This is a genomic window from Singulisphaera rosea (assembly GCF_054877945.1).
Map to the genome: position 1 here is coordinate 346030 of NZ_JBTYIP020000004.1, position 57671 is coordinate 403700.

Genomic DNA, 57671 nt, shown 5'->3' on the forward strand with positions numbered 1-57671 from the left:
CGCGGTGGGTCGCCCCTCGACCCTCTGACGAGGAGACGGTTCCCTTCGGCCTTCTCTCCGTCGCTCTCCGCATAGGCCTCGTCGCGCGGTGCCCACCCGCGCCGACGAGGCCCGCAGTCTCTCTCTGATCGATCCGACGAGCCTTCCCCTCCGCTCGACGGCCACGCAAGCATTTCGCCGAATAGAGCAATGGAATCCACATCCGTAGGGTGGGCATCGCCCACCGCGTGCGTTGATGTCCGGGGCCAGGGATTTCGCGTTGGCGGCATGAAGCGTTGCGGTCGAGATGAGTGGCGGATTGGTGGGCAATGCCCACCCTACAAAAACATGCACATGCAGGACGAAACTCACCGACAATCCCACAAAACCGTCGAATCTGCTTCAAGCTGTCGGATCGCGCCAACCGATAGACTCTCCTGGTTGACGCCGGTCGCCGATTACGACCGACGCATCGGTCGCTGCGATTGAGGAGTCCTGAGCCCTCCGTCCCTCACAGCGATGGGGGAGGTCGCGGGGGTTCCGGAATATCGAGGCACGGGAGGCCACGTCCAATGACTCGCCCTCGCCCGAGGATCGGGTCCGAGCTTCTCCCGGTCATCCTGATCCTGGGTTGCTTGGTGAGCTCGTGGCTCTTGATCGTCACGATGCACCGACGGATGCCCCCTCCTCGTAAGGCCCCATCGCCCCCACGTGTCGTGGTCGCGGCAACGCCCCCTCCCCAGGTCACGACCGGCCCCCCGGCTCCCGTACCCCCCGAGCCCGCACCAAAGCCGAAGGCCAAACCCAAGCCGAGACCGCTCCCCCCACCGGCACCTCCTGCGGAAGATCCGACCAAGAAGGAACTCCTGCGGATCGGAGCCGCCGAGGCCGAGCAACTGCTCGAGAGCCGACTGGCGGAGAAGAAGGCCGCGGACATCGAACGTGATCGAGACGCGGCCCGTGCCGAGGCCGAGCGACTGCGGAATCAAGGGAGAGACATCGAAGCCCAGGTCGCGACGCTCTCCGACCGTGCCCGGATGATGGAGAAGGCGATCGATGAGCTGGCGATCGAGCGCGACGTCCTCGCCCAGGAACGGGACGCGACCAAGGCGGCCTTGGCCAAGACGAAGAATCGGTCGAGCTACGCGATCCTCCCGAACCGGAGTCCGAACGGTACCTGGCGTCGGCCGATCATGATCGAGTGCCGCAACGGGATGGTCACACTCCAGCCCCAAGGCCAGAAGTTCTCGCTCCTCGACCTCTCGGGGGCGATGGGGATCCGCTCCAATCCCCTCGTCATCGCCGTGGTCCGAGAGCTGATCCGGACCCAGGGAAAAATCGCCCCCGACGGCTCGCTGACGACCCCCTACATCTTCTTCGTGGTTCGCCCCGACGGGATCCGCCCCTACTACGAGGCCCGCGCCCGGCTCGAGGCGCTCGGGATCGCGTTCGGCTACGAACTCGTCGATCAGAACCTCGATATTGAATTCCCCGACCTCGACAACCCCGAGGAATGGGACGGGACACCGCACATTCCGTCCGTCCCAGCACTCGCCTCCCGGTCGGGATCGTCGGGGAAGGATCCGTTCTCACCCCTGGGCGCTTCTCGAGGTCCCGGCGGCCAGGTCTCAGGGCACAACGCGGACGACTATCGCTGGCCCGCCAGCCCTGCGGGTTCCTATGAAGGGAGCGGCGGCGCCCTCCCCGGGCTGGACTCACGCAGGACTCGCGGAGGCGGCGACGACCCCGGGATCGAGCCGTTCGGCGATGGTGGCCCCGCCGGTTCGCCTCGAGGCCTCTCGAGCGGCTCCGGCGACCCGCTGGCCCCCGGACAATTCCGTCCCGGCGCCGGCTTCGGAGCCGCTGCCTCCCCGACAACGGGGACCGGCCCAGGTTCGACTCCCGGGATGCTCCCGCCGGCCTCAGGCTCTGGAACCCCAGGGATGCTCCCCGCAGGCCGAGCATCGATGCCCCCGGCAGGCGTCCCGCAGGCACGTTCAGGAAGCATCCCTCCAGCCCCGACCACGCTCTCGAATCCATCCGCCCCCTCCCTGCCGAGCGGGCTCGCCCCGGCTTCGCCGGCCGGGAGACTCACTCACGGTATGAATTCCCCGTTCGCCCCCCAGGGGACCGCCGCCGATCGTGCGGAAGCCCTCCAGGGGTCGCCTGGCAACACCACGGAGCCAGGCGGGACCTCGAGCCCAGCTAACAGCGGCGACGAAGCGCTCACCCCATTCCCGAGCGCCCCGAATCTTCCGAACGAAGCCCCTCCGGGCGAGCTCGGGCCGCTGCCGGGTCCGGACCAGCCCTCGGTGCTCGCGGGACAAGGCAGCGGCTCCGTCGGTCCTGGACAAGGATCATCCGGCAGCCAGGCCTCACCGTCCGGCACCGTCGCGACCCCGTCGACGGGATCGGGCGCACAAGCCGGGAAGGCCGGGCAGAGCTCGGCGAGTCCGGGACAGGGAAATACCGCGGCCAATCCCCCGCAAGGGCTTGACCTCCCCCTTTCCCTAATGAATCCGGGAATGGCCCCCCCCAACGCGAACACGAACGGATCGAGCAGCTCGACGACGAACCAAAGACGCCGGATCCCGGTCACGGAGTCGGCTGAGGAAGACATCTTCGGTGACAACAATTCGGATGCCCAGGGTTCCGAGTCGGGCCAGAGTGGGGCGGTAGACGATGGCAAGCCGGTCCCCCGACGTCGCAAGCGGGACTCATGGGAACCGAGGAAGATCGACGTCCCGCTCGAGATCGTGGTCTCCTGCGGCCCCGACGGTGTCGTCATCCATCCCGGCGGATACCGACTCTCGGCCAAGGCGCTCGAAGGGAAAGACGAAATCCTCGCCCGGTCGTTGATGGGGGTCGTCCGGCTCCGGCAGCAAGTCGACCCGATGATCCGACCGAGGCCCTCGATCCGATTCCTGGTCGAGCCGGGGGGAGAGAAGATCTATACCCTGGCCAGGCGCCGGACGATGCTCTCCGGGATCGATTGGCCGACGACCCTCCAGGTGGCCGATATGCGCGTGCTCGACCTCTTCACCAGGGGAGCATACTGATGCCTGGCCGACCCCCTTCGAACCGAGCTCCTCGCAAGTCGGAATCGTACCTCGGCCTCATCGCCAACCTGGCGGGGCTCTTGGCCGCGATCGTGGTGCTCCAGTTCGTGGTCCTGCGCCCTTCGGAGAAGCGGAAGACTCCGTCACCGGCTCCCCCCGCCCTGGCCCTCGCCAAACCCGCACCGGCACCTCCCCCGGTCGTCGCTCCACCCCCCGCGCCGGAACCGGTGCCCGAGCCCGAGCCAGTCGAAGAAGATCCGCCTGCGCCCCCCCCTCCCCCGCCCAAGGAGCTGGATCGCGAGGCGATCGCCCGCGCGGAAGCCGCGCTGGAAAAGGCACGTCAGGAAAAGGCCCAGGCCGATGCACGTCTCGCCCGAGCGACCCAGGAACTCGCCGACGCCTCGACGCACGCCGCCGACGCGGCCGCCGAGAGCCGGACAATCGCGCTCAAGCTCGAGGAGCCGAACGCACGCATCAACCGGGCGTCGGATCGGGGAGGATTCCTCAAGGCCGAGCGCGATCGCCTGAAGGACGAGATCATCACTCTCTCCCAGGCCCCCAGGCCCAAGGCCAAGTCTCTGATCGACAAGACCCCGGTCGCCAAGCCCGCCGGCGGCGACGAATTCCACTTCGAAGTCCGCCGGAACCGCGTAGCGTTCATCGACCTGGAACGCCTGATCGCCCTCGTCAAGGCCGACGCCCAGGTCCGGACCCGCCTCGCCGACTCGAGGATCATCGACTCCGAAGTCGGGCCCGTCGGCGCCTACTCGCTCAAATACATCTTGGCACGTGCGATGCCGAATGGGATCGAAGAGTTGATGGAGCGCCGAGGTGTGTCGTACGACCTCAGGGGCTGGGAGATCCTCCCCGAGTTCGAGGGCCGGGGCGAGACCTATGAGGCCGCCCGCCGCCCCATCTCGGAGTTCTCGAGGGTCCTGAACCGTCTCAGCCCCAACCACTCGACGATCACCATGTGGGTCTACCCCGACGGCTTCGCCCTCTTCCGCAAGCTCCGCGACGACCTCCACGAGCGCGGCTTCACCGTCGCCGCCCGCCCCCTCCCCGAAGGCATGGCCATCCGCGGCAGCCCCTCCGGCTCCCTTTCGGCCGGGCAGTGACCCGAACCCTCACCCGATGCCGTCGCGATATCAGAGCGGGGCTCGCTCATATCCACCGCTCCCGTCTCCGGGCTCCGGAAGGGAGGCAGAGTGTCGCCTCTCGTGACGCGAGCCCCAACACCGCCGATACAATCCCCGTCCCCCCGCTCGAAATCGGTCGGACGGAATCCTCACGTGGGTTGATTGAAATACACCGGCCAAACCATTACACCTGTTAATCAACCACAGCATCCGGTCTTCCCATCAGCCCTGGTGAGCGAAGAACCCATGAGGAAAACCTCTGCGCCCGATCCGCTGAGTCTCGCGAAATTGCAGGACTCGCCGAAACCGCGGTGGGGCTGTAAGCACGGGTCAACGCCTCCCCGATGGGCGCGGCTCGTGAGGACCTTTACCGTCTCAGGAGTTCGGAACGTGGTTTGAAGGTCCGGCCCACCCACCGTCCCGAGGGTTCGGCGATCGCCACATAGATGTTCCAATTGCCAAACAGGCAAATTCAAACCATGGGAGTGCCCCGATTTCGAATTAGCGCGATCATGATCGCCGTCGCCATCCTGGCCATCAACTTCGGGATGATCCGAGCATGCTGGGGCGTGTACCTCCTGAATCTCGGCGTCATCCCCATGGCGAATGTCCTGGGACTCACCTACCTCGCACTCCGCAAACGGCCGGCCGAGCGGCCTTTCCTTGTGGGATTCGAGGTCTTCGGCCTGGTCGCGTTGTCGCTCTTCATCCGGGTCTCATCGCAAAATGAACGTGAACTGATTTTTTATTATCTTCAACCGCTCCTATCACCCATCGAGTCCCTCGCACCTCGCAGCGCATTCATGCTAGTCGGCGTCATCTTCCCGTTGGCCATCGCCCTCCTCGGGCTCCCGCAATTGCTATTCGCGTTCTTCGGAGGCTACCTGTCACGAAGATACCGAATCATCAGGCGAACGGCCGCCGGCTCGACGATCTAATCATCCTCGTGAATCATTGGAGTCATCCGGGCCAGTGACCGATCTCGGCCAAGCCAGGCCTGGGCCGTGGAATTGTCGCGTGGTCGACCTCGCTATACCATGCTAATAACTATACGAAAAACAAATATCAAACACCAAAACGGACTCAAACATTTAAAGAACCGACCGACATGAGTGACGCCCCGAACGCCAGAACCCGGCGATATCGGCCTCGGCTCAGCCTCCGGCGCCTGATGATACTCGTGCTGATCGTCTGCGAGATTCTCGGGTGGCCGGTGCATCGCCCCAAGGTCCAGATCAATGCGGCGGAGGCGATCCGCGCCCGCTTTCCGAATCTGACAGAGGTCGTCCTCCAGGAAGTACCAGCGTCACAGGCCGCCATCGCGGCCTTGAAGCAGGCGTCAACGGGGTTGAGGGTCAACCACTGAGATCGAGCCGCGAGGGGCCGTAGACCAAGCCATCTGAGTACAAACAGGGTCGGAATCGACTCCCCAATCTCACCTCATCGCCCACAGGAAGTTCCGGCGAGCGTGAATCTAGGGACCAATCGCGTAGGCACCGATTCACTCCCCCGATTGTGGGCGGGCGCGAATCTGGCCGCCGCTGTCGTGGGCGATGCGGCGGAGGTTGTCCCCGCCCGTGCCTGAGCTCAGGTCGACGCAGTGGATCGGGATCTTCCGGGGGTTCTTCTTGGCGATCGCCTCGACGGTGCCGTCGGGGAACTCGCCGTCGGAGAGGAGGAAGATGGCGTCGGGGCGGAGAGATAGGGCCAGGGACATCGCGCCTCGGGGTTCGGTCTTGCCGTCGGGCTCGATCAGGCGGAGCCATTCCATCATCTGCTGCTTCGAAGGCCAATCGGCCGGGAGCGGTAGGTCGCCGGGCATGGGGAGCATCTGGTCGCTGTAGAAGATGACCTTGAAGCGCTGGGGGGGTTGGAGGGCGAAGATGCTCCGGCGGAGCTCGCGCTTGGCGCGGACGAGTCGGTCTTCATCGATCATGCTGCCGGAACAGTCGACGACGTAGATGAACGTCTGGCCCTGGGCGCGGATCCCGAAGAACGAGGTTTGCCGCCAGGGGGGGACCTCGCGCCAGTCGACGCCGTTCGGGTCGTAGCGGTTGGGCGTGGGGAGTCGGAGGAAGTCGGCCGTGGTCTTGGACATGACCTGAGAGTCCGCCGACATCACCTTCGGCTCGACGTCACGGGCCTTGGCCTTCTTCTTGGGGGCCGACGGCTCGGCCGCGAAGGGGGACGCGGCGAACGCAAGCGTCAAGGACCACGCCCAAAGGTAAAGGTGCCAAGCCCGCCAACGGACCATCGCACGTCCTCCCCGGAGGCCGAACCTCCGCAACACGCTCACCTCGGACCCAAGCCAAGCCTATCGCGCCCGACACCCCTCGGCCACCGGTCCTCGATCGGTTTCTCGTCCTGGCGTCCCGACTTGCGTTTTGGCGAGGTGCGTGAAACCGGGTCGCCCCGCCCCTGACAATGTGGTAGTTTGATTTTCCCGAGTTTTCAGGACAACGACGTGAAACGTCGAGCGAATCGCTGTCCGTGGATGTGTGATTTGAGTCGTTGCCCCGAGTGATCGTCCTTCCAGGCGCCAGGAGCCCCGCGGAATGTTCGCCATTATGGTTTCGGATATCCCCTTGATCCTGGGCACGGTGCTCGCCCTCGTCTTTCTCGAAGGCCTGCTGAGCGCCGACAACGCCCTGGTCCTGGCGGTGATGGTCCGACACCTGCCGAAGGAGGAGCAGAAGCGGGCTCTCCGCTACGGGATCTGGGGCGCCTTCGTCTTCCGACTGATCGCCGTCATCCTCTCCGCGACATTGTTGAACTACTGGCAGTTCAAGGTCGTCGGCGGCCTGTATCTGCTCTACCTCGCCGTCTCGCACTTCATATCCGGCGAGGAAGAGGGCGGGGCGGCGAAGTCGTCCCGTTTCGGGAGCGGATTCTGGGGGACGGTCGTCGGGGTTGAGCTTGCCGACATCGCCTTCTCGATCGACTCGATCGTCGCCGCCGTCGCGATGGCTCCCCAGCAGCTCAGCCAGTTCTGGAAGCTGGGCACGGTCTACCTCGGGGGTATCCTCGGCATCATCACAATGCGATACATCGCCGGGTACTTCCTCATCCTCCTGCAACGATTCAAGGGCCTGGCGACCGGGGCCTACTACCTCGTCGCCTGGATCGGCCTCAAGCTCGTGATCAGCGGCTTCCATACCGCCAAATTCGTGAATGTCGAGATGCCCGACTGGCTCTTCTGGGTCGGGATGTTCACGATCCTGGCGATCAGCATGCTCTACCAGCCTCGGAACAAGCCGCCCGAAACCGAGGCCCTCGAAGAAGCCAACCCGCTGACGTCTTGAAGCGCAGGCCACCCGGAACACAGTGAACAAGCGGTCCCCTCGAAGGCGACATTACAAGCCCGAAGCGCGAGCGAGTCAATCCTCCTCGATTTCCTGCGGAGAGATTCACTCGCTCGCGCTTCGGGCTTGTACGAATGGGGAGGGGCACCCCTCGACTTGTACGCCACTTCGGGGCGATTCCGCACCCGCGCCCTACTTCCAAATGGTGTTCAGGATCGCGGCGACTCGCACGCCCGACTGTGCGAGTCGTTCTCGAACGGCCGGGAGATTGGCGGCCTGGTAGTCTGCGCCCAGCCTCGTCCCGGGCCGGAGCGGGACCCGGGTCTCGGGCATGGTGTACGCGACCTTGGCGAGGGCAAAGCTTTCGTTGGCCCAGTCCTCGATAGTCCCTTGAGTCCACTGGGCAGCCAGGTCGGGGGACGCGGACTTGGTGAGGTCCAGGAGCCAATCCTTCTCCGAGTCGGTCTGGTGCTCGACGATCCCCGAGTCCCAGATTCGATGGAGGTTCGACCCGTCCTCGAAGAATGGCAATTGCAGGTCGTTCCCGCCCCGATCGCTGCGGTCGCCGACGTGGAGCGGTTGGTGGAGGTCCTGGACGAGGTGGACCAGGAACCGGAGGGCCTTGCGACGTTCGCCCGGGGCGACGGTCGGATCCGCGAGCACGCGACGGAAGTCGTCGATTTTCGAGACGACGCAGCCTCCCGGCTGGCAGAACCGAGGCGCGTAGGCCGCTTCGGTGATCGGCACGTTGACGTAGTGCCAGGGGCCGCTCTCGGGGAGGTCTCGGCGGTGCTCGTCCGCCCAGGTAGAGGCGTCCGCCAGGGACTCGCCTGGCTCGAGGAGATCTCGGACGGCGACCCGGGCGGCGGGAGTCAGGCGAGACTCGGCGAGAGCCCCCGACGCCCGGTGCCCGATCCGGCCCCAGCCGAAAGCCGAAGGCGGAGGGAGGATCCACAGGCCCAAGGCCATCACCAAACCGATCAAGGACGTTCGGCGGGATGCCAGGGAGGCAGGTTGTCGGAGCTTGTTCATGCGGTATCCATCCGTCGTACTTCGGGGATTCTCCCCCGTCGGCGGACCCGGCTCCAAGGCGCCGCTCCGCGCGGCGGGGATGGACCTGTCCAGGATAGACGAGGGGGTATGGGCTTTGCTACTGTGATCGGGTGAGCACGTGGCCTGGACTCTTTCACGAGGGTGAATCCTGATGGCGGCGGTCGATCCATACTCCTCCTGCCCTTGCGGGAGCGGGCAGAAATTCAAGTGGTGCTGCCAAAAGGTCGAGGCCTTGGCCGATCGCGCGCAAAGGCTCTTCGATAACGGTCAGGCCGAGGCCGCAATCGAAACGCTCGACGAAGGGCTGAAGAAGGAGCTGGATAATCCCTGGCTGCTGACGCGCAAGGCACTCTATTTGATCCGGCAACAGGCGCCGGATCCCGCCAAGGACGCCCTCCGCCTCGTGCTCCGGAAAATCCCCGCGCACCTCGGCGCCTCGATCCTCCTGACACGTCTCGTGCTGGAGACCGAAGGTGGCGAGGCCGGCGCCGCCCAGTTCCAGCAGACCATCACCGCGCTCCCTGTCAACGAACGGCCCGTGCTCACGCCCCTGGCGCGACTCGTCGGGGCCATGCTCAGCCAGGCCGGCTATTTCGCCGCGGCCCTCGCCCACCTCAAGCTCGCAGCCTCATTGAGCGACAAGGAGCAGGAGTCGTCCTCGAGCATCAGGATCATCGAATCCAACGGCTCGGTCGCCCCGTGGCTGAAAAATCCTTATACCCTGTCCGAAGCCCCTGAAGGGTTGTCGACCTCGCAACGTGACCAGTTCAATCAAGCCCTGGGCTGGGCGAAGACGGGACTCTGGTCGTCGGCGGCATCGGCCTTCGAGATGCTTTCGACCGAGGCCGCCGCGACCGTGGCCGCCGATCGCAACCTGGGGCTCTGCCGACTCTGGATGGCCGACGATTCCGGCGCCTCGGAGGCCTTCGCTCGATACGTCGCCCGACTGGGCACGACTCTCGAGGCGGTCGACTTCGAAGCCCTCCGTCAGAGCATCACCGAGGTCGGCCCCGACGATCAGGTCGAGCACGTCCAGCTCATCTGGCCGGTCCGAGACCGGGAGACCCTGCTCAAAGCTCTCCGCAACGACCCGACGGTCGAAGACTTCGGCTCGGGGCCGATCGACCCCGAAGATCCCGAGTCCCCCCAGGTCGACCAGTTCGGTTTGCTCGATCGTCCGGTCATTCGCGAGCCGAAGGCCGGCCTCAAGCCCGACGACATCCCGCGCTTCGTGTCACGAATCCATGTCGGGCAGGAGATCGTCGCGCTCGAGGCGTATGACGACGGCCGGCTCGACGGGCTCGTCGATCGCTTCACCTCGATCGTCCAGGGGGGTATCCCCCCGGCGCACCCGAAGACGAAGGTGCTGGAGAAGATCGCCAAGGCTACCCTGGCCCTCTCCTGGGAATGGCGGCTACCCGAAGACCTCGACGACAGTGAGGCGGAGCGTCTCGATCGGGAGCAGGGGTCCTGGATCATCCGCGAAGGATGGTCGCAGACACCCATGCCATTCCTGAACGGGAAAACGCCCCTCGAGGCCGCGAAGGCCGGAAATGCCCAGGTCCCGCTCCGCGCGGCGGTGCTCCGGCTCGAGCAGACCAACGACACGTCGTGGGATAACACGGCCGACTTCGCGAGCCTCCGCGCCAGCCTCGGTCTGGAGCGCGAGCCTGAGATCGCCCCCGAGACCGTCAAGGTCGAGGACGTCCACATCGCCCGACTGTCGTTCATCCCGGCCGAACGCCTGAACGACGAGCAACTCGGAGCTTTGTACCGTCAGGCTCGTCGCTTCGCTCTGGCGGACGTCCTCGAACGAGCCGCCCGCGCCCTCGTCGATCGTCCGCAGGCCTGGGAAAAAGCCGGCGTACAGGCGATCACGCTCTTCACCGAGCTCGCCTTGATCGCGGCCGCACAGAAGAAGACGGACGAGGCGTTCGAGTGGATCAAGCGGGGTCGACAGGCCGAGCCGGCCGCGACCCGCGCCGCGAACGCCGTCTCCTGGGACATGACCGAGATCAAAGTCCGCGCCCGATCGGACCGGCCCGATGTCTGGGTCCCCGAGTTGGCAGTGGTCCTCGATCGCCACTCGGAGAATGTCGCCACGAACCAGGTCCTGATGATGCATCTCATCGAGATGGGTCTGGTGCGGATGGCACCCAACCCGGACCGCGCCGGCGACTACATCGTCGACAGCCGCCCGCTGCAGTATCTCATGACCGAGTACGGCCCGAGGGTGACGACGGCGACCGGCCGCCTCGGCGTCTCCGCGACCAAGGGGGAGATCTGGACGCCGGGAGGTCCGTCGGGGGCGGGCAACGCCTTATGGACCCCCGGGGGCGACGCGGGCGGGTCGCAGGGGAACTCCGGCGACAAACCCAAGCTCATCATCCCCGGACGCTGAGGTCGAACCTCGACCCCGATCGCACGGGATGAGGGCTCCGCTCCGGACGGGTCGCGGAGCCGCCCTCATCCACCTTGCCCGGTCGATCGCACGGAGAAAGCGTGCGAATGTGGGTCGCAACCGCCATTCCCGTATGAGCCGCTTCGCCATCGGAGACGGGGACGCATCAAGGTGTCTCGACCGCAAGTGGATCGTCCGAAGACCTCTGCTCCCGAGCCTGGCGAGGCCCTGGCCCTGGTCCACCAGGGCTGGAACGAACTCCAGCTCCAACGTCCCCTGGCCGCCTGGGCGGCCTGGCAACGCGCGCTGCGAGTGGAGCCCGACTTCGATGCGGCGAATCGTGCCCTCGCAACTTTGGACTCGGCGATCGACCTCCCCGTCTCGGCGCGGGTCGCCTACCGATTCCGCGCCCCCCGGGATACCGACCGTCGGGCCCGTTGGGACGACCGACTCCGCGGGAAGAACCTTGAGCAGCTCAACGACGCGGCCGACGCGTTCGCCGCGATCCTCCACGACGACCCGTCCGACGCCGACGCTTGGTACAATCGCGCCCTCTGCCTCGCCTGGCTCGGGCAGAACGGTGAGGCGATCTCTTGCCTCGAACACGTCGTCCGGCTCCAGGCTCCGGACCGGTTCGAGGACGCCGTCAACGCGTGGACCCTCGCCGAGACCCTCCGCCAAGGCGCCGGGGCCGAGGCCCTGGCCGACGACTACCGATACTCTTGCACCTTCGATTGGGACGACCAGTTAACCGAGGCGCTCGTCGCCCGTGCCAATGACCTCCAGGCCGTGCCCGGGGTACGAAACCCGACCACGGGCGAATCCCAGTTCCCCGGAATCCAGGCCTTCGAGTGGCTCGATCGTCCCGTGCCGAAGTCGGACGACCCGCCCCCCACGACGGTCGACGACCTCCCGCGTCGGCTCGCGACCGTGGTCGCGACGTCGAAGTCCCTGCGGCTTTCCAGCCCCGACGCCGAGACGCTCGAAAGGGCCCAGACCAGGCTGATCGAAGTGATCGGCGAGGATCTCCCGGCGCCTCGACGCGAAGCCACCCCCCTGCCCCTCTCGCTCCTGGATGCGGCCGTCTGGTCATTCCGCCCTCCGCAACGACTCGACCCCTCGGTCGAAGCCCAGCTTTCGAGGGGGATGGTTGAACATTATTATGAGGATGTCTGGATCCACCTGCCCAGGAAGGGCCTCGAGGGTCGCTCGCCGCTGGACGAGAGCCGAGAGGCGGCGGACGGCGGCCTCGCGGCTCGCGCCAGGCTGGCGGCCATCGTTCAGGTTCGCGAACAACTCGGGGCGCGTCCCAGGTCCGCCGCCCAGTACCAGGGATACCCCTTCGACCGTCTCCGTCGTCGGCTCGGACTGGAGTTGACGGATCCCGCCGCGGTCGATTCGGAAGATGCCTCGTGCATGAGCGGCGAGGAGCTCGACCGGCTCGACGTCGAGAGCTTGCCCCTCGAACTGGTGATCGAGGCCTATCGCTCCGCCACCGGGTTGCGAGACGACCGCCGAGCCGCGCGGTTCGCCGTCGCGATTGTGGGACGAGATGCCGGTTTGCACGCAGTTGTCGTCGCGCCACCTCTGTTCGCGATCCTCGTTCGGGACGCGCTTCGAGTGAACGACCCCGGTAAGGCCCTCGACTGGCTCCAGACGGCCCGGGAGACGCGAGGAGGGCGAGACCGCCGGACCTACGACATCTGGTCGGCGGAGATCCACACCCGGACGGGCAATCCCGACGCCGCCCTGGACGACTACCGCGGCCTTTTGGAGGACGCCGACGCGCCCTCGTTGCTTCTCCTCGACGCCGCCGAGGAGCTCCTGAACCATGGCTATGTCGACCACGCGGGTCCCTTCCTCGAGCGGGCGACCGAACGCGCCCGGCTTGAAGAGGATGCCGCGGCATTGGCGAGGGCCGCAGCCTTGACCGGCGAACCGTGAAACGAGCGTGACCCGTGAGCCTCCCCGCACCCGAATTCTTTGCGAAGATCAAATGGACCCCCGACGGCCTTGTCGCGGCCGTCGTCCAGGATTCCGAGACCCTCGAGGTCCTGATGATGGCCTGGATGGACCGGAACGCCCTCCAGAAGACCCTGGCGACCGGCCAGACCCACTTCTATTCGCGATCGCGACGATCCTCGTGGCACAAGGGTGAGACCTCGGGGCACGTCCAGCATGTCGATTCGATCTGGATCGACTGCGATGCCGACGTCGTCCTGATCAAGGCCAGACAAGTCGGCGGCGCCTGCCACGAAGGCTATCGCTCATGCTTCTTCCGCAGGGTCGACGGCCGCGACACCCCTGAAGTCGTCGGCCAGCCGGTCTTCGCCGCGGAGGCCGTCTACGGCTCCAAGGCCCACGGCCACGGCCACGGCCACGGAAGCCCCAGCCCTACAGGCTGAGTGTCGGTCCCGAAACCCGTTTTAGGAATAACGGGTTTCGGGACCGCATCCAATCTCGATCGCTCGCGGTGCGGGACAAACTCGCCCGAATTCCCGTCGCCCTCAAGTCGATGCCCTGACTCCCGAGACGCGAAGGCCATTCCCGAGGGACATCCCGGGAGAGTACACTGGGTTCCTTAAATGTGGCCCGGTCCGGAAGTAAAGGGTCTGTGCTCGATGCGGAAGCCTCGCCTGATGACGCCGGGACCCGCCCAGGTGCCCGAGGATGTGCTCCTCGAGTTGGCAAGGCCGGTGATCCACCACCGCTCGGCCGAGGCCAAAGGCGCGATCGCCGAGGTCGTCGACGGGCTCAAGTCGGTCTTCCGCACTCGACACGACGTCCTCATCCTCACGTCCTCGGGCACCGGCGCGATGGAGGCGGCGGTCGTCAACACCGTCCCCCCCGGCGGCAAGGCCCTGGTGCTGAACGCGGGCCACTTCGCCGCACGCTGGGGTGAGATCGCCAGGACGTTCGGCATCGAGCCGATCATCCTCGACACCGAGTGGGGCCTCGCCGTCGACCCGACCCAGGTCGCCAACGGCTTGAGACAGCATCCCGACGCGGTCGCCGTCTTCGGGACCTTGAGCGAGACCTCGACCGCCACAGGGCACCCCGTCGAGGCGATCGGCAAGGTCGTCGCGGCAACCCCTGCCGTCTTCGTCGTCGACGGGATCTCGGGCGTCGGCGCGATGGAGTGCCAGACCGACGCCTGGGGGATCGACCTGCTCTGCGTGGGTTCGCAGAAGGCCCTGATGCTCCCGCCCGGCCTGGCGTTCGTCGCCGTGAGCCCGAAGGCCTGGGATAAGATCGACGCGTTCGAATCCAAAAGTTTTTATTTGAGCTTGAAACGCGCCCGCGCCGCCATGAAGGCGTCGGACACACCGTTCACCCCGGCCCACACCCTGATCCTCGCCCTTCGGACCGCCCTCCGCCGAATCGAGTCGGAAGGGATCGAAGCCGTCTGGGCACGACACCGACGGATGAGCGAGGCGTGCCGCGCAGGCCTCCGCGCCCTCGGGCTCGAGCTCTTCAGCAGCAGCCCCGCCGAGGGGTTGACGGCGTTCGTCGTCCCCGACGGCTTCGACGACGTCGAGATCCGTGCCAGGCTCGTCGAGTCGTTCGGCGTGACCACGATCGGCGGCCAGGGCAAGCTCAAGGGGCGGATCATCCGCGTCGGCCACATGGGCTACACCGACGAGCTCGACGTCGTGGCGGGGCTCTCGGCGCTCGAAATCGTCCTCGACGAACTCGGTTATCCGGTCGCGCCCGGATGCGCGGTCTCCGCGGCCCAACAGGCGTTGCTCGGCCGCAAGGCCATCGCCGGCAGCAATTGAGTAAACCCTCTCCAAGCCGGGGCGTGCCTCCCACACGCCCCATTTCCAAGGGAGCATTCGAAGGTGTCTCATCGCGTTCTCGTGACCGACAAGTTGGCGGAAGAAGGCCTGGAGATCCTCCGAGGCCAGCCTGGCCTTGAAGTGGTGGTCAATACCAAGCTCGACCCGAAGGCCCTCCGCGAGGCGTTGAAGGACGCGGACGGCATCGTAATCCGCTCGGGGACGCAACTGACGGCCGAGGTCCTCCAGGACCAGCCGCGTCTCAAGGTGATCGTCCGAGCCGGTGTCGGCGTCGATAACATCGACGTCCCGACCGCGACCCGCCAGGGGATCGTGGTCATGAACACCCCGGGCGGGAACACCGTCTCGACCGCCGAGCACACCATGGCGCTGATGCTCGCGCTGTCGAGGAACGTCGCCAAGGCCAACGACAGTTTCAAGAGCGGCAAGTGGGACCGCAACAAGTTCACGGGCTCGCAACTCGGGGGCAAGACCCTCGGGATCGTGGGGCTCGGCCGCGTCGGTTTGGCCGTCGCCAAGCGGGCCCAGGGGTTCGACATGCGGGTCGTCGGATTCGACCCGTTCCTTTCTGCCGACCGCGCCGCCGAGTTCGGGATCGAGAGCGTCTCTCCGCTCGACGAACTCTGGGGCCAGTGCGACTACATCACGCTCCACACCCCGCTCTCGGCCGAGACGCGTGACCTGATCGGCAAGGCCGAGCTCGCCAAGATGAAGCCGGGAGTCCGGATCATCAACTGCGCCCGGGGCGGCCTGATCGACGAGGCCGCGCTCGCCGAAGCCCTGACGGCCGGCAAGATCGCCGGCGCCGCGGTCGACGTCTTCGAGCCCGAGCCGCCGCCCACCGACAACGTACTCGTGAACCACCCGCAGGTCCTCGTCACCCCGCACCTCGCGGCGTCGACCGAGGAAGCCCAGATTTCCGTCGCGGTCGAAGCCGCCCGGCTGCTCTCGGATTTCTTCCTCCGGGGCCAGATCCGGTTCTCGGTCAACATGCCCACCCTCGACCGCACCGAGCTCGAGGAGATGCGCGTCTACCTCGACCTGGGCCGTCGGCTCGGCATGCTCCACGCCCAGATGGACCGCGGGACGGTCAAGTCCGCGACCTTGCGCTACCGCGGCGACGTCGCGAGCAAGAACACCCGGCTCATCACCGCCAGCTTCGCCGCCGGCTGGATGGAAGCCGCCCTCGAAGATCAGGTCAACCTCGTCAACGCCGAGGTCCTGGCCAAGGACCGCGGCATCACGATCATCGAAGAGAAGACGACCGACCCCGGCGACTTCGGCACGATGATCCAGACCGAGGTCGTCACCGAGAAGAAGACCTACCTCGCGGCGGGCACCCTCTTCGGCAAGGACTCGATCCGCCTGGTCCAGCTCGGCCCCTACCGGCTCGATGCCCACCTCGACGGCAACCTCCTCGTCTTCACCCACCGCGACGTCCCCGGCCTGATCGGGTTCATCGGCACGACGTTCGGCCGCCACAACGTCAACATCGCCCAGATGAACGTCGGCCGCGAACAGCCCGGCGGCGAGGCCATCGGCGTCGTGAACCTCGACTCCGTCCCCCCCGAGGCCGCCCTCGAAGAGGTCAAGGCCCACCCCGCCATCCTCAGCGTCAGCCTCATCAAACTCCCCGAGGCCGGCGCCACGGCCCCCTGGCTCTCCGCCTAAGCCCACGATCACCGCGTGGACCGAAGACGATTCGGTCCACGCGGTCGACTCGCCACGAAGCCTTTGGTGCTTCGACCTTTCCTGCCGCTCCCGTACAGCCTCAACTGCACCCCACCCATCCCCAAGCTAGCTTCCTTCTCGCGGGCGAGTGATAAGTCGGCCTACCACCTCACCCCGGGGCTGGCTCGCAGGCAGTTCTTCGACGCGTCACGAATCCTCCGGAATTTCCATGAGGCGCCAGCCGCGTCAGGGCATTACAAGAGAAATCGACTGACTCCCGGAGACACGGAGGGATCGGGCATGGCGGTTCGAGGGGCCGGGGTGCTCGGGCGGATTCATCGGCTGTGGGACCTGGGCACCTTCGCCGGGCTGACCGACGCGCAACTGCTGGCGCGGTTCGCCAACCGACACGAGGACGGCGCCGAGTCGGCCTTCGAGGTGCTGATGGAGCGGCACGGGTCGATGGTTTTCCGTATCTGTCATGGTGTGCTCAACGACGAGCACGCCGCCGAGGACGCCTTCCAAGCCACCTTCCTCGTGCTGGCCAGGAAGGCGAGATCGCTCTGGGTGAAGGATTCGCTCGCAAGTTGGCTGCACGGCGTGGCGCATCGGGTCGCGGCCCGGGCACGAGTGGACGCGGCCCGCCGGTGCCGGCACGAGCAACAGCTCGCGGAGGCTTGCGGCCCGGCTCCCGAGGTCGTGCTCGATCATCCCCGGTCCGAGGCCTGGGCGATCCTCTCCGAAGAGATCGCCTCGCTCCCCGAGACATACCGGGCGCCGGTCGTCCTCTGCTACCTGGAAGCGATGACGTATCAGGCCGCGGCGGCCAGCCTCGGCGTGACCGAGGACACCATACGGGGCCGCCTCGCTCGGGCCCGCGATCGGCTGCGCAAGAGACTCGCCCGCCGAGGGGTCGAGGTCCCCGCGATCGTAGTGGTCACGCGGCCGGCGAGCTCGGCGCTCGTCGTCCGACACGGATTGATGCAGGCGACGGCCCGCGCCGCGGCCGGCCTTTCTGCGGACGGCGTGGCAAGCCTCCACCCCCTCTCTCAATCAGTGATCTCCTTGTATGAAAGGACGTGCAGGATCATGATGCTGACCAAACTGAAGGGGTTCGTGGCCGCCGTCATGCTCGGAGTCGTCGCGGCCGGCGCAATCGTGTCGGCTCAGCAGCCCGAGGGCGGACGTTCAAAGCCGTCCGGTCCCGCGACCACGGAGACACGACCAACGAGAGCCGTCCCCGCCAACGGGGGCAACTTCATCGTCGACTGGACCCCCGCCGACGGCCAGGGTGTCAGGAAGCAGATCATCGTAGACCCGACGCGGAACTCCCTCCACTTGCCGTGGATGAGCCAAAAACGTGATGACCGACCGAACGACGGGGCCGTCCGTGTCGAGTTGGAGCGAGGCAAATACTACAAGGTCACCGCCACTGGCGAAGCCTTCATGAGCGATCAGACGGGCGCCAACGCCGACCCCTACCCCGGCGTCGTCGTGATCTATCCCACCGACATGGAGGATTGTTACGCCATTCGCCAGATCGTCCTGGCGCCGGGGAAATCGATCACGTTCCGGTCTCCATGGCTCATCGCCCCAAACAACGATGTCTTCCTGCTGGCCTTCTTCCTCGACACCTATACCGGCAGCCCCAAGCGAGGAAGCTATACGCTCACCATCGAGGAGACCGGCGATCAGGCGAACGAGGAGACGGCCGGACGGGCCGCCCAAGAACGCACGATCAAGGCTCCTTTCGACGACATCATTACGGAAAAACGACAGAGATTTTTCGAACTTGGGGCCGGGGCCTTTTACTGAATCGACATCACCGGCGTAAGCCAACCGAATTCGTCGGCGAAAGAGGTGGAAAGTCGGGTGGGCAATTTTCAGCATACATCATCACACCACACGACTTCTCTGCCTCGTGACGAGCCTGCACCATAAAGATTGAATGATAAGGAAAACCCCGCTCTGGCGTTATGTTAGGCCTTGGCACTTGGCGAACCCGAAACTGCGGATCCCTTGGAGCCTTGAATTCGGACATCGCTCATCCCAAAATCTTTTCTCCAACCAAGAGCGAATGGAGCCGCGTCTGGATCGCCTTGGGACCGACGACCGAACGATCAAGGAGCCGCCGATGAGTTTCGACCTAAGGTCGCACTCGAGTCGAAGACAAATGCTCCGAGCCTCGGGCCTCGCCTATCTCGGCGGCCTGCTCTCAGGCCGGATGCTCGAGGCAGCGAGCCCGCCCGAGAATCCGGTCCCCATCACAAATCCAAAAGCGATCTCGGGCGATCATGTCGAGCCGACCTGGGACGAGATGTTGACGGTGTCCGTCGGCCCCAAGGACGGCGACCTCTCGGGTACAACGGAGAAGGTCCTCCAGGCGGCCGTCGACTACGTCGCCCAACGCGGGGGCGGCACGGTGCGGATCCTGCCCGGCACGTATAAGCTCCACAACGCCGTGTATCTCCCGTCGCGGATCCGACTGATCGGCAGCGGGGCGGAGTCGGTCCTGATCAAGGAACCCTCGACCACGACGACACTCGCGGCCGACGCCGACTGGTATGACCAGGAGATCACACTAACAGATCCGCGCGGATTCCAACTCGGCGACGGCATCTGTCTCCGGGCCAGGAACGCGGACAACGGCGGGCAAGTGGTCATCAAGCGGACGCTCGTGGCGCGTTCGGGCAATAAATTCAAGCTCGACCGCGCCTTGCGAGAAAACCTCTGGCTCAAAGGGGAACCGACCGCGTCCACGCTCTTCCCCCTCGTCTCGGGCGAGAATATCAGCAACATCGTCATCGAAAACTTGGCCCTCGACGGCAACAAGGCCAACAACGCCGAGCTCGACGGCAACTACGCCGGCTGCGTCTTCCTCCAGGACTGCAAGGATGTGGCAATCCGGAAGGTGATCGCCAGGAACAACCACGGCGATGGGTTCAGTTGGCAGGTCTGCCACGACGTCCTCGTCGAGGGTTGCCACAGCCACGACAACTACGGCCTCGGCTACCATCCCGGCTCGGGATCTCAGCGGCCCATCATCCGGTCGAACCGCTCGGAGCGGAACCGGATCGGCATCTTCTTCTGCTGGGGCGTCCGCTTCGGCCTCGCCGAGGACAACACGATCGTCGAGGCCCGAGAGTCGGGCATCTCGATCGGCCATCGCGACACCGATAATCTGGTCCGCCGCAACTCGATTGCCCGGAGCGGCCAGGTCGGCATCCTCTTCCGCGACGAGATCACGGCGTTCGCCCCCCACCGCAACCGGTTCGAACAAAACCAGGTGATCGACAGCGGCCCCGACGATGGCGTCGGCATCGACGTGCGCGGGACGACGGAAGGGGTAACCCTGGCACAGAACGAGGTGAGCGAGTCCCGCTCGCCCATGTCTCGGATCGGCATCCGTCTCGGTGCCAAGACGCGAGACATCACGCTCAACGAGAATAAGATCACCGGATATTCTGTTGATTTCACTCAAATGAAATCATAATCAAATGCGACAGGAATCCCCCGATCGGAATTCCGACCATTCCGTGGCTTCGAACGCAAACCGCCCGGCCGAAGTGGGCCGGGCGGCGGTTCCCTCCCGGAGAGGAACTCGAGCCGGTCAGTCGAGGGCGACCGTCACGGTCTTGAGCTCGGTGTAGTTGTCGAGGGCCTTTTCGCCGAGTTCGCGGCCGATGCCGCTCCGCTTGAAGCCGCCGAAGGGGGCGGCGGCGTCGAAGACGTCGTAGCAGTTGACCCAGACGGTGCCGGCCCGGACGCGGTCGGCGACGGCGTGGGCCTTGCCGATGTCGCGGGTCCAGACGGCGGCGGCGAGGCCGTAGTCGGTGGTGTTGGCCCGCTCGATCACCTCGTCGATCTCGCGGAACTTGATCACCGAGAGGACCGGGCCGAAGATCTCGTCGGTCGCGATCGCCATGTCGTCCTTGACGTCGGCGAAGATGGTCGGGGAGATGAAGAAGCCCTTGTCACCATGCCGGTCGCCGCCGGCGACGCAACGGGCACCCTGGGCCTTGCCCTTCGCGATGTACGACAGGATCTTGTCGAACTGGGCCTTGTCCACCTGCGGCCCTTGCTGCGTGGCCGGGTCGAAGGGGTCGCCGAGCTTCCGCGACTTGACCTTCGACGCGAGCCGTTCGACGAACGTGTCGTAGACCGACTCTTGCACGAACAGCCGGCTACCTGCGCAGCAGCACTGGCCCTGGTTGAGGTAGAGGCCGAGGACGGCCCCTTCAATGGCCGCGTCGAGGTCGGCGTCGGCGAAGACGATGTTCGGGCTCTTGCCGCCGAGCTCGAAGGTGATCCGTTTGATGGTGTCGGCCGCCGATTTCATGATGATCTGGGCGGTCCGACCTTCGCCCGTGAAGGCGATCTTGTCGACGCCGGGATGGGCGACCAGCGAGGCGCCGGCGGTCTCTCCGAAGCCGTTGACGATGTTGATCACGCCCGCGGGATAGCCGGCCTCGAGCGCCAGCTCGCCGAGTCGGAGGGCCGAGAGGGGGGTCTGCTCGGCGGGTTTGAGAACCACAGTGCAGCCGGCCGCAAGGGCGGGGCCCCACTTCCAGGCGACCATCAGCATCGGGAAATTCCAGGGGATGATCTGCCCCGCGACGCCGATCGGCTCGCGTTTGGTGTAGCAGAAGTATTTGCCCCGGATCGGGATGGTCTGGCCGTGGATCTTGTCGGCCCAGCCGGCGTAGTAGCGGAGGCAGTCGATGACGAGCGGAAGGTCGGCGTTTCGGCTCTCGCCGATCGGCTTGCCGTTGTCGAGGGTCTCGAGCTCGGCCAGCTCGTCGATGTTCGTCTCGATCAGGTCGGCGAGCTTGTTCATCAATCGGCCACGGTCACGCGCATCCATCTTGCGCCAGGGGCCGGAGTCGAACGCCTTTCGGGCCGCCTTGACGGCAAGGTCGATGTCGGCGGCGTCCCCTTCGGCGACATCGGCGATGTGTTCTTCGGTCGCCGGGTTGATCGTCTCGAACGTCCGGCCGCTGAGGCTGTCACGCCACTGCCCGTCGATCAAAAGCTTCGTCTGCAACGCCCGACGCGTCTTGCGCCGGGGCTCGGTGGCGGTCGCCATGGGTCGCACTCCCTCTTATGGGAAACGGAGAGATGGGCGCGCCCCGCCCCTGGGGACCTTCGGGCGCGTCGTCTCTCTGCATCATAGGGGGCGTCACCGCCTCGAACAAGCGACCGCACCCCCGGGGACGTTCCCTTGTCGAATCATATACGCCTCGCCAAAATGAGGGTGTCGGACAGGGTGTCCCCACATCCCATCACTATTTGTGCTCAGCAACGATGAGCCCGAAAACCGAAGCGACCGTCAAGGACCTGCGGAACGTCCCCGAGAACGGAAAGGCCGAGCTTGTCCGCGGGGAACTGGTCCTGATACCTCCCTCGGGAGGACTCCCTGGACTCGCAAGGATGGAAATCACTATTAGCCTTGATGAGTATTCCCGTCGAACGAGAATGGGACACGCTATCCCCGACAATGTCGGTTTCCTGGTGGACCTGCCGCACCGGAAGTCATTCAGCCCGGATGCCGCGTATTTCACCGGTGCGTTGTCGATGGGATTCCTCGAAGGAGCCCCGCGGTTTGCGGTCGAAGTTCGACGTGAAGGCGACTACGGACCGGCCGCCGAGCGGGAGATGGCGGAGAAGCGAGACGACTATTTCGCCGCGGGCACTCTCGTCGTTTGGGACGTCGACCTTCTGAGCGACAACATCGTCCGATCCTATCGCACCGACCGTCCTGAGAACCCCGAAGTCTTTCGACGTGGGCGGATTGCGAACGCCGAACCCGCCGTGCCTGGCTGGACATTCGCCGTCGATGCCCTCTTTCCCGCGGACCACTGAAGCAGGTCATTGCCGCTCAGTTTAAGTAAGGCGGGCACCACACCCCGAGCCTTCCAGAATGCTGGTGGGCGAGGCCCACCCGACAACGGCTCACCATTTATCAATAGGCCCGGTGGGGACGGGGACCTTGGGCTCGAAGTGGCCGGGGATCGGCGAGGCCGGGCCCGCCTCGAGGATCGCGGCGACCGTCTGGTCGAACAGGTCGGCGCTTCCGAGATTGATCAAGCGGTGATAGAGGGCTTTCGGCGGGCGGATCGAGTGGCTGTACCACTTGATGATCTTGCGGAATTGGAGGCACGCCAGGCGCTCGCCTCGGCGATCCACGAGGCCGTGGAAATGACGGGACATGAGTCCCACGCGATCTTCGAACGTGGGCTCCGGCCCGGGGGTCCCGTGCTCGGCCCAGTGGACGAGTTGGCGGAACAGGAAGGGATTCGAGAGAGCCCCTCGGCCGATCGAGATCGCCGCACAACCCGTCTCGTGGAAGGTCGTCGCAGCGTCGGCGAGGGTCCGGATGTCGCCGTTGCCGACGATCGGGATCGACTCGACGGCCTCGACCACCGCGCGGATCCCATCGCGGTTCACGTCCCCGCGAAAGCCCTGCTCGCGGGTCCGACCGTGGACGATCACCCCGGCAACACCGACCTTCTCGAATGCCCGGGCTAGTGCCGGTGCCGTCAACGACTCGGAGTCCCACCCGAGCCGCATCTTCACCGTCACGGGGACGTCGACCGCGGTCACGACCCCTTCTACCAGGGCGACGGCCGCGTCGGCCTGGCACATCAGGGCCGACCCGCCGCCGGTCTTGACGACCTTGTTCACGGGACAGCCCATGTTGATATCCACGGCCGATGCGCCCTGGTCGACCGCCCAGCGGGCGGCGTCGCGCATCTCGTGGATCACATGGCCATAGATTTGGATCGACATCGGTCGATCTTCCGGGCAGGTCTCCGCCAGCTCGAAGGCCCGCGCCCGCCGCTCGAGGATCGAACGCGCGTTGACGAGGTCGGTCGTCGCCAACCCGAGCCCGCCGCACTCGCGGACGGCGAGGCGAAACGCGAGGCTCGTATAGCCGGCCAGGGGGGCGAGGAAGAACCGGGAGGGGATCGCCAGTCGGCCGAGCGACAGGGGCTCTCGGAGGATCGCAGGGGGTGCAGGGAAACCGGTCTCTTCGTGCGTCGCGATCACAATCGGCCTCGCTGTCCCGGATCGTTCGGCGGGAAGGCCTCGGGCCGACGCCCAGGCGGGTCCGACCCACCGACTCTCCTCGCCTCGTGTATTCTAATGGAGGGCAGGTCGACTCCACGAGAGGAATCGGGATGCGTGCGACGGGTGATGCGGTTGCCGAGGCTTGGGTCCTCAACACCGACGAAGGCCGGGCCTTGCTGGTCGATGTCGCTGGGAAATCGTCCCCGGGGCCGGCGGATCTGGCTCGATGGAGGAAGCAGGCCTCGCCCGAGTGCGTCTCCGCGGCGCTCTCGCTGGCGAATACCCGGCGTCGGGGACGGGCCAAGTTCTCCAGGGCGGATCGGATGTGGTTCGACACGGTCGGGCTCGAGCAGGCGACCGCCGAACCGGTCGCCCGCCACAAGGCGAAGCGGTTCGCGGGGAGCCTCGTCGTCGACCTCTGTTCGGGGATCGGCGGCGATACCCTGGCCCTGGCCTCGGACGCTCGAGTCCTCGCCGTCGACGCCGATCGGGGCATGGGCCTCCGGGCCAGGTGGAACGCCGAGGTCTACGAGGTCGGCGACCGGGTCACGCCGATCCAATGCCTCGCCGAGAACTTCGGGCTGCCGAGCGGGAGCCTGGTCCACGTCGATCCCGATCGCCGTGCCCAGACCGCGACACGCGCCCGAGACCTCCGCGACTACGTGCCGGGGCTCGCGTTCCTCCGCGACCTGTCATCAAGGGTCGATGGGGGCTCAATCAAGCTCGGGCCCGCGAGCGACTTCGCCGACCATTTTTCCGACCCGGCCTATGAGGTCGAGTTGATCAGTTTGGGAGGAGAATGTAAGGAGGCCACGGTGTGGTTCGGCAGACTCGCCACCTGTCGACGACGTGCGACGATCCTCCCGCTCGGGGTGAGTTGGACCGACCGCGACGGTCCTTCACACCTCGTTGCGAGTGCAGGCGACGTTTCGACCTGGATCTACGACCCCGACCCTGCCCTGCTCCGTGCGGGCCTACTCGACGGCTTCGCGGCCTCCCACGCCTTGAGCCGATGCGCCTGGGGGGTCGACTTCCTGACCAGCGCGCAACGGGTCGAGTCCCCCTTCCTCGCGGCGTTCGAAGTCCTCGACGTCGTCTCGCCCGACATCAAGATCCTCAAGCGGCTCGTGGCGAAGCACGGCGTCGGGATCCTCGAGATCAAGACCCGAGGCGTCGACCTGACGCCCGAGACCTTGCGAGCTCGCATCCGTCCCGAAGGTCCCCACTCGGCGACGCTCCTCCTCTACGGAGGCCAGGGGCCTGCGCGGGCCGTCTTTGCCAGACGACCCGCAACGGCCCCAACGTCGAGTTGAAGCCCGATCAAGACTCCTCGGGCTTGTGCGTCTCCGGAGCGTAGTCGCCCTCGCGATCCTCCGCGTGGGAACCATTCACGGCTGAGGTCGGCGATTCCGAGCCCACTCGGTTCTCTCCGTGATCGGGGTGAGATCCATTCGTGGGCGAATTCGCCGACTCTTTGGCGTTGAGCCTGGCCTCGTACTCCTCGAAGGATTCGGACGACGAGTCGTCCTCCTCCGTCGTGATCGCCCCGAAGTCACCGCTGAACGACGGCAACGAGGTGTACTCCGAGGGCGGAGGCGGCGGCGGTGCATCGTCGAAGAACGACGAGGGGGGCGGAGGGGGCGGGGCATCGTCGAAGAATGACGAGGGCGGAGGAGGCGGCGGAGCCCCATCGAAGTCCGAAGCCGACGATCGCGAGGACGAAGGCGCGGGGTTGGAAGTCAGTTCCGGCAAAGGCGCAGGCGGGAAGCGTAGGTTGCGGCCCTTCAGGTGCTGGCTGAGCTCCGCCAGCCACTCGTCGGGCGGATAGGCGTAGGGGCGGAACTTCTCGATCTTGCCCTCTTCCTCGCTGAAGAAGATCGCCCGGTGTTCGCCGAGCTTGCCGCCGGCGGGCGAGTCGATGAGCGCACTCGAGTCGTTCATGCTCATCTGGAAGAGGATGCGGATCTCGAACTCCTTGAGCCCCTGGCGGTCGAAGGTGCGGTTCAGGTTGTTAAGGCTATCGCACCAGATGATCGTGTGGACGCCGACGGGCGGGCCGTCGCGGAGGATATTGCCGAAGAGCTTCGAGGCGGATGGAGCTTTGTCCTCGCCGTAGCGGCCGTAGCCGAAGTCGTCCTCGCCCTTGCGGAGGTCGCGGAAGCGCTGGAGGTCGAAGATGAAGAGATAAATGGGTGAGGTGTCGCCGGGCTCGGCCTGACGTCGGTCGACCTCGGCGGCGAGCCGGGAGATGACGGGGGTGAGCTCTCGCCAGGTGGCGTCCTGGATCCCGTGGGGGATCGACTCGCCGATCTTCGCGAGCATCCCCGAGAACCTCGAGTCGGCCGGCGTGCCGTCGAAGAGGACGAAGCGGACGCCGACCCCTGGATTCGCGGGATTGGCCGGCACATGTTGCGCCGCGAGGCCGGCGATCATGGTGGCCATGATCCCCAAGGACTCTTCGGCGTTCTGCCCCACGATCAGGACGTTGCTGCCGCTCTGAGGGCGGAAGATCGCCGCGGTCGGATCCTTGATCGCGATCGCCTCGCCGAGCCAGGCGAAGTCGGCCTTGGGCGGCTCGGGCCAGTCCGGGGCCTGGAGAAGGTCCGCCAGCAGGAGGTTCTTGGCCACGATCGAGGGGAGGTTCCCCTCGAAGACGATCTGCTCCACCGGCGGGCGGTCCCAGGCCTTGTACATCTCCTGGATCTTGGTGAGGTAGTCTTCCCGCTTGTCGTCCGACAGCCAGACGACCTGGAAGAAGTTATTCCCCTCGACCGTGCCGTTCGAGTCGTTGTAGATCGCCTCGCCCGGGCGGGTGAGCAGCCTGGCGGCCGAGTTATCTTCGCTGAGGATCAGCGTCGAGTCGGCCTCGCTGCACTGGAGCGCGATACGCACGGCCATCTGGCCGAGCGTCGCCCTGGGCAGCGAGTAGGCACCGCCGAGCGACTGCGAGCCGAGGTTGACGTGGACGCCGAACGCACGACCCTGGCGGACGAGTCGGTCGAGCAATAGCGTCACGTCCTGCGCGATCTTGTCGTCCTCGACGAAGAACTCCTGGAACTCGTCGACGACGAAGAGGATCCGCGGGAGCGGCGGCTGGCCTTCGATCTGGCGATAGCCGTTGAGGTCCTGGACGCCCAGGTCGCGGAACTTATCGCCGCGGGCCTTGAGCTCGAGGTCGAGGCGCTGGAGCACGCTGAGGCCGAACTCGCGTTCGCTCTCGACCGCGATCACCTTGGCGTGCGGGAGCTGGTAGGCGGCGTAGACCTTGAACTCGACGCCTTTCTTGAAGTCGATCAGGTAGAGCTGGAGCTCGTCGGGGCTGTAACGCAGGATCGAGTTCACGATCAAGGCGTGCAGCAATGTCGATTTGCCCGAGCCCGTCTTGCCGGCGATGAGGACGTGCTGCGAGGTCCCCTTGCCGAGCTTCATGTGCTGGAGCTTCGTGGCCCCGGCCCGCCCGAGAGGCACGTCGACCCCCTTCGAGGTGCTGTAGGTCCAGTATTCCTCGGGCTTCGGCGCGATGAACTCGAACGGGACCTCGACGCGGTTGGCGTTCCGGGCCCGGTCGCCCGCGATGTGCATCAGCTTGGTCACCGCGTCGGGCGTCGGCGGCTTGTCGAGCTGGAGCGGGAACTTGGAGAAGTTCTCCTCACGCCAGACGAACTTGCCTTCCTTCCAGGTCAGGTTCACCGCGTACTGCTCGAGGTCCTTCACCTGGAACCCCGAGGGGACCTGGAGCTTCGTGTCGACGGAGATCAGCGTGAAGACGCCGCAACGGGCCCCGCTGCTCGCGATGCTCATCAGGCGACGAGTCGCCGACTCGTTGAAGTTCGCGGGGAAGTTGGAGACCACGAGGATCCGGAACGGCTCGGCAACCTCGCCGGCGTGGATGTTGTAATCCTCGATCGTCTCGAACTCGTTGCGCAAATACTTCTGGATCACGTTCTCCATGTGCGCCTGGAGATCGGTCAGCTTCTGCTCGATGTGCGAGGCCTCGGTCCAGATCCGGCTGTTGACCAGGAGCTCGCTGTAGTCGGCCAGGTGCATGAACGCGGCGAAGTGCTCGCCGAGGCTGACCGGGTCGATGATGGTGAACCGGACCTTGCCCGCGGGGATCGAGGTCAGGTAGCGGAGCATCATCGCCTGGAGCAGCAGCGCGGCGTCGTTCTTGCCGTTGTCCGACATCCGGATGAGCATCGACGCGAGCGTCGGGAACGGGACCAGGGCGGGGAGCGTGTAGCTGGTCGCGGCCAGCCCCTTGAGCCGAGGATCGGTGGGGATCCCGTTCGGGATCTGCTCCATGTCGATCGTGAACTCGCCGAACCGGAGCGCGGGGGGGACCGCCTTGGGGCTCTCCCACTGCTCGGGCTCTTCCCTGTGCCAGGGGAAGAAGAGGTGGTTGCAGACCTCGTTGACCTCGTCGACCGTCGCCTGGACGGCCGCCGTCCCCTGCTTCCAGCGGTCGATCAGGTTCGTCCAGGCGTCGAGGTAGGCCTTCTGCGTGGTCTCCTTCTGGACCCGATAGTTCTCCTGGAGGAGGTTCGACTCGCGTTCGAGCTTCTCCTTGAGCTCTGCGATCTTCTTCGGATAGCGCTCGTCGGCCTGCTGGACCGCCTCGACTCGGCGCTGCTCGATCTCCTTGAACTGGGCGGGATACTTCTCGTCGGCCTGCTTATTGTCCTCGTCGGCCTTCTTCTCGGCGTCGGCGATCGAGCGGATCGACTTCTCCTCGGCGGCCTTCGTGTCGCCCTCCCGACGCTGCTCGATCTCGACCTTGCCCTGCTCGAAGTTCGCCTTGATGAACTCGCCGCAACGCTTGGCGATGACGTCGGCTTCCAGGAGGCTCGTGTTGAACGGCGGGAAAAGCTTCTCGATCTTCCCCCGAACGATCGAGTTCAGCCAAATGCGGACGCCGACCCCGGCCACGATCCCGAGGACACAGGCGACCGACACTCCCACCGGCCACCCCACGGTCGTGCCGAGGGGATACGCGAGTGCCCCGGCGAGCAGGATGAAGGGCCAGACGAACTGCTGGGGCTGGAGGAAGTTCAGCAGCGAGATCTTGCTCAACGGCACGAGTTGTTCCTCGGCCTGCTTGATCTTCGCATGCAAATCAACCAGGGGATCCTCGCCCGTGGTGACCTCGGGCGGCGTAACGTTCTCCTCGGCGGGAGAGCGGAGGAACTTGCGGCAGACCTGGACGAGGCCTTCGGAGTCTTCGCGGATGATTTGGAGCTGCTCGAGGGCCGCGGCGAGCTCGCCGTCGGCCTGCTTGTAGCGTCTGAGCACGTTGTCCTTGGCCGCCTCGAAGACGGCGAGGATCTGCCACTTCGATTCCTCATACACCTTCTTGGCCGACTTCCGGGCGGAGGCGGATTTCGCGGCGATCTTGCGCCGGACCTCGGCATACTCGGCGTCGCCCGCCGCGCGCTCGGCGGCGAACTTCGACTTGAGCTCGGCCTTGACCGACTGGTAGCGTGCCTCGGTGGCGCGGATCTCCGCCTTCCCCGTGGACGTCAGCTTCTCGAACGCCTCCTGGAAGCCACGTTCCTCGGTCTCCTTCCGGATCCGAAACCCGCGTTCCGTCTCGTACTCCGCCTTGGCGCGCTCGGCGGAGAGCCGCTCGAGCGTCTGCAAGGACTCGGCTTCCTTCTGCTGCAAGATCATGTCAGACATGTTGGCCAAACCCGTGGTTCGAGCGCCCGCAAGGCGGGGCAGATGGGGGATAGAGGCGGGCCTCGACGTGCGAACTGTCGGTCAACTCATGGGGCGAAAACCGTGTTAGGAACCCGTGAGCCTTTCGTAGGGTGGGCATCGCCCACCGGCATCGCGAAAGACTGGTGGGCGGTGCCCACCCTACACGGTTCGCTGGAGACGGACGCGGAGGGGGAACCTGTGACGCCCTCGCCGTCCGCCTCTGCACCGATCTCACTCCCCGAGCCATAGCGGTCACCGGCACTCTTGCCGGACGCGACCGAGGACCTCGGCGATCTTCTCCATCCCTCGGATCGCGGTGACCGCCTGCTGCTCCAGGGGATCGATGTGGTTCTTCTCGAAGTCGCGTGAGACCTGGTCGCTCCACTTTTCCTTCGCGATGTCCCAGCGCTCGCGCAAGGTCTTGAGCGTGTGATTCAGACGGGCGGAGCCTGCGCTCATGGTCGTCCTCCCCGAGGTGGTCGAAGGAATCCGAGATCGGCGACTCGTCCGGGTCGAGTGGACGGCGCGATCGCGCCGGTTGGTTCATCAATTCATTTGCATAAAAAGAATAGAAAGCCCGTCGCGAAACCCGATTTTTTTCTTAAAGATCGGGTTTCTGTGCCGGTCGAGGATGACATCCCGCGAGGGGTCGACCTTGACGGTGGCAGAAACCCGGTTTTTAAGAAAAAACCGGGTTTCGGGACACACACCTATTCCGGTCGACGCACCGATCAGGAGGCACCCACGGCTGTCTTCTGCGTAGCCGGCTCCCCAGCGACATTCCCCTCGCCCTCCGGGACCGAGGCTGCCGAAGAGGCGGCGGCCGGAGCCCCTTGAGCCGGGGCAGCGCCGGGGGCAGCGGCCTGGGCCTGGGCCGGGGCCGTCGCGGGCGCGGCCTCCCCGTTCGTCGCCGCCGAGGCCACCTTGTTCGCCGCGGGGGCGGGGCCACCCGTGGTCACGGCCGCGGACCCAGGCACGAGCATGCCCGTGGGGGCGTTCATCGCCAGGTACTGCTCGACCGCGATGATCATCCGCTCGAGCAGAGCCACCGAGGCCTCGAACCGCCCCGCCAGGCGGTCGCCCAGGGGCTGCGACTGGCTGTGGTACTCGGCGGTCGCGTGCTCCAGGATCGGGATCCAACGCTTGATGAGAGCGACCTTCTCCTCGGCCTCGTGGAGCCGCTTCTGGGCCAGCCGGAGGGCATCCTTCTGATCGGCGTCGGAGACCGCGTCGCTGTTCCCCTGGCTCAGCTTGCGACGATGGAGCTCGCTCCTCGCCTCCGCGACCATCTCATTGCAGCGCTTGATCTGCGCCTTCCAGTAAGCGAGCTGATCGCGTTCGAGCCAGTTCCGGACGTGCCGGATCTCCATCTCGACCCCGCCGAGGGCGTTGCGCGCGTCCTCGGCGAAGGCGATCATCGCGAGCTTGAAATCCTTGATCGCGTCCACGGAGCGGACATTGGCCTGGCTCATGATCGCCCCCCAACCTTAACGCTGATTCAGGTAATCCTCGATGCGTTCGGCCTTGCGCCGGAGGAAGGGGATGTGCTCGTTCGTCGCGTCGACGAAGTGCGTGACCGCCTTCATCGTGACCTCGAACTCCTCGACGAACTTGTCGTGCTCGCGGTCGCGCCACGTGGCGCCCAAGCCGGTGAGCTGCCCGTGGAGGGCGGACATCGAGCCCATCAGGTCGTTGTTGAACTGCTGGAGCTGCGTGGCGAACCGCCGGAGGTCGTCCGGGTTGACGATCGCTTGTCCCATGTGAGGCCCTCTTCTTATCGGAACGAGACCGGAAGAAAAGCGTCGGGTTACGGCGTCTCGCCGTGTCCGCGAAAGAATTGGATCGCAACATCAATCGTAGCCGGGGACGTCCGGCCTGTAAACCACCCAGGATCCCATCCCAAAGGCCGTCCAAACGGACCCCTCCGCCGACCGATCCACCCTCGTCAAATCGCCAGCTCCCGCCGGAGCTGGTCGAGGTTCGGGCTCCTCCCGAGCACGTTGATGCTATCCCCGATCCCGAACGGCTCATCCCCGCTCGGCGGAAACTCGACCCGCCCATCCGCCCGCTTGACGGCGATGACGATCACCCCCGTGCGTCGCCCGATGTCCGCGTCGCGCAAGCTCTTTCCGACCAGGGGGCTCCCCTTCCGGATCGGCAGCTCGTCCATCTGGATCGCCAGGTGGGAACGCTGCGTCACCAGCTCGACGAACTCGACGGCCGTCGGGTTCGTCAGCAGCGAGACGATCCGATGGGCCCCGATCGACGCGGGCAAGACGACGTGATCCGCCCCCGCCTGCCTGAGCTTCTTCGGCGTCGTCGGCTGCTCCGCCCGGGCCACGATCATGACGTCCGGGGCCATCTGCCGCGCCGTCAGCGTGATAAAGACGGTTACCGCATCCGAGGCCATCGCCCCTACCAGGACCTTGGCCCGCTCGAGCCCCGCCTCCTCCAACACCGACTCCTCGGTCGCGTCCCCTTGGATATACAGATACCCCAGACGCTCGAGTTCGGTGATCGACTCGGGCGAGCGTTCGATCACCAGAAAGGGCATCTCCGCCGCCGCCAGTTCCTCCGCCACCAGCGCCCCGACCCGCCCGAACCCTGCGATGATCGTGTGACCCGACAGCATCTGAATCTGCCGACGCATGCGCTGATGCCCCAAAAGCTTCTGGATCTCCCCTTCGGCCAGGAACTGCACGAACCCCGCCAGGGTGAATGTGACCGCGATCGAGCCCAGCACGATGACGGCCATCGTGTGCAGCCGAGCCGCCGTCGTCACGACCGGCTGAACCTCGCCGAACCCGACCGTCGACATCGAGATCACGACCATGTACAGCGCATCGAGCACGCGCCACCCGAGCGCGACATACCCGACGACCCCCATCGTCATCACGGCCAAGACCGCCCCGATCCCCAAAATGATCCTGCGGACCGAGCTCCGCCCCCAAAGCACGGGGCGTACGTCAAAGGAGGGTTCCGGCATCGGCCTTCTTCATGAAATAATGCGCCTTCGTTAACGAAAATCCGGGGCCTGAACGGCCCGAGGGCCCAGTCCGCGTGCCACGATCGCGCCACCAAGGTAACACCGAGACAGGCTGTTTCACAGAGAGGGTCCCGGGTCATGAGGCACCAGCAACCCCCGGCCTTACGGCCCCAGGTCGTGATCGTCGGGCATCCGATCCCGTGAACCACAAACCCGGTGGTCTTGTCCCATTCATAATCGCCCCAGAATTTGTCCTATGCCTCTCGTGAGCGACCAATGAGCTGGCAAGAACAACTCGTCGCCTTCTCCCGCCAGCGGAATCGGCCTACGATTTCCACCGAGGGGGGCGTCGGTATCGAGTTCGGGGACGGTTGTGATGTCTTCTGGATCCTCCCCGGCGAAGTGACATCGTCCGTGCCGATCCGTGGGCCTCAGCCGGACGTGGCGATGCTGATCGAGGAATTCGAGCGCATCGACCGCCTGCGGACGTCCGTGCTCCACGCGATCCGGCACGACCTCGCCGGACGTGCGATCTATGTCGATCGGCGACGCAGCGGAGAATGGGGCGTACTGACCACGGGCGGTGTTTCCTCCAGCATCAGCGTCGGCCCCTACCTCACAGCCCGCGCCATAAGCGGACAGGACATGGACCGACTTGTTGCCGCATGCTACGAGAACACCATCCTCGGCGAACCGCCGGACCGTCTCCAGATCGACCGCTATCTGGCGATGGACGGCCCTCCCCCCACCGAGCGCGATTGGCCCGACGCCCCCCACGAGATCGGCCTATCCAACACGTTGCGCTCGATCCTTCTCGCTGCCGGGTTGTGCAAGGCGATGGAGGATGAGGCCAATCTGGCGTCGCCCGAAACGCTGGCCGAAGCGGCGATCCCGACCGGCCGTCTTGGCCGTGCCCTGCTTCATCTGGCCGACAGGCTCCCACAAGTCACGGCCAACTGCGACATCTCCGACCGCTCGATCACCCTGGCCTTCGACGACGAGGAAGACAACCTCCGCATCCCGCGCCGTTCGCGAGACCTGGCCCGCCGAGTCCGGACCCTGGGAATCCAGGCCGCCGCCGACCAGCTCGCCGACGAGTACCTGCGGCTCAACAGTGCCCGTCGATCGGTCCTCGACGCCGTCAAATCCGCCGCGTCACGCCTCGGTTGGGGCGTGCAGCGGATGCGTCCTTACTCGATCGCCCCCGGCATCTCAGCAACCTGGTACCTCGGGCGGACACATCGCGAAGTCAAGTTGCCCGTCGGTGACGTGCTCACCGACCTCCTGCGAACCGCGTCCTCCGAGCAGGCGATCCGGCATCTCCTCGCGTCGCATCCATCGTTCGCCGACGCATGTGTCTCGGCGTTGGGAGACGGGAGCACGTCGGCGAGCTTGCCCGAGCGAGACCTTGCGCCTGCCCTTCCGATACGCAATCCACTTCTCCGGCCCCTCGATCCAGCGACCATCGCCGACTTGGACGCATTCGCCGATCAAACACTCGCCGAGTATCTTCGCAACGACCGGACCATCTGGGATTATCGCGGTTCCCGTCGCTTCGACCCCACCTACGACACGTGGGCGACCACCGCGGATTGGGTCCGCCTCGCCGAACGACTCATCGACGGCGATTGGCCGAACCCCGCGGCCGTCCTCGTCCTCCTGGACGCGGGAGACCCGAGGGGAGCCGATCGAGCGCGATCATTGCTCGGGCGGATGGAACCTCATCATGAAGTGACCGGCGAGGAAGTCGAACTGGCCTGGCGATTCCGCCACGAGTTACCCGACCTCGCCCGCCAGTGGTTCGCGCCCCAGCCGTTCGACCAGATCCCCTTCGCCGAACACCGAGCGAGACTCGACGACCCGGTCGCGCGCCGCTACGTATTGGCCAACGAGGGTTTCGACATCGACGACGAGACGACCTGGAGTGAGCGTGCCCATCCGGACTTCTCCGGACAACAACCAGACCCCAGCTACAAGAGCCGCCTCCGCCTTCAGCTCATGGAATGGGCGAGGACCACATGGAAGTGGTCTCCCGCCGAGCCACTCGAGTTGCAGAAGGCCCTTTGGCTCGGCCTGGGCGAAGTCGCAGACGCGCTGGACGAGAACGAGTACCTCGCCAACGGACTGTTGTTCGGCGACCGTAGGCACTTCCTGTTCGATGAACCGGGGATCTTGCTCAGCGCCGATTTCCTTCTTGCGTGGTCGCGCCTCAAGCCCACCCGGCTTCTCGCCCGGATCGTGGCCACGGCTCGTACTGGCGAGGTGCTCACCGAGGCCGAACGTATCGCACGGGAGAGCGTCGATCGTAATCCCGCCCATCGTGCCAAGCTCCACTCAACCCGGGGAATCTATCGGCGATGGTGGTCGGACTTGCAGACTCCCCTGGCGATCTGCTGGAAGCGTTTCCAGCAAACGCACCCACAACACAGAGCGACCTGAAGAGGGAGCGAACCCGACGGCATCATTAAGACTGGAGAATGTATAAATACCAGTATTACCACAAATTCGATATCGTCTATGTTTTCTTTTTGGCCCACGATCGCTTCACGTCGGGCAACTTGGTGAAGTCGATCACGATATTGGCCCCATAGTATTTCCCACCCTTACCGCCGGTGACCTCGGATATCGTTACGTCGACTCGTCCACCCCTGTCGATCGTCGCGCCGAGGAATGGCGAGATGTGGGAACCGATGAATCCAATCGAAGCCTTCGGCCTCGCGAGGTAGATCGCCACGGCGTGGGTATCATAGGGATTGTCGGGCTCGCGTACGACGACGAGACGCTGTCCCGCCCGGCAGTATCGGCGAATTAAATGCTGCCGCGAGGAGCCGTCATCGTTCGTCATGGTCACCCCCGCGACTTTCGAGTGCATCCGGCCGAGCTTTTCGACGGTATCTGCGCCCGCCGTTACAAGGGGCGTTTCATCCGAACCCACGTTCAATGACCGACGCACCAACTCGGCTTGGCTGGCCTCGATCCGCTGCCTTTCTTCGGAAGCGACCTGCGCCGTCTGGAGTGTCCATTTCTTCGTCGCTTCATCGAGGAGACGGGATCGATCGACAGAATCCAGGTCGAGCGCCTGGCCGAGCTGAGTTAAGAGCCTTTCCTCGGCCGGGGATATTACCCCGTCTTCCATAGCGCGAGCACAAATCGAGCGATAGACCTCGACAGCCCCCTCCGCAGCTTCATCACCGGGCATGCCCTGAGAATCCGCGAAAGCGAAAAGGTCAAATGCCAAAGTACCCTTACGTTTCAATTCTCCGGCGATCGCCGAAGCAATCACCATGACTCGACGGCGTCGGTCCTGCCGTTCTCGTTCTGCACGAAACTTTTCATATCGAATGAGGAAGGAAACTGAGGCGGCAACGGCGGCGAGGAACGCCACGAGGAGGAAGGCGGGAAGCATGGAGAGACCCAATAGACACGCCCGGCAAGGTCATGACGCACCGGCCAGGCGATTTGAAGCGGAAGTTTATCTTCGGATTCGATCGTAGCGTGGTCATGTACAGGACTTAAATTACACGATACAGCCTGCACATGGTTCGCTCAACCTCCCTCTCCTCGATCAAGAGCATGCGTCTTGCTTGACTCCTGGACGGCTCGAAGGCAGAGACCATAGCTAAACTTCGCGAAGAGAGCTCAGTCGCAAAAAAATGGCGAGCTCGAGGGGGGCAGGGCCTGAAAAATACGAACAACCAATATTTCACAAAACATGATAATAATTACAAATACAAACATAAATATAAAAAACTTTCAACCTCCAGGCGGCTCAGCCCCCGAATCCTCGGCCCATACCATGACCGCCTGCTGGTCGTTGGTGAGATAGTCTCGTATCCACCCGATCGCGTTCTCATTCACGCCCACGGCGCCGTCCAGTTCTGCCCCGGCGAAGTCGCAGTCCTCGTATGACGATCGGCGAAGATCCGCGTCTCGGAGTACCGCCCCGACGAACTTGCATCCTTTGAAGTTGGACGCCCGAAGGTCGCATCTGGACAAGTCACTCCCTGAGAAGTCGCACTCCACGAAATCGTTCCAGCACATCCGGGACTCGGACAGGTCGGTGGCCGCGAAGTTCACTCGACAGAACAGAGACCGTCCGAAAAGCGTCCGGGGCAGGGTTAGATTGCTGTTGTTGGCGTCCTCCAGCCGGTAACGGAAGTAGGAGAACCCGAGCGGCTCGTCATCATCATGGCTGGGCATCCGGACGGGCACGAACGGACGGCCGGTAGCATCCCGGGGGACGCTCTCGCCCTCCCGCTCCAGGTAGCGCCATGTCTCCTCCAAGGACTTACGAGTTGGTGATCCTGCCATCCGCGTCTCACCTCCGGCCTAACCCTTGTTCCTGACGCCCCGCTGAGAGCCGATACCTGGGATCAAGACCTCGCCAGCTTACGCCTCCCCTCCGGGATCTCAAGTGGTCATCCGCACCAATCCTCGCTTCACCCCTCCCGACCCGAACTCGGGGATGTTTACGGCTTCGCGTTGCCCCGCTCCTCGCCCTTCATCAGCGACAGCAGCTCATCGGCCACTTTGTCAGCTTCCGGCCATCTCATGTCCTTGATATTCGCCTGGAGTTTCTCGGTCAGTGGCATCGCCTGCGCCTGCTTCCTCGATTTTTGGACCCAATCCGGGAGCTCCTGCTGAATGCGGCGCATCTTCGCCCGGAACGCCTCGCTGGAGAAACCGGTCGGGGCCGACTCGATGAGTGGCGCGTGCCGCAGGAACTTGGCGTAGGCGGCCAGGGCCTCGGAGTTTTCGGCGGCACGGCGGAAGAAGTTGTCGCGCATCGCCTCGCCGCCGATGCCCCAGGCGAAGATGTTCGTCAGGACGGCTCCGTGGTTGAACATCCTCCCCAGGTAGGTCTCCATCGTGGGCTCGCCGGGCATGCTCGTGGGGGACACGTTGGCCCCCTCGGCCGAGATCCATCCTGGGGAGTCGTGCGACTTCAGGACGCTGTAGATGGCCTTGAAGGTCGTCCCCTCGGGGTACGTGGAGAAGCCAGGACGGAACGCAGGGCTGAAGGCGACGTCTGAGGGTGCGAAGTTGACCGACACCGCGTCCGACTCCTTGGCGGCCGGCTCGCGCAGGCCCTGGTCGGTGAACGCGATGTGGCAGAAGATCCGCGGACGAGGGACACCGCCCGCCTGGAGCGAGTTGGCCCAGAGCTCCATGAACTCTTTGACGACCCGAGTCCGTTCGAGGTCCGCATTTGCGGGCGGGTGGCGTTCGCTGAATCCGCGATGGAGGAGGGCCCGGTAGCCCAGGGGGCGGCCCGTCTCGAAATCGCGACCGATCTGCGTCTCCCAGCCGGCGATCACGCCCGCGAACAGGTGCGCCTTGCCTTGGGATTTCAACGCCGCCAACTCCCGCGAGATCTCGGCGCCAATCAACCCCGCGCGGACCTTCACGGCGGCCACGATGGCGGGGCTGTTGAAACACATCTGCGGCGGGAATTTGGTGGGATCGGGGCCCCAGTCCGCCCGTCGACCGCGATTCGGTTGTTGCGTCCAGTCCGCGGTCTCGATGTTGTCGGGGTTGGATAACAGATCCTGTCGACGCCCCCATATCATCGAATCGTCGATGTGGAAGGCGACGGCGACGTCGTTCTCCCGAGCGACCGCGAAGGAATCGCGGAGGAACTGGCGAGTCTCGTCATCGGGCATGTCGAAACAGAGGGGCCCCACGGCGAAACCCAACTTGTGTCGCGCGTCTCCCGTGGTCCCGATCGCCTTGACTACCTCGCGGACAAACGCTTGCAGTTGAGCCTTGTTGAGCGACGATCGGCCGGGCATCGGCGGAGGGCCCGCATAGCCGGGGAGGCCGGTCATGACCTGGAAGGTCAGGTATTTGGTCTCCGCGGCGTCCCCGAGTTCGGCCCCTGCAAGCGAGGCCTTGCCGCAGACGGATGCGATCATGCCGAGGAGCAGGACGGAGGTCGTAAGACGTCTCATGGCAAGCCTCGACTGGGAGTGGTGCAAGAGGCCTGAAGTCATCGCCGTGTCATGTTCGTGACCCAACAGACACGGCGAGATGGATCCATACCCGAAGTGATACCCGGCTCAGACCGGTCGGTTTCAGCGGCAGACATCCGTTCGAGCGGCGAGCGTAACGCTCAAGGGGCGGGTGGCTCGAACTTGACCTCGAACGGCCTGCCGATCAGCCCCTTGTAGATCGCTTTCTGCGAGTCGGTCAGTTGAGCGTAGGTCTGCTCGAAGGCTCGTCCTTTCAGGTCGCTCACCTTCTTCAACACTTCCTGTTTGCCTGACCGATCGCGGCCGACGGAATCGAGAACGCTCCGGTTGCTCGCCTGCCGCGCTTCCGCGTGGATTGCCTCGAGGTTGGCCTTCTGTTCGTCGCTCAACTTCAGCGCTTCCTGGACGCGGGTTATCGAAAAGGCCATGGCTCCGAACTGCTGGATCTGGATCTGCGTGAACCGCTCGATCTGTTCGGCATTGAGGATGCCGACCAACTTCGCGTGCAGGTCATCTTGCCTGCGCCCCCTCAATTCCTGGGCCCGTTTCACACGCTGGCCCTCGGGAAGGTCCTGGAGTTGGGGACGTTGGGCACGCCCGGTTTTGATCATCTCAGCAACGAGTGCATCCAGTTTCGACGCCTGCTCGTCCGTCACCTTCAACCCACGTTCCGCACATCTCCGCAACTCATTGCAGGCCAATGCGTTGTGGAGAGCGGATTTCTGGTCCGCGACACATAAATTGGCACCGATATCTCAGCAATCACAAGGACTTACGTCGAGATAATCGCGCGAGATGTGCGGAAAGTCAGCTTCAACTCTCGCTGAACGCCCTTATTGGAGAGCATGCTCTCCGCGCCCCGGAGCATCCTCCCGCCAGGTCCCCCGCTCTGCGACCTCGCCATGGCGGGGAACAGGTTGGCCAGTGCGAATACCAAGACCAGCTGACCGAAGGTTCTCCCCTCGTTGATGACGCCCATTGCCTTTCGCTGAGGTGAATTGTCGACGCAACCTCGCTTGGACGATCTATGGGTCGATCAGGCCCGGCACCCTCGCTGGGAGCCGCCCCCCTGCCCTTCGACCCTGGACAGGGCGCGTTTGACCGCCCGGATGCAGGCTCTTTGCGTATGCGAGTCTATGGGCTCGGCGTCGAGGATACGTTCCAGACGAATCTGCCGGCGGCCCTGGCACACTCGACCAGCACCGCCAAATCCGACAAGGCGGCCGGAGCCGGAACGCCGGCGGACAACGCTCTGACCAGTTCGTGACTCACGGCCCCTCTCCCGCCCCGACGAATCGGTTGGTCGTTCGAGGATTCGTCTTCTGAGCGTTGATGATCTTCCGCTCCTCGGCGACCTGCCGGGCGATGGACTTGGCCATGTCGGCTCGCAGCCGAGCCTCGACGAGGGCCGCCCGCCACGGCTTTACTATCAGGGTGGTGCTCAACGCCGCGATCACGATCAGCAGCATCAACGTGCTCAGCCGCATTCGCATCATGGCATCACCTCAAACTTATCATAGCTGGATGCAAATCCAACGTCCGGAGCCTGCCACGGGAGTCGCGGGCATGAGAAAGGATACGCTTTTATTGAGGGATCATTGGAAACCGCATTTGTCTCTGGCGGAATCACTTGCTCACGGAGCCGGCCAAGCGATCACAGGAACTCCGGTCGGTTCCGTGGATGGGCCGGCCGGTTCCACTGTCAGTTTCACGGCCGTCGGCGGGGTCGCCAGGAGTGGGCCCTCGCTGACGAGCAGGGCACTGCCACGGGCGTCGGGATAAACATCGCCTAGGAGGTACCAACGGCCTGCGAAGAGTCCCCAGGCTCGATAGACACGGCCCGCCGGTGCCAGTGGCAACGAGGAGAATGTCGTCACGGCCATCGGGATGCCGGGTCGGCCTCGGTAGTTGCCGTGGGTTTCGGCGGGGGTGCCGGGCGCGGCGACGAGGCGTCGGGGGACGACGTCGCTGGAGGTCACCAGGCGGAGAGCGGCTTCGTCGCGGCGGAGGTCTGCCGTCAGATTCCAATCGCGGATGAGGGCGGTCGCGACGACGCCGGCGAGAAGGAAGCCCGCCGTCAGGAGTGGGGCGAGGTGGATGCGGAGGCGCTGGAGGCCGGCGCGGATGCGGGTCTTCGTCGTCCCGAGGGGGACGTCGAGGAAGTCGGCGATTTGTTGGTGCGTGAGGTCTTCGAGGTAGGCCAGGCTCAACGCCTGGCGCTGGGGAGGCGGAAGGGTCTCGACGGCGGCCCGGAGGATCTCGCGGCGGTGGTCGAGCCAGGCGGCCTCGGAGGGATCCGGGCCCGGTTCGGGGACGTTGCCGACGTGGAGGCCTTCGGGGTCGGGTTCCATCGAGGGGCCCCTGCCCCGACGCCTCAGTTCGTTGATGATGCGATGGTGGGTGATTCGAAGGACCCACGCGCGGAACCGGCCCCGCGCGGGGTCGAACTGCTCGGCCTTGCGCCAGACCGTGACGAAGACGTCCTGGACGATCTCCTCGGCCGAGGCCCGGCCGAGCGAGCGAGAAGCGATGTCGAAGAGCAAGGACGCATAACGGCCGTGGAGCGGCCCGAGGGCCTCGCGACTCCCCTCGGCGAGCCTGGCCATGAGTTCCTCGTCGCTGGGAGTGAGCTCGGTCATGGTCCGGCCGATTACGTTCCGCGTCATGCTCGATCCCCGACACGCATGAATGAGTCTAACCCGAATCGGACGGATTGGCGAATTAACCCGATAACGGTTCGAGAAAGGGAGGCTGAAGACGATCCGCAGATCGACGCAGATGGAATGGAAAGATTTCAGGATGTTCATCTGCGTCGATCTGCGTCATCTGCGGATCGATTCGTCTTCTTTTAAGCCAACAGGTTTCGGGACATGGTCTTACCCGAGCGCCGAGTCGGTGACGGCCAGATGGCCCTGGCCCTCGCGGTAGGTCACGCTCGTCACCCCGAGCATGGTGCGGAGTTTGCTTGCGGGGATCCCCTTCATCGGTCCGGGGGACGGAGCCTGTCCGGGCCTGGGTTGGGGGAAGGCGGTCGAGCGAGCCGTGTGGAAAGTCACGTGCCCTTCCACCTTCTGCAGCGTCTGATGGATGTGGCCGTTGAGCACGGTGACCGAGCCGAATCGCTTGAGAAGTCCGAGCGTCTGCAGGCCATCCGCAGTGCCCCAACCCCATTGGGGGTAGACCGACCAAAGCGGAACGTGGGCGAAGACGACGATCGGGGTGCTGGCACTCAGGGAGGCCAGGTCGGCCTTGAGCCAGTCGAGTTGCTCGTCGCCCAGGACACCGAGGCCTTTATCCGTCCCCTCGCTGGCGACGTTGACGAGCCCGACGAAGTGGACACCGTGGTGGTCGAAGCTGTACCAGCCCTCGCCTTGGGTGCCCTTGCCGAACCGCTTGAGGTATTCCGAGCCGATGACGTCGTGCTCGCCGGGCACGTAGAAGATCTTGCCGACCTTCACCCCTTTGAGGATCTCCGAGACGGTGTCGAACTCCTTGGGGATCGAGAGGTGGGTGATGTCGCCGGTGTGGATCAGGAAGTCGGGCTTCTCGGGCATCGCATTGATCCGAGCGACGGCCTCTTCGAGGGTGGCGATCACGCTGTTCTTGTAAGGATCTTTGCCGAAACCGATGTGGCTGTCGCTGATCTGCGCGAACGTGAACCCCCCGGCAGATGCGGCTCGACCGAGGCCCTGGCCGAAGGCTTGCGACGAAGCGATTCCGCCACCGACCGTCCAGAGGAGCCCGGTCCCTGCCCAGGCCATGCATTTGAGGAAACCCCGGCGGTCGTTGCTGGCGTTTCCTCGATCCGCGTCGCTGAAGTCGTTCATGGAATTTCCCCCTGACCATCTGCCCCAAGGCGCGAGGCAAATCAGGCCACTCCAACAGGGCCCCTCCGAGCGTGCCTCGGAGCGACGGCGACCCCGTTGCCCGAGAACGAATACACCGGGCCGTTCGCGCCGGATTGGACGATCCGCACGACAGGGTTGGATTCCTCGCGATGGTCGAGGGGATGTCCCTACTGGCCAATTCTTGTTAAATAAGCCCAGGACAAGCCAACGAGTGCGACAGGTGGGATGCGGATGTGCTAACTGCGGGGGATGGAGTCGGAGGCCCGGCGAAAAGAAAGAGGCTGGATAGAGCCATTCCATAATTATTGAGTGCCAAGGGCCGCGATGCGGAGGAGAACGGACTTTATGAACCCCGGCGAGTGCGGTACGGTGGTACTTTCGACGCCTCGCGAAGTAAGGCCTTCGCCCTCCTCTACGAGACGAGCGCCCCCCGAGCCCACAACGTGATCCGTTCGACCCCAAGGGGCCTCGGGAAACGGGGCGGCCGGAACGGTCGTCGATCGCCGCCTGACCCTCGAATTGAATCAATCTCAGGGATAACGCCCCGATGACCGCACGGACCTTGCCCGACCTGATCTCCGAGGCCAGCACGACCGAGGAGTCTTTCCTCCGACACATCTTCGTCCGCGATCAGATGGCCGAGTGGTCGAAGTCTCCCCTGATCATGGCCCGCGCGGATGGGCTGTATTACTGGGACGTCAACGGCAAGAAGTACCTCGATGCGCTTTCGGGGATCTACGTCGCGTCGCTCGGGCACAACAATCGGCGGATCATCGACGCGGTCCGCGAGCAGCTCGACAACCTGGCGTTCTCGCCGCCGATGCACGGGACGAACCCGGTGGCCGTGCAGCTCGCCAACCTCCTGGCCGAGCTCACCCCCGGCGACCTCTCGACGGTGAAGTTCCAGTGCGGCGGCTCGGAGGTCGTGGAAGCGGCGATCAAGCTCGCGCGGCAGTATCACCGACTGACGGGCTCGCCCGGCAAATACAAGGTCATCAGCCGCTACCAGTCGTGGCACGGCTCGACCCTCGGGGCCCTCTCGGCCTCGGGCCTGAAGTCGCGGAAGACCGTCAACGAGCCGATGGCGCCGGGCTTCCTCCACGTGTTCCCGCCGACGTGCTACCGATGCCCGTTCGGCAAGGAATACCCCTCCTGCAACATCACGTGTGCGACGATCATCGAAGACATGGTCAACATGGAAGACCCGGCGACGGTCGCCGCGATCCTCGTCGAACCGATCGGTCACACCGGCGGCGTGATCGACCCGCCGGACGAGTATCTGCCGATCCTCCGGGAGATCTGCGATCGGCATAACATCCTCTTGATCTTCGACGAGATCATCACCGGCGCCGGCCGGACCGGCCAGATGTTCGCCGCCGAGACGTTCGGCGTGACCCCCGACATCCTCTGCACCGCCAAGGGTCTCAGCGGCGGATACGCCCCGATCTCGGCCATGATCTGCCGGCAACCCATCGCCGACGTCTTCTGGGGGCCGATCTCCGAAAACCCCGGCTTCGTCGAGGGGCACACGTTCGAGGGGAACCCCATCTCCTGCGCCGTGGGAATCGCCGTCCTCCGCGAGATCGTCGAGAAAGACCTCTGCGGCAACGCCCGGACCCAGGGCGAACACCTCCGGCGCCGATTCGAGGAGCTGGCCGAGAAGCATGGGATCATCGGCGACATCCGCGGCAAGGGGCTCCTCCAGGCCATCGAATTCGTCCGCAATCCCGCCACCAAGGAACAGTTCCCGGCCGACATCGCGTTCGGTGTCCGCGTGGGTCGTCGGGCCCTCGAACAGGGCCTCCTCTGCCGATTCGACCCCCACTGGATCGCGTTCGGCCCCGCGTTGGTCGTCACCGAAGAACAGATCGACGAGATGATCGCGATCCTCGACCGTTGCATCGGCGAAGTGCTTGGGGAGTTGGCGGACTGAGTGGCGGGTAGGGATCCAGATTCACCACAAAGGCACAAAGACACACAAGGAATGTGAGAGAGAGTCTCGTACTCCCGGATGATTTACTTTGTGCTTTTGTGATGAATAGCCCACCCGAGATCCGCAGTCACTGGAGGCGACCCATGCTCGGGTTTCGGACGTGGCCATCATCAATCGTCTTGATGCTCGTCGGGATGGCACCCGGCGTGGCCGAAACGCCTCCCGAATTGAAGCCGATCTCCGTGCGAGGGTTCGGCAGCAGCGCCCATCACTGGCGGGACATCCGCGACTCGGGTCGCGTGATCCAGGCCCTCCCCGGTCAGCCGTCGCACGCACCCAAGCAGGTGCGTGCGATCGTGGCGAACATCCTGTTGTTCCAGAGGGACAACGGGGGTTGGCCGAAGGACTACGACATGACGGCGGTCCTCACCCCCGAGCAGGAGGCCGCAGTCGTCGCGACTCGATCGCACTCAGATACGTCGTACGATAACGCGAACCTCCACTCCCAGGTCGACTACCTGGCTCGCGCCGTGGCCCAGGCCCCGGAACCGTCCTGGCGACGAGCTTGCGAGCGGGGTTTCGACTTCCTCCTGGCGTCGCAATACTCCAACGGTGGATTCCCCCAACGATTCCCGAATCCCAAGGACTTTCACGCGCATATCACGTTTAATGATGGCGTGATGATCGGGATCCTGGACGTCCTCGAGGACGCGGCAATCGGCGCCCCGCACTTCGCCTGGCTCGATCAAGACCGGCGTGACAAGGCGAGAGACGCCGTCCGTCGGGGCGTGGCCTGCATCCTCGAGTGCCAGATCCGCACGGAAGACACCCTCACGGGCTGGTGCCAGCAGCACGACGAGGCGACCTACGCGGCTCGACCGGCCCGGACGTTCGAGTTGGCCTCGACGTGCCCCCAGGAAACGACCGAGATCGTCCGGTTCCTGATGCGCCTGGACAACCCGAGCCCCGAAATCCTCGCGGCGACGGACGCCGCGACCGCGTGGCTGGCGAGGGTCAAGCTCTCCGGGATCCGCGTGGCGAAGATCAAGGCCCCGAAGGAGGATTTCCTCCGCCACAGCGCCGACTTCGACACGGTCGTAGTCGAAGACCCGACGAGCCGTCCCCTCTGGGCCCGCCACTACGAAATCGGCACCGACCGCCCCATCTTCGCCGGCCGCGACGGCGTGAAGAAATACGCCCTGGCCGAAATCGAACGCGAGCGCCGAACGGGGACCCCCTGGTATGGAGGTTGGCCGTCGACGCTCATCGAGGGTGAGTATTCCCGATGGCGGGGGAAGTATTCACCACGAAGGCACAAAGACACGAAAGACAAACACAAAGAATTTTAAAATTCTTTGATTCGATTTCTTCTTTGTGTCTTTGTGCCTTCGTGGCGAATACTCCCCCGTCCGCTCGATCAGTTCCCGGCCGAACCCGCAGCCGGGACCTGGGTCTTGCTGCCGAGGTACGAGATCAGGTCCCGGACCTCTTCGGGGGAGAGCTTCTCGAGGGCCCCTTCGGGCATCATCGAGGCTTCGGAGGGCTTGAGTTCCTCGACCTCGTCGCGGGGCAGGACGATCCGCTCGTTCACGGTCTGGATGACCAACGTCTTATCGGTCTGCTCGCGGAGGATCCCCGAGATCAGGCGGCCGTCTGTGGTCGCCACGGTGTTGAGGCGATAGTCGCGCCCGACCGTGGCGCTCGGGTCGAGGACGTTCTCGAGGATGTAATCCGGGTTGGCTCGATCGGAGCCGGTCAGCTCGGGGCCGACGTCTCCCCCGGAGTCAAAAAGCTTGTGGCATTGGAGGCAGGTCTTGTTGAAGAGGGCGCGCCCCCGCGACGGGTCGGCCGACTTCAACCGATCGGGCGTGATCATCGACTTATACTTGGCGATGAGGTTGGCCTTTTCGGAGGACGTGGGGCGTACGGAGCCCCAGACATCTTCGAGCCTCGCGGTCAGCTTCTTGTCGCCGAAGGCCTGGAGCTGTCGGGCGACCGAGGCGTTGAGGTCTCGCTTGGAGATCGTCCCCTTCGCGACGGCGTCGAGAAGGAGCGTCGCCGTCGAGGCCCTCGTGGCGAGGGTATTGATCGCATCGGCCCGTTCCTCGTCGCTGAATGAGCCATAGGAACCGAGGAGGAGCCCCGGGGTGGCCTTATCTTCGAAGGCGGCCAAGCCTCGGATCGCCGCTCCCTTGAGGACCTTATCGGAGAGGAGAGCCTGGAGGGTCCCCGCCATCGCCGGGGCTCGATTCTCGACGAGCGACTGCAACGCCCGGTGCCGCTCGTCGGCCGGAGTCGACGCATCCGCGACCGTCTTCTTGAGGATCGTCACCGCTTTCGGGTCGTTGAACAGGAGCGCGAGGAGGAGGCCCTGTTCTCGGACCCCGGCGTCGCCGGAGCTCGCGAGACTTGCGAAGGTTTTCGGCCAACCTTCGGGGGCGACGAGCCCCTTGCGACCACGAAGCGCCTCGAGGATCCCCGCCAGCACGTCCGCTTGAAGCGCGGGGTCCTTGTTCTCATCGAGTAGCGTGATAAGGCGAGCGAGTCCCGACGGGGCCGCCTTGACCTCGGGCGTGTCGTCCGAGAGGACGAGCCGTCGGGCAACGTAACGGCGGACCAGCGGGATCCGGGCCTTCTGGGCGAGCGAAACGGCACCGGCCTTGTCGGCGGGCACCATCGGCTCGACACCGTACCAGACCATCAGCGGGAGGTAGGGGTCTCGGACGTCTTCGGCATGGGCGATCAACCCCTCGGCGATCCCCCGACGTTGGTCCACCGGGATCCGTTGCAAGGCCGAAGCCAGGGAGAGTCGGACCAGGGGCGAGCGGTCTTCGCGGGCCAACCGCTCGAACTCGGAGAGGGTTCGGCGGTCGGGCGTCTTGGAGTCGACGAGCAGCCTCACGGCCCAGTTGCGGACGTACTCATCCTGGTGGGCGAGTTGGTCGCGGAGTTGGCCCGAAGACAATCCCTCGGTCGCGTACAGGGTCCAGAGAGCCCGGAGCTTGCGGGTGGTTTCCGGGTTCGTCTCGAAGATCGCGCGGAGGGCCGCATGCGCCTTCGAGAGATCCTTACCCTTGGCGGCCCGCTCCTGGAGCAGGCGTCGGGCGTTGCGGACGTACCAGTCGTTCTTGTGGAGTTGGAGCTGGACGAGCTCGTCGTCGGACAGGGCGGCGAGGTCGACCTTCACGGGGCGAGGCGTCCCGTAGGAGACTTTGAAGATCCGCCCGTTCTCGCGGTGGGCGAGGTCGCCGTCGGTCTCGTGGCACTCGCCCATGTCCGACCAGTCGGTCAAGTAGACGGCGCCGTCGGGCCCATATTTCAGCTCGAGGCCGCGGAACCAGGTGTCGTTGGCGAAGAGGAAATCCTTGCCGTGCTTCGCGACGAAACTCGAGCCGGACCGCTCGAGCGTATCTCGGTTGATGCGGTGGCCGTGGACGTTGCAGGTGAAGACGGAGTTGCGATAGTCGTCGGGCCAGTTGTCGCCGAGGTAGAGCATCGCGCCGACGTGGGCGTGACCGCCGCCGGCCTCGCCGTGCTTGCCGGTCCCTCCTCGCGAGTCGGTCCAGTGGCCCCCCGCCCAGTGGATGTGATCGGCGCAGCTCTCGAGGAGCCCGAAGCTGTGGGGGTTGATGTCGGGGCCGAACATTCGTTGGAAGTGCGAGCCGGGGACGACGCGGAAGAGGTGCGGGATGACGCAGTTCGTGATGTAGGCCTCGCCGTAGTCGTCGAAGTCGAGGCCCCAGGGGTTCGTCGTCCCGTGCGCGACGGCTTCGAACGTCTTTCGCGTCGGGTGGAAGCGCCAGACGCCGCAGTTCAAGGCCACGCGAGCGGCCTCGGGCGTGCCGGGGACGCCGACCTTCGAGTTGGAGAGGATGCCGTTGCAGCCGTAAAGCCAGCCGTCCGGGCCCCAGTTCAGGCCGTTGAAGATGTTGTGGCGGGCGTTGACGTCCCAGCCGTCGAGCGCGACTTCCGGGTCGCCGTCGGCGACGTCGTTCCCGTCGTGGTCGGGGATGAACAGCAGGTTCGGCGTCGCGCAGACCCAGACTCCGCCGAACCCGAGGGCCAAGCCTGAGACATTCGTGACCTTCCCCCCTTTATCCCAGAACACGGAACGATGATCGAACGTACCATCACCGTCGCGATCCTCGAAGATCAGGATCCGGTCGTTCTCCTTGGGGGGCTGCAACCAGTTGGGATACGAGAAGCTCTCGGCGACCCAGAGCCGCCCCTTCGGGTCGATCGTAAAGGCGATCGGCTGGCGGACGTCGGGCTCGGCGACGCAGAGCGTCACCCGGAAGCCTTCGGGGACCGTCATTCGCTTCGCCGCATCGGCCGAAGGGATCGGCGCGGTTTGGACGCTTTCCGGCGAGGCCTCCTCGGCCCTGGTGTCTTCCGCCGCGTTACCCAGCACGACCACCACGACGGCGAGCGACGCCGACACCCGAGCAAGGCATCTCGACAGCAACATTCGTCTCGGCTCCCCGGACCACTCGCGACCATCTCGGTCGATAAGACCGACCCACAGTTATCGAGCACGACAGGATCGGTCGGCAAGGCTCCACCCCCGCAACTTCGGGCTCCTCAGTTTCCCTGAAGGGATCCACCAATGAACTTGAGAGAGATTCTGCACAAACCCAACCGAAGTCGGTGACCCCCTACCAAACCCGCGGTTTTGAACGATCCCGAGGCCCGAAACGACAGGGTCCGAGTCCAGCCAAGACCTAGGCAAGACGGGAAGCGGTCGCTAAAATAAGGGGCGACAGACCCTGCCGCCAGGCCTCCCACCCACCGAGCGTGAACGCCCCTTTCGGAGATCGAAGATGCTCGATCGGCCCTTCCGGATCCGACTCGGACGACTGATCCTCGGCCTCCCCTTGGCGCTGACCGCCGCGGTCGCCCTGGGCGAGGACGGCGACGAGTTGCCCCCGGCCGCGACTCGCACGGTCGACTTCGCGAAGGACATTCGCCCGATCTTCGCGAAGAATTGCGTCCGATGCCACGGGGCCGAGAAGCAGAAGGGGGGCCTGAGCCTGCACTCGAAGGCGAAGGCATTTGCCGGCGGGGACGACGGACCCGCCTTCGAGGCGGGGAAGAGCGCGGAGAGCCGGTTGATCCGGTTCGTGGCGGGAGTGGACGACGACGGGATGATGCCCCCCGAAGGGTCGGGCGACGCCCTGTCGCCCGAGCAGGTCGGGCTCCTGCGGGCCTGGATCGACCAAGGGGCTGCGTGGTCCGACGACTCGAACGCCCCCACGACGGTGAAGAGCAACCACTGGTCGTTCCTCGCCCCGGAGCGTCCGAACTTCCCCCAGGTCAAACATGCCGATTGGTCGAAGAACGCGATCGACCGATTTATCGTCGCGAGGCTGGAGAAGGAAGGCCTCAGCCCCTCGCCCGAAGCCGACCGGACGACCCTGATCCGACGACTCAGCCTCGACCTGGTCGGGCTTCCCCCGACCCCTGCCGAAGTCGACGCGTTCCTCGCCGACTCTCGACCCGACGCGTATGAGCGATTGGTGGATCGGCTGCTCGCCTCGCCCCACTTCGGGGAGCGCTGGGGACGACGATGGCTCGACCGGGCCCGGTATGCCGACACCAACGGGTACGAAAAGGACCGCGAACGCTCGATCTGGCCCTATCGCGACTGGGTCATCAACGCGATCAACGCCGACAAGCCCTTCGACCAATTCACGATCGAGCAGATCGCGGGCGACCTCCTGCCCGGCGCCTCGCTCTCGACGAACATCGCCACCGGCTTCCACCGGAACACGATGACGAACGAAGAAGGTGGCATCGACATCGAGGAATTCCGGTTCGCCTCCCTCGTCGACCGGGTCGCGACCACCGGGACCGTCTGGCTCGGCCTGACTGTCCAGTGTGCCCAGTGCCATACCCACAAGTTCGACCCGATCACTCAGCGCGAGTATTACCAGTTCCTCGCCTTCTTCAATAACGCCGACGAGCCCGAGATCGACGTCCCCTCCCCCGAGATCGCCGCCCAACGTGCGGAGGCCGACGCGAAGCTCGCGGCGAAGGTGGCCGACCTCAAAAATCAGTTCCCGGCCGAGGACGAGTCGGCCGGTTGGGAGACGCTCAAACCGTTGTCGGTCGAGTCGGCCAGCGGTGCGGCGTTGCAGGTCCGCGACGATGGCTCGGTCCTCGCCTCGGGCATGCTCCCCGAGTCCGACGTCTACCGGGTCGTCATCGAGACCGACCTGCCCGACATCCGTGCCCTCCGCATCGAGGCCCTGACCGACCCGTCCCTGCCCTCGACAGGCCCCGGTCGGACCCCGCACGGCAACTTCGTCCTCACCGAGTTCAACGCGACCGCCTCCCCTGCCGACAATGCCTCGGAGACAAAGCCTCTGACGCTCGGGACGCCCACGGCGGACTTCTCCCAACAGGGCTTCGAAGTCGGTGCGGCGAAAGACGGCCGGCGCCGGACGGGCTGGGCGATCGACGACCTCTCGGGACACATGAACAAGGCACGGACCGCCACCTTCCCCGTCCTGGATTGGACCCGAGTCGGCGGGAAGACGCGGCTGACCCTGACTCTCGAACAGACGTACGGCGGACAGCACGTCCTCGGTCGGTTCCGGATCTCCGCGAAGCGTCCCGTCCCCTGGGAGGCCGGCCCGAACGCGACGGTCGAGGAACGACGCCAGAAACACTTCGATGCCAAGTTCGCCGCGTGGAAACACGCACAAGCCCCGGTCGCCTGGACGACGCTCCGGCCCGAGAAGGTGACCTCCAAGAAGTTCGCGACGCTGACCGTGCAGGACGACCTGTCGGTGCTCGCCACCGGGGACAAGCCGAACAACGACGTCTATGAACTCGACCTCGAGACCGACCTCAAGGGGATCAGTGCCCTTCGGCTCGAAGTCCTCCCCGACCCGAGCATGCCGGACGGAGGGCCTGGCCGGGCCCCGTTGTTCTCGGTGGGCGACTTCATCCTCACCGAGGTCGACCTCTCGGCCCAGCCGATCGGCGAGAAGGGTGAGGCTCGTCGGGTTGCCCTCAAGGACGCGTCGGAAGACTACGCGGAGCCGAATCACCCCGCCGCACTCTCGATCGACGGGCAGCACGACACCGGCTGGTCGATCCGCGGTCGAACCGGGCAGCCGCACGCCGCCGTATTCAACCTCGCGGAGCCGGTCGGCGACGGCCGAAAGACCCGGCTCCATCTCACCCTCTTCCAGGAGGGGATCCACCAGATGACGATCGGCCGGTTCCGGATCTCGGCGACGACCGAGCCGAGACCCGTCCGAGCCTCGGGGCTCCCCGCCGACGTCGAAGCCCTCTTCCTCAAGCCCGACGGCCAAAAGACAGCCGCGGAGGAGGCGAGGATCCAGCAGCATTACCTGGCCGTCGCGCCCGAGCTCAGCAAGCCCAACTCCGAGATCGAGACGCTCCGGAAGGCGTTGCCCAAGCACCCGACGACCCTGGCGATCCGCGAACGGACCCCCGATCTGGCACGCACGACGCAGATCCGCAAGCGGGGCGAATTCTTGAGTCCGACCATCGCGGTTCGGGCCGACGTCCCGGCCGTCTTGCCCCCCCTCCCTTCGACGGGCCCGAAGAACCGGCTCGCCCTGGCGAATTGGCTGGTCTCCGAACAGAACCCGTTGGTGGGCCGGGTCGCCATGAACCAGGTCTGGCAAGCCTACTTCGGCCGGGGGCTGGTCGCGACCGTCGAGGACTTCGGCACCAGGGGCGAGCGCCCAACACACCCCGAGCTGCTCGACTGGCTCGCGACCGAGCTCCCTCGGCAAGGGTGGAGCATGAAGGCGTTGCATCGCCTGATCGTCACCAGCGCGACCTACCGCCAGAGCTCGACGGTCTCTCCCGACCTGCTCGCCCGAGACCCGAAGAACGAGCTCCTCGCTCGCGGCCCTCGGTTTCGGGTCGAGGCCGAAGTCGTGCGCGACATCGCCCTCGCGGCGAGCGGGCTCTTGAGCTCGAAGATCGGCGGCCCGAGTGTTTTCCCGCCGCAGCCTGACGGGATCACTTCGCTGGCTTACGGCCAGACGCCCTGGACCGCCAGCACCGGCGCGGACCGCTATCGCAGGGGAGTCTACACCTACCTCAAGCGCACGGCCCCATTCGCCGCCTTCGCGACGCTCGACGCGCCGATGTCCGAGACGACCTGCGTGCGTCGCGAGCGGTCGAACACGCCGCTCCAGGCGTTGACGCTCCTGAATGACCCGGTCTTCGTCGAGGCGTCTCGGGCCCTGGCCCGTCGGGCCCTGGACGAAGCCCCGGCCAACGCCGAAGGGCGGGCCCGGCTCGCGTTCCGACTCGCCCTGACCCGTGAGCCCGGCCCCGAGGAGCTGGCCGGCCTGACCCGCTTCCAGCAACGACAGTTGGACCGGTTCCGTTCGGGAGGGGCCAGCGCCGGGCAGGTCGCCGGGATGACCGAGGCCGAAGGGAAGAAGGCGGGCGTCGACCTCCCCGAGCTGGCCGCCTGGACGTCGGTGGCGCGGGCCCTGTTGAACCTCGACGAGACGATTACCAAGGAGTGACCGATGAGCGACCGCGATCGTGCCCGGCTCCTCGAACGAGGACTCGCCGAGCTCCAGGCCACCACGCGTCGTCACTTCTTTCGCGAATGCGGCGTCGGAGTCGGCAAGATTGCCCTGGCGTCGTTGCTGCTCGAGTCGGGACTGAGGGCGGCCCCTGCCCCGCTCATTCCTGCCGACCCGATGACCCCGAGGTCACCCCACTTCGCCCCCAAGGCGAAGCACGTGATCTACCTCTTCATGGCCGGAGCCCCGAGCCAGCTCGACCTGTTCGACAACAAGGCGAGCCTGCGGAAGTTCGACGGCCAACCCGTCCCGGCCGAGGTCGTCAAGGATCAGCGATATGCGTTCATCCGACCCGACGCCAGCCTGATGGCCTCGCGGTTCGCGTTCGCCCGGCACGGCCAGTCGGGCGCCGAGGTCTCGGAGATGCTCCCGCACCTGGCGGGCGTGGTCGACGACATCGCGATCATCAAGTCGATGCACACCGACCAGTTCAACCATGCCCCTGCTCAAATCTTCATGAACACCGGCTCGTCCCTCCCCGGACGGCCGTGCATGGGCTCGTGGGTGACCTACGGCCTCGGGAGCGAGGCGACGGACCTCCCGGGCTTCGTCGTGCTTTCCTCGGCCGGAGGGACGAGCGGCGGGGTCGCCAACTGGAGCAGCGGCTTCCTGCCGACGGCCTATCAGGGGGTCCCGTTCCGGTCCAAGGGGGACCCGATCCTGAACGTGACCAACCCCGAAGGCATCGACGCCCGCCTCCAGCGCGACTCGCTCGACCTGATCCGCGACATGAACGAGCGGAGGTTGCACGACGTCGGCGACCCCGAGATCGCCACCCGGATCGCCTCGTACGAGCTGGCCTACCGGATGCAGTCGAGTGCGCCGGAACTGATGGACCTATCCGACGAGAGCGACGAGACGCTCGAGCTCTACGGGGCCAAGCGAGGCAAGCCGTCGTTCGCCAACAACTGCTTGCTCGCCCGACGCCTGGTCGAGCGTGGCGTGCGGTTCATCAACCTCTACCACGAAGGCTGGGACCACCACTCCGACGTCGCCGGCGGCCTGAAGACGCAGTGCGGCCTCACCGACCGGGCCGCCTCGGGGCTCGTCAAGGATCTCAAACGCCGAGGGTTGCTCGACGACACCCTCGTCGTCTGGGGAGGCGAGTTCGGTCGGACACCGATGGTCGAATCGAACGCCGCGCTCGGGCGGAGCCTCGGCCGCGACCATCATCCCCAGGCCTTCTCCATGTGGCTCGCCGGAGGTGGGATCAAACCCGGGATCACCCTGGGTGCGACCGACGACCTCGGCTTCCACGTCACGGAAGGGGCCGTGCACGTCCACGACCTCCAGGCGACGATCCTCCACCTATTGGGGATCGACCACACCCGGCTGACCTTCAAGTCCCAAGGGCGCGACTTCCGCCTCACCGACGTCTCCGGCGAGGTCGTCCAGTCGATCCTAGCGTGATCGGATGCGGGGCAGGAGTGCCCCGCCTACCGGCCGAAGGTAGGCGGGGCACACCTGCCCCCCGAATTTGGAAACCGAAACGGTCACCGGTCGACCGCAAGCCCTTCGTGTGGTCGGTCCCTGGGCTCACGACCCCTGGGGCAGGGAAGCGTTGGAAGCCCCCTGTCTCGAGGCCCGATTCCTCCAGGACACTGGACCCCTCAGGACACTGCTTTGCGCCGAGAGCGGCGTGGGGAGATCGTGAGGCCCCATCGGTCCGGGGATTTGCCCTTCCCACTGGTGGGCCCGGATCTGGACGAGAATCGCGTCGGCCAGCGCCATCGCCCGGAGGGCGTCGTCGCCGGTGACCTTGGGCCGATTGCCGGTGCGCACCGCGCGGACGAAATCCTCGAGCTCGAGGGCCAAGGGTTCGCGCCCCTCGGCCTGGACCTGGTCCACCCGAAGGATCTTGCCGAACAGGTGGGCTTTGACCTCGGCCGGCTGCGAGAGGTCGACCTCACCGAGCCCGAGGTCTCCCCGACGAAGTTGGTCGGACGGGCGGATGATCGTGCCTTGCTTCGAGGCGAAGTCGAGCGTCACGTAGCCTTCGGGCCCCCAGAGCCGCATCTTCCGAGTGGGCTGGTAGCTCGCCCGGCTGGCGGTCAGGTTCACGACGCAGCCGGTCTCGAACTCGACTCGGGCGTTCGCCACGTCTTCGTGGCCGCCGAAGACGCTCACCCCGACGGCGGAGACCGAGCGGACCGGCGCAGGGTTCCACGAGAGGACGAGGTCGATGTCGTGGATCATCAGGTCGAGCACGACCCCGATGTCCGTCGATCGGAACGTGTAGGTCGAAAGCCGTTCGCCGGCGATGTACTTCGGCTGGAGCGGCAACCCCTCGATCGCGTTGAGCGCGGGGTTGAACCGCTCGATGTGGCCGACCTGAAGGAGCGTCCCCTTGGCGTGGGCAAGGGCGACGAGTTCCTCCGCCTCGGCGAGCGACGTGGCCAGGGGCTTCTCGATCAGCGTCGGGATCCCACGCTCGAGGAACGCGCCGGCGACCTCGCGATGGAGCATCGTCGGGACGGCGACGGAGACGAGGTCGACGCGATCGAGCAGCTCTCGGTAGTCGAGGACCGCCGTCGTGCCGTTCTTCTCCGCCACGGCCCGGGCCTGCTCGGGCCTCGCGTCGGAGACGGCCACCAGCTCCACCTCGGGGATCGACGCCAGGACTCGGGCATGGTGCTGACCCAGGTGCCCGACGCCGACGACAGCCGCCCTCAAGCGTGTGCTCATGATTTCCTCCAGCGCTCTCGGGCGCGTCCGTGCTTGCCTTCCGCCTGTCCTTGGATGAAGTCGAGCAGGCCCTGGACCTCGGGGACGAGGTGGCCGTGCGACTTGAGGATCTCGGCCGCCTGGCGGGCGCTCATCTTCGCGCGATAGATCAAGCGGTGGGCCTCGTGCAGGGCGTCGATACCGACGGGGCCGATCCCGTTCCGCTTGAGGCCGACGACGTTGATGCAGCGGATCTTCGACGGGTTGCCGTCGACGAGCATGTACCGCGGTACGTCGTGGACGATCCGCGACTGGCCGCCGACGAAGCTATAGCCGCCGATCGTCGTGTAGTGGTGGACCGCCACGCCGCCGGAGAGGCTGGCGTGCGACTCGACGTGGACGTGGCCGCCGAGCATCGTGCCGTTGGCGATCGTGATCCGGTCGCCGAGCTTGCAGTCGTGGGCGACGTGCGCCCCGGCCATCAGGTAGTTGTGGCTGCCGACCCGAGTGACGCCGTCTTCCTTCTCGGTCGCGCGGTTGATCGTCACATTCTCGCGAATGATGTTATGATCACCGATCTCGACCCGGGTGGGCGTCCTCTGATACGAGACGTCCTGCGGGTCGCCGCCGATGACGGCGAACGGGCTGATGACGTTGTTCTCGCCGAGGGTCGTCACGCCGAGCAGGCAGACATGCCCGACGAGGCGAGTGCCCTGGCCGATCTTCACGTCGGGCCCGACGACGCAGTATGGTCCGATCTCGACGTCGTCCGCGAGCTCCGCTCGAGGGTCGACGCAAGCCGTGTCGGCGATGAGCGTGGCCATGGGTTAGGAATCCTCGAATCCGTGAGAGTCAGGAGCACCGTCCTTGGCGCTCGCGCCGGGCGTCGGTCGACGTCCGGGAAAACCATGTGCGAATCACGCGTGGTGCTCGGCGTCGACGATCATGAATCGGATCTTCGCCTCGGCCGCGACCTGGTCGCCGACTGTGGCGACTCCTTGGAAGTAGGCCGAGGTATTCTTGAGTCGCAGGCAGTTCACGTCAAGACGCAGTTGGTCGCCCGGGACGACCGCCCGTCGGATTTTCACGTCATCGATGCCGACGATGAGGGCTGACTTGTCCTGGGCGTCGACCACGTTGGCCATGAGCACGCCCGACGCCTGGGCGATCGCCTCGAGGATCAGGACGCCCGGCATGATCGGCCGACCCGGCCAGTGCCCCTGGAAGAACGGCTCGTTGCAACTGACGTTCTTGAGGGCCACCACCCGCTGGAACGGCTCGTGCTCGAGGACGCGGTCGATGAGCAGGAACGGGTAGCGATGGGGCAAGATCTTCATGATCGCGACGATGTCGAGCGGGCCGGGGGCGGCCGACTTCTCCGACGCGACCCTCTCGATGAGCTTGCGGACGAGCTCGGCGTTGAGTTGGTGCCCCGATCGATGCGCGACGACATGCCCGACCAGGTCCCTGGCCAGCAGCGAGAGGTCGCCGACCATGTCGAGGATCTTGTGGCGGACGCACTCGTCGGGATAGCGGAGCTCGTTCCCGATCACCCCCTCGGGCCCGAAGATCAGGAGGTCCGACTCCGTCGTCCGCGACCCAATGCCGGCCGCACGCAGGGCCTTGGCCTCGGTCTCGAGCAGGAAGGTCCGGCTCGAGGCGAGCTCGGAGCGAAACGACTCCGGGCTCACGTCGACAAACAGGCTCTGGGCCCCGATGGGCGTCTGCCGCCCGTAGTCGAGGTGATAGGAGAGGACGAGCCCATCGCCCGGGTGGGCGGTGAGGACCGCTTGCCCTTCACGCACGGTGACGGGCCGGTCGATGACGAAGATCTCCCTCTCGCGGTCCTGCTCGACGACCCCCGCTCCGTTGAGGGCCTCGACGAAGGCCTGGCTCGAGCCGTCGCAACCGGGCGTCTCGACGGAGTCGATCTCGACCACGCAGTTGTCGATCCTCAAGCCGGCGAGCGCGGCGAGGACGTGCTCGACCATCTCGACGGTGGCCTCGCCCTGCTGGAGCGTCGTGCGCCGCTGTCGAGGGATGACGTGGCGAATGTGGGCGGGGACCGAAGGCTGACCGGGCAGGTCAGCTCGGACGAAGACCACTCCCGTGTCGGCGTCCGCCGGCCGGAACCGCACGGAGACGTCGGTGCCCTGAATGAACCCAACGCCGCGAACCCCCGACTCCCGTGCGATCGTGCGCTGTCGGCGCCTTGCCGTGACCATTGCCGTGACGGCCTCCCTCTTCCCTGAGGTTCATTTCGATGACGCGGTGCCCAACGAGGCCGGGGGACGTCTCACCCGGATACCTCCGAGGAACCTCGCTCGAATCGCTTCGCGATCCAAAGAATCAGGCCAAGCGGGGCTTCATCGCCCGGCCAAAGCCCAAGGACTCGACCCACTCGAGAACCGCGCCCCGGGCAACCACTCTTCAGGTCACCCGGGATCGTGATCCGAGTTCCTCAGTTCCCTCTGGGGCTCGTGGGGGCCGCCGCCGCCGAGCCGGGCTTGG

42 protein-coding genes (2 of these 42 only partly in view) are annotated in these 57671 nt (G+C 65.5%); 21 read left to right on the forward strand and 21 right to left on the reverse strand.

All coding sequences use genetic code 11. The features are described 5' to 3' along the window. The 5 genes from rfaE2 to ACYOEI_RS10450 all read left to right on the forward strand — a co-directional run. Positions 1-28, forward strand: partial view of a D-glycero-beta-D-manno-heptose 1-phosphate adenylyltransferase gene (gene rfaE2 / locus ACYOEI_RS10430; protein WP_462849396.1) — the final stretch only. 1529 nt of this gene lie to the left of the window's left edge; only the last 28 of its 1557 coding nucleotides appear in the window; its start codon lies beyond the left edge, outside the window; it ends in the stop codon at positions 26-28. Between the two features lie 523 nt (positions 29-551). Further along, positions 552-3038 (forward strand): hypothetical protein, encoded by a 2487-nt coding sequence (locus ACYOEI_RS10435; RefSeq protein ID WP_462849397.1) that lies wholly within the window; start codon positions 552-554, stop codon positions 3036-3038. Then, on the forward strand, positions 3038-4156 hold the full coding sequence (locus ACYOEI_RS10440) for a hypothetical protein (RefSeq protein ID WP_462849398.1): 1119 nt from the start codon (positions 3038-3040) through the stop codon (positions 4154-4156). The genes ACYOEI_RS10435 and ACYOEI_RS10440 overlap by 1 nt, the downstream gene beginning before the upstream one ends. A 533-nt stretch (positions 4157-4689) precedes the next feature. Continuing rightward, a complete protein-coding gene (locus ACYOEI_RS10445) occupies positions 4690-5115 on the forward strand; it encodes a hypothetical protein (RefSeq protein ID WP_462849399.1) in 426 nt (141 codons plus the stop codon). A 170-nt stretch (positions 5116-5285) separates the two neighbouring features. Continuing rightward, positions 5286-5543, forward strand: coding sequence for a hypothetical protein (locus ACYOEI_RS10450; protein WP_462849400.1), 258 nt, complete (start codon positions 5286-5288; stop codon positions 5541-5543). A gap of 135 nt (positions 5544-5678) precedes the next feature. On the opposite strand, the gene ACYOEI_RS10455 is transcribed toward ACYOEI_RS10450, so the two are convergent. Continuing rightward, entirely contained in the window at positions 5679-6431 is a 753-nt protein-coding gene (locus ACYOEI_RS10455; RefSeq protein WP_462849401.1) for a vWA domain-containing protein, read from the reverse strand. Between the two features lie 301 nt (positions 6432-6732). Here ACYOEI_RS10455 and ACYOEI_RS10460 point away from each other — a divergent pair, with 301 nt between their 5' ends. After that, entirely contained in the window at positions 6733-7479 is a 747-nt protein-coding gene (locus ACYOEI_RS10460) for a TerC family protein (protein WP_462849402.1), read from the forward strand. Between the two features lie 192 nt (positions 7480-7671). On the opposite strand, the gene ACYOEI_RS10465 is transcribed toward ACYOEI_RS10460, so the two are convergent. Further along, positions 7672-8511: a S1/P1 nuclease gene (locus ACYOEI_RS10465; RefSeq protein ID WP_462849403.1), complete on the reverse strand. Its 840-nt coding sequence runs from the start codon at positions 8509-8511 to the stop codon at positions 7672-7674. 172 nt (positions 8512-8683) lie between these two features. On the opposite strand from ACYOEI_RS10465, the gene ACYOEI_RS10470 reads away from it, so the two are divergent. The 7 genes from ACYOEI_RS10470 to ACYOEI_RS10500 all read left to right on the forward strand — a co-directional run bounded on the left by ACYOEI_RS10470 (position 8684) and on the right by ACYOEI_RS10500 (position 19897). Continuing rightward, complete coding sequence (locus ACYOEI_RS10470; protein WP_462849404.1) at positions 8684-10933, forward strand: SEC-C domain-containing protein; 2250 nt, start codon at positions 8684-8686, stop codon at positions 10931-10933. 171 nt (positions 10934-11104) lie between these two features. Further along, positions 11105-12877 (forward strand): tetratricopeptide repeat protein, encoded by a 1773-nt coding sequence (locus ACYOEI_RS10475; protein ID WP_462849405.1) that lies wholly within the window; start codon positions 11105-11107, stop codon positions 12875-12877. A 14-nt stretch (positions 12878-12891) separates the two neighbouring features. Next, positions 12892-13338, forward strand: a complete 447-nt coding sequence (gene hisI / locus ACYOEI_RS10480; RefSeq protein ID WP_462849406.1) for a phosphoribosyl-AMP cyclohydrolase — start codon at positions 12892-12894, stop codon at positions 13336-13338. A 216-nt stretch (positions 13339-13554) separates the two neighbouring features. Next, a complete protein-coding gene (locus ACYOEI_RS10485; RefSeq protein WP_462849407.1) occupies positions 13555-14712 on the forward strand; it encodes a pyridoxal-phosphate-dependent aminotransferase family protein in 1158 nt (385 codons plus the stop codon). A 63-nt stretch (positions 14713-14775) separates the two neighbouring features. Then, positions 14776-16404 (forward strand): phosphoglycerate dehydrogenase, encoded by a 1629-nt coding sequence (serA, locus tag ACYOEI_RS10490; RefSeq protein ID WP_462849408.1) that lies wholly within the window; start codon positions 14776-14778, stop codon positions 16402-16404. A gap of 300 nt (positions 16405-16704) precedes the next feature. After that, positions 16705-18219, forward strand: a complete 1515-nt coding sequence (locus ACYOEI_RS10495) for an RNA polymerase sigma factor (protein ID WP_462849409.1) — start codon at positions 16705-16707, stop codon at positions 18217-18219. A 319-nt stretch (positions 18220-18538) separates the two neighbouring features. Beyond that, a complete protein-coding gene (locus tag ACYOEI_RS10500) occupies positions 18539-19897 on the forward strand; it encodes a right-handed parallel beta-helix repeat-containing protein (RefSeq protein WP_462849410.1) in 1359 nt (452 codons plus the stop codon). A 117-nt stretch (positions 19898-20014) separates the two neighbouring features. Here ACYOEI_RS10500 and ACYOEI_RS10505 read toward each other — a convergent pair whose 3' ends face one another. After that, positions 20015-21490 (reverse strand): aldehyde dehydrogenase family protein, encoded by a 1476-nt coding sequence (locus tag ACYOEI_RS10505; protein ID WP_462849411.1) that lies wholly within the window; start codon positions 21488-21490, stop codon positions 20015-20017. 218 nt (positions 21491-21708) lie between these two features. On the opposite strand from ACYOEI_RS10505, the gene ACYOEI_RS10510 reads away from it, so the two are divergent. Continuing rightward, positions 21709-22266 (forward strand): Uma2 family endonuclease, encoded by a 558-nt coding sequence (locus tag ACYOEI_RS10510; protein WP_462849412.1) that lies wholly within the window; start codon positions 21709-21711, stop codon positions 22264-22266. Positions 22267-22356: 90 nt separating this feature from the next. On the opposite strand, the gene dusB is transcribed toward ACYOEI_RS10510, so the two are convergent. Next, positions 22357-23454 carry a tRNA dihydrouridine synthase DusB gene (gene dusB / locus ACYOEI_RS10515; protein WP_462849413.1) on the reverse strand — a complete coding sequence of 366 codons (1098 nt, stop codon included), beginning with the start codon at positions 23452-23454 and terminating at the stop codon, positions 22357-22359. A gap of 131 nt (positions 23455-23585) precedes the next feature. On the opposite strand from dusB, the gene ACYOEI_RS10520 reads away from it, so the two are divergent. Next, positions 23586-24788, forward strand: a complete 1203-nt coding sequence (locus tag ACYOEI_RS10520; RefSeq protein WP_462849415.1) for a class I SAM-dependent methyltransferase — start codon at positions 23586-23588, stop codon at positions 24786-24788. A 7-nt stretch (positions 24789-24795) separates the two neighbouring features. Here ACYOEI_RS10520 and ACYOEI_RS10525 read toward each other — a convergent pair whose 3' ends face one another. From ACYOEI_RS10525 to ACYOEI_RS10545, 5 genes are all read right to left on the reverse strand, one after another. Continuing rightward, positions 24796-29151, reverse strand: coding sequence for an FtsK/SpoIIIE domain-containing protein (locus ACYOEI_RS10525; protein WP_462849416.1), 4356 nt, complete (start codon positions 29149-29151; stop codon positions 24796-24798). A gap of 273 nt (positions 29152-29424) precedes the next feature. Further along, positions 29425-29631 (reverse strand): hypothetical protein, encoded by a 207-nt coding sequence (locus ACYOEI_RS10530; RefSeq protein WP_462849417.1) that lies wholly within the window; start codon positions 29629-29631, stop codon positions 29425-29427. Between the two features lie 272 nt (positions 29632-29903). Then, a complete protein-coding gene (locus tag ACYOEI_RS10535) occupies positions 29904-30644 on the reverse strand; it encodes a hypothetical protein (RefSeq protein ID WP_462849418.1) in 741 nt (246 codons plus the stop codon). A gap of 15 nt (positions 30645-30659) precedes the next feature. After that, complete coding sequence (locus ACYOEI_RS10540; RefSeq protein WP_462849419.1) at positions 30660-30932, reverse strand: WXG100 family type VII secretion target; 273 nt, start codon at positions 30930-30932, stop codon at positions 30660-30662. 185 nt (positions 30933-31117) lie between these two features. Continuing rightward, positions 31118-32158 (reverse strand): potassium channel family protein, encoded by a 1041-nt coding sequence (locus tag ACYOEI_RS10545; protein ID WP_462849420.1) that lies wholly within the window; start codon positions 32156-32158, stop codon positions 31118-31120. 276 nt (positions 32159-32434) lie between these two features. Between ACYOEI_RS10545 and ACYOEI_RS10550 the strand changes: the two genes are divergently transcribed. After that, positions 32435-34597, forward strand: coding sequence for a hypothetical protein (locus ACYOEI_RS10550; protein ID WP_462849421.1), 2163 nt, complete (start codon positions 32435-32437; stop codon positions 34595-34597). A gap of 76 nt (positions 34598-34673) precedes the next feature. Here ACYOEI_RS10550 and ACYOEI_RS10555 read toward each other — a convergent pair whose 3' ends face one another. The 4 genes from ACYOEI_RS10555 to ACYOEI_RS10570 all read right to left on the reverse strand — a co-directional run bounded on the left by ACYOEI_RS10555 (position 34674) and on the right by ACYOEI_RS10570 (position 38792). Beyond that, positions 34674-35564: an HIRAN domain-containing protein gene (locus ACYOEI_RS10555; RefSeq protein WP_462849422.1), complete on the reverse strand. Its 891-nt coding sequence runs from the start codon at positions 35562-35564 to the stop codon at positions 34674-34676. 347 nt (positions 35565-35911) lie between these two features. Further along, entirely contained in the window at positions 35912-36469 is a 558-nt protein-coding gene (locus tag ACYOEI_RS10560) for a pentapeptide repeat-containing protein (protein ID WP_462849423.1), read from the reverse strand. Between the two features lie 158 nt (positions 36470-36627). Next, a complete protein-coding gene (locus ACYOEI_RS10565; protein WP_462849426.1) occupies positions 36628-38109 on the reverse strand; it encodes a hypothetical protein in 1482 nt (493 codons plus the stop codon). A gap of 161 nt (positions 38110-38270) precedes the next feature. Then, positions 38271-38792 carry a hypothetical protein gene (locus ACYOEI_RS10570; RefSeq protein WP_462849427.1) on the reverse strand — a complete coding sequence of 174 codons (522 nt, stop codon included), beginning with the start codon at positions 38790-38792 and terminating at the stop codon, positions 38271-38273. A gap of 458 nt (positions 38793-39250) precedes the next feature. Between ACYOEI_RS10570 and ACYOEI_RS10575 the strand changes: the two genes are divergently transcribed. Next, on the forward strand, positions 39251-39397 hold the full coding sequence (locus ACYOEI_RS10575) for a hypothetical protein (RefSeq protein WP_462849428.1): 147 nt from the start codon (positions 39251-39253) through the stop codon (positions 39395-39397). A gap of 1 nt (position 39398) precedes the next feature. Here ACYOEI_RS10575 and ACYOEI_RS10580 read toward each other — a convergent pair whose 3' ends face one another. The 3 genes from ACYOEI_RS10580 to ACYOEI_RS10590 form a co-directional block, all read right to left on the reverse strand. Further along, the gene (locus ACYOEI_RS10580; protein ID WP_462849429.1) at positions 39399-39626 is read right to left on the reverse strand and encodes a hypothetical protein; all 228 of its coding nucleotides are present in this window, start codon (positions 39624-39626) and stop codon (positions 39399-39401) included. Between the two features lie 138 nt (positions 39627-39764). After that, positions 39765-40796 carry a sigma-70 family RNA polymerase sigma factor gene (locus ACYOEI_RS10585; RefSeq protein WP_462849430.1) on the reverse strand — a complete coding sequence of 344 codons (1032 nt, stop codon included), beginning with the start codon at positions 40794-40796 and terminating at the stop codon, positions 39765-39767. A gap of 210 nt (positions 40797-41006) precedes the next feature. Next, on the reverse strand, positions 41007-41957 hold the full coding sequence (locus ACYOEI_RS10590) for a metallophosphoesterase family protein (protein WP_462849431.1): 951 nt from the start codon (positions 41955-41957) through the stop codon (positions 41007-41009). Between the two features lie 568 nt (positions 41958-42525). Here ACYOEI_RS10590 and ACYOEI_RS10595 point away from each other — a divergent pair. Together ACYOEI_RS10595 and pelA are read left to right on the forward strand one after the other, a co-directional pair. Then, entirely contained in the window at positions 42526-43911 is a 1386-nt protein-coding gene (locus tag ACYOEI_RS10595) for an aminotransferase family protein (protein WP_462849432.1), read from the forward strand. 143 nt (positions 43912-44054) lie between these two features. Continuing rightward, entirely contained in the window at positions 44055-45260 is a 1206-nt protein-coding gene (gene pelA / locus ACYOEI_RS10600; protein WP_462849433.1) for a pectate lyase, read from the forward strand. A 68-nt stretch (positions 45261-45328) separates the two neighbouring features. Here the strand turns inward: pelA and ACYOEI_RS10605 are convergent, their stop codons facing one another. Then, positions 45329-48379 (reverse strand): PVC-type heme-binding CxxCH protein, encoded by a 3051-nt coding sequence (locus tag ACYOEI_RS10605; protein ID WP_462849434.1) that lies wholly within the window; start codon positions 48377-48379, stop codon positions 45329-45331. 352 nt (positions 48380-48731) lie between these two features. Here ACYOEI_RS10605 and ACYOEI_RS10610 point away from each other — a divergent pair, with 352 nt between their 5' ends. Together ACYOEI_RS10610 and ACYOEI_RS10615 are read left to right on the forward strand one after the other, a co-directional pair. Beyond that, complete coding sequence (locus tag ACYOEI_RS10610; protein WP_462849435.1) at positions 48732-52433, forward strand: DUF1553 domain-containing protein; 3702 nt, start codon at positions 48732-48734, stop codon at positions 52431-52433. Positions 52434-52436: 3 nt separating this feature from the next. Further along, the gene (locus tag ACYOEI_RS10615) at positions 52437-53906 is read left to right on the forward strand and encodes a DUF1501 domain-containing protein (protein ID WP_462849436.1); all 1470 of its coding nucleotides are present in this window, start codon (positions 52437-52439) and stop codon (positions 53904-53906) included. 126 nt (positions 53907-54032) lie between these two features. Here the strand turns inward: ACYOEI_RS10615 and ACYOEI_RS10620 are convergent, their stop codons facing one another. The 4 genes from ACYOEI_RS10620 to ACYOEI_RS10635 form a co-directional block, all read right to left on the reverse strand. Beyond that, positions 54033-55181 (reverse strand): Gfo/Idh/MocA family protein, encoded by a 1149-nt coding sequence (locus ACYOEI_RS10620; protein WP_462849437.1) that lies wholly within the window; start codon positions 55179-55181, stop codon positions 54033-54035. Then, positions 55178-55984, reverse strand: a complete 807-nt coding sequence (gene lpxA, locus ACYOEI_RS10625) for an acyl-ACP--UDP-N-acetylglucosamine O-acyltransferase (protein WP_462849438.1) — start codon at positions 55982-55984, stop codon at positions 55178-55180. The genes ACYOEI_RS10620 and lpxA overlap by 4 nt, the downstream gene beginning before the upstream one ends. A 93-nt stretch (positions 55985-56077) precedes the next feature. Then, positions 56078-57385 (reverse strand): UDP-3-O-acyl-N-acetylglucosamine deacetylase, encoded by a 1308-nt coding sequence (lpxC, locus tag ACYOEI_RS10630; protein WP_462849439.1) that lies wholly within the window; start codon positions 57383-57385, stop codon positions 56078-56080. Positions 57386-57621: 236 nt separating this feature from the next. Further along, positions 57622-57671, reverse strand: partial view of an OmpH/Skp family outer membrane protein gene (locus tag ACYOEI_RS10635; RefSeq protein WP_462849440.1) — the 3' end only. It continues 664 nt past the right edge of the window; only the last 50 of its 714 coding nucleotides appear in the window; its start codon lies off the right edge, out of view; the stop codon is at positions 57622-57624.

Bases quoted from the DNA above. Each gene is read 5' to 3' on its own strand.
- ACYOEI_RS10435 (WP_462849397.1), top strand. From the start codon at position 552: ATGACTCGCCCTCGCCCGAGGATCGGGTCCGAGCTTCTCCCGGTCATC.
- ACYOEI_RS10440 (WP_462849398.1), top strand. From the start codon at position 3,038: ATGCCTGGCCGACCCCCTTCGAACCGAGCTCCTCGCAAGTCGGAATCG.
- ACYOEI_RS10445 (WP_462849399.1), top strand. From the start codon at position 4,690: ATGATCGCCGTCGCCATCCTGGCCATCAACTTCGGGATGATCCGAGCA.
- ACYOEI_RS10450 (WP_462849400.1), top strand. From the start codon at position 5,286: ATGAGTGACGCCCCGAACGCCAGAACCCGGCGATATCGGCCTCGGCTC.
- ACYOEI_RS10455 (WP_462849401.1), bottom strand. From the start codon at position 6,431: ATGGTCCGTTGGCGGGCTTGGCACCTTTACCTTTGGGCGTGGTCCTTG.
- ACYOEI_RS10460 (WP_462849402.1), top strand. From the start codon at position 6,733: ATGTTCGCCATTATGGTTTCGGATATCCCCTTGATCCTGGGCACGGTG.
- ACYOEI_RS10465 (WP_462849403.1), bottom strand. From the start codon at position 8,511: ATGAACAAGCTCCGACAACCTGCCTCCCTGGCATCCCGCCGAACGTCC.
- ACYOEI_RS10470 (WP_462849404.1), top strand. From the start codon at position 8,684: ATGGCGGCGGTCGATCCATACTCCTCCTGCCCTTGCGGGAGCGGGCAG.
- ACYOEI_RS10485 (WP_462849407.1), top strand. From the start codon at position 13,555: ATGCGGAAGCCTCGCCTGATGACGCCGGGACCCGCCCAGGTGCCCGAG.
- ACYOEI_RS10495 (WP_462849409.1), top strand. From the start codon at position 16,705: ATGGCGGTTCGAGGGGCCGGGGTGCTCGGGCGGATTCATCGGCTGTGG.
- ACYOEI_RS10500 (WP_462849410.1), top strand. From the start codon at position 18,539: ATGAGTTTCGACCTAAGGTCGCACTCGAGTCGAAGACAAATGCTCCGA.
- ACYOEI_RS10505 (WP_462849411.1), bottom strand. From the start codon at position 21,490: ATGGCGACCGCCACCGAGCCCCGGCGCAAGACGCGTCGGGCGTTGCAG.
- ACYOEI_RS10510 (WP_462849412.1), top strand. From the start codon at position 21,709: ATGAGCCCGAAAACCGAAGCGACCGTCAAGGACCTGCGGAACGTCCCC.
- ACYOEI_RS10520 (WP_462849415.1), top strand. From the start codon at position 23,586: ATGCGTGCGACGGGTGATGCGGTTGCCGAGGCTTGGGTCCTCAACACC.
- ACYOEI_RS10525 (WP_462849416.1), bottom strand. From the start codon at position 29,151: ATGTCTGACATGATCTTGCAGCAGAAGGAAGCCGAGTCCTTGCAGACG.
- ACYOEI_RS10530 (WP_462849417.1), bottom strand. From the start codon at position 29,631: ATGAGCGCAGGCTCCGCCCGTCTGAATCACACGCTCAAGACCTTGCGC.
- ACYOEI_RS10535 (WP_462849418.1), bottom strand. From the start codon at position 30,644: ATGAGCCAGGCCAATGTCCGCTCCGTGGACGCGATCAAGGATTTCAAG.
- ACYOEI_RS10540 (WP_462849419.1), bottom strand. From the start codon at position 30,932: ATGGGACAAGCGATCGTCAACCCGGACGACCTCCGGCGGTTCGCCACG.
- ACYOEI_RS10545 (WP_462849420.1), bottom strand. From the start codon at position 32,158: ATGCCGGAACCCTCCTTTGACGTACGCCCCGTGCTTTGGGGGCGGAGC.
- ACYOEI_RS10550 (WP_462849421.1), top strand. From the start codon at position 32,435: ATGAGCTGGCAAGAACAACTCGTCGCCTTCTCCCGCCAGCGGAATCGG.
- ACYOEI_RS10555 (WP_462849422.1), bottom strand. From the start codon at position 35,564: ATGCTTCCCGCCTTCCTCCTCGTGGCGTTCCTCGCCGCCGTTGCCGCC.
- ACYOEI_RS10560 (WP_462849423.1), bottom strand. From the start codon at position 36,469: ATGGCAGGATCACCAACTCGTAAGTCCTTGGAGGAGACATGGCGCTAC.
- ACYOEI_RS10565 (WP_462849426.1), bottom strand. From the start codon at position 38,109: ATGAGACGTCTTACGACCTCCGTCCTGCTCCTCGGCATGATCGCATCC.
- ACYOEI_RS10580 (WP_462849429.1), bottom strand. From the start codon at position 39,626: ATGATGCGAATGCGGCTGAGCACGTTGATGCTGCTGATCGTGATCGCG.
- ACYOEI_RS10585 (WP_462849430.1), bottom strand. From the start codon at position 40,796: ATGACGCGGAACGTAATCGGCCGGACCATGACCGAGCTCACTCCCAGC.
- ACYOEI_RS10590 (WP_462849431.1), bottom strand. From the start codon at position 41,957: ATGAACGACTTCAGCGACGCGGATCGAGGAAACGCCAGCAACGACCGC.
- ACYOEI_RS10595 (WP_462849432.1), top strand. From the start codon at position 42,526: ATGACCGCACGGACCTTGCCCGACCTGATCTCCGAGGCCAGCACGACC.
- pelA (WP_462849433.1), top strand. From the start codon at position 44,055: ATGCTCGGGTTTCGGACGTGGCCATCATCAATCGTCTTGATGCTCGTC.
- ACYOEI_RS10605 (WP_462849434.1), bottom strand. From the start codon at position 48,379: ATGTTGCTGTCGAGATGCCTTGCTCGGGTGTCGGCGTCGCTCGCCGTC.
- ACYOEI_RS10610 (WP_462849435.1), top strand. From the start codon at position 48,732: ATGCTCGATCGGCCCTTCCGGATCCGACTCGGACGACTGATCCTCGGC.
- ACYOEI_RS10615 (WP_462849436.1), top strand. From the start codon at position 52,437: ATGAGCGACCGCGATCGTGCCCGGCTCCTCGAACGAGGACTCGCCGAG.
- ACYOEI_RS10620 (WP_462849437.1), bottom strand. From the start codon at position 55,181: ATGAGCACACGCTTGAGGGCGGCTGTCGTCGGCGTCGGGCACCTGGGT.
- lpxA (WP_462849438.1), bottom strand. From the start codon at position 55,984: ATGGCCACGCTCATCGCCGACACGGCTTGCGTCGACCCTCGAGCGGAG.
- lpxC (WP_462849439.1), bottom strand. From the start codon at position 57,385: ATGGTCACGGCAAGGCGCCGACAGCGCACGATCGCACGGGAGTCGGGG.